The 55,804-nt window shown below is 64.7% G+C and carries 54 protein-coding genes and 2 tRNA genes (2 of these 56 cut by a window edge); 25 read left to right on the top strand and 31 right to left on the bottom strand.

Annotation, left to right across the window (positions count from 1 at the left end; genetic code table 11):
• The 3 genes from gap to GLR48_RS12040 form a co-directional block, all read left to right on the top strand.
• On the top strand, positions 1-586 hold the 3' portion of the coding sequence (gene gap, locus GLR48_RS12050; protein WP_237061730.1) for a type I glyceraldehyde-3-phosphate dehydrogenase. The gene continues 416 nt to the left of window position 1, outside the view; the window shows 586 of its 1,002 coding nt (coding positions 417-1,002); its start codon lies beyond the left edge, outside the window; the stop codon is at positions 584-586.
• Between the two features lie 116 nt (positions 587-702).
• The gene (locus GLR48_RS12045; protein ID WP_237061728.1) at positions 703-1,098 is read left to right on the top strand and encodes an STAS/SEC14 domain-containing protein; all 396 of its coding nucleotides are present in this window, start codon (positions 703-705) and stop codon (positions 1,096-1,098) included.
• 123 nt (positions 1,099-1,221) lie between these two features.
• Entirely contained in the window at positions 1,222-1,380 is a 159-nt protein-coding gene (locus GLR48_RS12040) for a hypothetical protein (RefSeq protein ID WP_237061726.1), read from the top strand.
• Positions 1,381-1,412: 32 nt separating this feature from the next.
• Here the strand turns inward: GLR48_RS12040 and GLR48_RS12035 are convergent, their stop codons facing one another.
• The 4 genes from GLR48_RS12035 to GLR48_RS12020 form a co-directional block, all read right to left on the bottom strand.
• Complete coding sequence (locus tag GLR48_RS12035) at positions 1,413-2,180, bottom strand: extensin-like domain-containing protein (RefSeq protein WP_237061725.1); 768 nt, start codon at positions 2,178-2,180, stop codon at positions 1,413-1,415.
• Positions 2,181-2,280: 100 nt separating this feature from the next.
• Positions 2,281-2,784: a pantetheine-phosphate adenylyltransferase gene (gene coaD / locus GLR48_RS12030; RefSeq protein ID WP_237061722.1), complete on the bottom strand. Its 504-nt coding sequence runs from the start codon at positions 2,782-2,784 to the stop codon at positions 2,281-2,283.
• A 96-nt stretch (positions 2,785-2,880) separates the two neighbouring features.
• A complete protein-coding gene (locus GLR48_RS12025) occupies positions 2,881-3,315 on the bottom strand; it encodes a CBS domain-containing protein (protein WP_237061720.1) in 435 nt (144 codons plus the stop codon).
• Positions 3,316-3,348: 33 nt separating this feature from the next.
• The gene (locus tag GLR48_RS12020) at positions 3,349-4,242 is read right to left on the bottom strand and encodes a LysR family transcriptional regulator (protein ID WP_272911402.1); all 894 of its coding nucleotides are present in this window, start codon (positions 4,240-4,242) and stop codon (positions 3,349-3,351) included.
• Positions 4,243-4,345: 103 nt separating this feature from the next.
• On the opposite strand from GLR48_RS12020, the gene GLR48_RS12015 reads away from it, so the two are divergent.
• From GLR48_RS12015 to GLR48_RS11995, 5 genes are all read left to right on the top strand, one after another.
• Positions 4,346-5,845 carry a CoA-acylating methylmalonate-semialdehyde dehydrogenase gene (locus tag GLR48_RS12015; RefSeq protein ID WP_237061716.1) on the top strand — a complete coding sequence of 500 codons (1,500 nt, stop codon included), beginning with the start codon at positions 4,346-4,348 and terminating at the stop codon, positions 5,843-5,845.
• A 290-nt stretch (positions 5,846-6,135) separates the two neighbouring features.
• A complete protein-coding gene (locus GLR48_RS12010) occupies positions 6,136-7,275 on the top strand; it encodes an acyl-CoA dehydrogenase family protein (RefSeq protein ID WP_237061713.1) in 1,140 nt (379 codons plus the stop codon).
• On the top strand, positions 7,272-8,306 hold the full coding sequence (locus tag GLR48_RS12005; RefSeq protein WP_237061711.1) for an enoyl-CoA hydratase/isomerase family protein: 1,035 nt from the start codon (positions 7,272-7,274) through the stop codon (positions 8,304-8,306). Before GLR48_RS12010 ends, GLR48_RS12005 begins: the two co-directional genes overlap by 4 nt.
• A gap of 3 nt (positions 8,307-8,309) precedes the next feature.
• Entirely contained in the window at positions 8,310-9,179 is an 870-nt protein-coding gene (mmsB, locus tag GLR48_RS12000) for a 3-hydroxyisobutyrate dehydrogenase (protein ID WP_237061709.1), read from the top strand.
• Positions 9,180-9,259: 80 nt separating this feature from the next.
• Positions 9,260-10,153 carry a hypothetical protein gene (locus GLR48_RS11995; protein WP_237061707.1) on the top strand — a complete coding sequence of 298 codons (894 nt, stop codon included), beginning with the start codon at positions 9,260-9,262 and terminating at the stop codon, positions 10,151-10,153.
• 122 nt (positions 10,154-10,275) lie between these two features.
• On the opposite strand, the gene uvrA is transcribed toward GLR48_RS11995, so the two are convergent.
• Complete coding sequence (gene uvrA / locus GLR48_RS11990; RefSeq protein WP_237061701.1) at positions 10,276-13,155, bottom strand: excinuclease ABC subunit UvrA; 2,880 nt, start codon at positions 13,153-13,155, stop codon at positions 10,276-10,278.
• Between the two features lie 471 nt (positions 13,156-13,626).
• Between uvrA and GLR48_RS11985 the strand changes: the two genes are divergently transcribed.
• Positions 13,627-14,091: a hypothetical protein gene (locus GLR48_RS11985; protein WP_237061698.1), complete on the top strand. Its 465-nt coding sequence runs from the start codon at positions 13,627-13,629 to the stop codon at positions 14,089-14,091.
• 45 nt (positions 14,092-14,136) lie between these two features.
• Here the strand turns inward: GLR48_RS11985 and lpdA are convergent, their stop codons facing one another.
• The 5 genes from lpdA to GLR48_RS11960 all read right to left on the bottom strand — a co-directional run bounded on the left by lpdA (position 14,137) and on the right by GLR48_RS11960 (position 22,052).
• Positions 14,137-15,537 (bottom strand): dihydrolipoyl dehydrogenase, encoded by a 1,401-nt coding sequence (gene lpdA / locus GLR48_RS11980; RefSeq protein WP_237061696.1) that lies wholly within the window; start codon positions 15,535-15,537, stop codon positions 14,137-14,139.
• A 75-nt stretch (positions 15,538-15,612) separates the two neighbouring features.
• Positions 15,613-16,194 carry a DUF924 family protein gene (locus GLR48_RS11975; RefSeq protein ID WP_237061693.1) on the bottom strand — a complete coding sequence of 194 codons (582 nt, stop codon included), beginning with the start codon at positions 16,192-16,194 and terminating at the stop codon, positions 15,613-15,615.
• Between the two features lie 66 nt (positions 16,195-16,260).
• Complete coding sequence (locus GLR48_RS11970) at positions 16,261-17,547, bottom strand: MFS transporter (RefSeq protein ID WP_237061691.1); 1,287 nt, start codon at positions 17,545-17,547, stop codon at positions 16,261-16,263.
• A gap of 93 nt (positions 17,548-17,640) precedes the next feature.
• Positions 17,641-18,699 carry a tRNA preQ1(34) S-adenosylmethionine ribosyltransferase-isomerase QueA gene (queA, locus tag GLR48_RS11965; protein WP_237061689.1) on the bottom strand — a complete coding sequence of 353 codons (1,059 nt, stop codon included), beginning with the start codon at positions 18,697-18,699 and terminating at the stop codon, positions 17,641-17,643.
• A 23-nt stretch (positions 18,700-18,722) separates the two neighbouring features.
• Positions 18,723-22,052 (bottom strand): YhdP family protein, encoded by a 3,330-nt coding sequence (locus GLR48_RS11960; protein WP_237061687.1) that lies wholly within the window; start codon positions 22,050-22,052, stop codon positions 18,723-18,725.
• 93 nt (positions 22,053-22,145) lie between these two features.
• Between GLR48_RS11960 and bcp the strand changes: the two genes are divergently transcribed.
• From bcp to GLR48_RS11935, 5 genes are all read left to right on the top strand, one after another.
• On the top strand, positions 22,146-22,628 hold the full coding sequence (bcp, locus tag GLR48_RS11955) for a thioredoxin-dependent thiol peroxidase (protein WP_237061685.1): 483 nt from the start codon (positions 22,146-22,148) through the stop codon (positions 22,626-22,628).
• 85 nt (positions 22,629-22,713) lie between these two features.
• Positions 22,714-23,523, top strand: coding sequence for a ferritin-like domain-containing protein (locus GLR48_RS11950; RefSeq protein WP_237061683.1), 810 nt, complete (start codon positions 22,714-22,716; stop codon positions 23,521-23,523).
• A 179-nt stretch (positions 23,524-23,702) separates the two neighbouring features.
• Positions 23,703-25,013 (top strand): M23 family metallopeptidase, encoded by a 1,311-nt coding sequence (locus GLR48_RS11945; RefSeq protein WP_237061682.1) that lies wholly within the window; start codon positions 23,703-23,705, stop codon positions 25,011-25,013.
• Complete coding sequence (locus GLR48_RS11940; protein ID WP_237061680.1) at positions 25,003-25,524, top strand: bactofilin family protein; 522 nt, start codon at positions 25,003-25,005, stop codon at positions 25,522-25,524. The genes GLR48_RS11945 and GLR48_RS11940 overlap by 11 nt, the downstream gene beginning before the upstream one ends.
• A gap of 59 nt (positions 25,525-25,583) precedes the next feature.
• Positions 25,584-27,008 carry an MFS transporter gene (locus GLR48_RS11935; protein WP_237061678.1) on the top strand — a complete coding sequence of 475 codons (1,425 nt, stop codon included), beginning with the start codon at positions 25,584-25,586 and terminating at the stop codon, positions 27,006-27,008.
• Here the strand turns inward: GLR48_RS11935 and GLR48_RS11930 are convergent.
• The 5 genes from GLR48_RS11930 to GLR48_RS11910 form a co-directional block, all read right to left on the bottom strand.
• Positions 26,995-28,380: an amidase gene (locus tag GLR48_RS11930; protein ID WP_237061676.1), complete on the bottom strand. Its 1,386-nt coding sequence runs from the start codon at positions 28,378-28,380 to the stop codon at positions 26,995-26,997. The two genes, GLR48_RS11935 and GLR48_RS11930, sit on opposite strands and share 14 nt — an antisense overlap.
• 42 nt (positions 28,381-28,422) lie before the next feature.
• On the bottom strand, positions 28,423-29,550 hold the full coding sequence (prfB, locus tag GLR48_RS11925; protein WP_237061674.1) for a peptide chain release factor 2: 1,128 nt from the start codon (positions 29,548-29,550) through the stop codon (positions 28,423-28,425).
• Positions 29,551-29,638: 88 nt separating this feature from the next.
• A complete protein-coding gene (locus GLR48_RS11920; RefSeq protein ID WP_237061672.1) occupies positions 29,639-32,158 on the bottom strand; it encodes a penicillin-binding protein 1A in 2,520 nt (839 codons plus the stop codon).
• Between the two features lie 127 nt (positions 32,159-32,285).
• Positions 32,286-33,479 (bottom strand): N-acetylmuramoyl-L-alanine amidase, encoded by a 1,194-nt coding sequence (locus GLR48_RS11915; RefSeq protein ID WP_237061670.1) that lies wholly within the window; start codon positions 33,477-33,479, stop codon positions 32,286-32,288.
• Positions 33,476-34,630 carry a pyridoxal phosphate-dependent aminotransferase gene (locus GLR48_RS11910; RefSeq protein WP_237061669.1) on the bottom strand — a complete coding sequence of 385 codons (1,155 nt, stop codon included), beginning with the start codon at positions 34,628-34,630 and terminating at the stop codon, positions 33,476-33,478. The genes GLR48_RS11915 and GLR48_RS11910 overlap by 4 nt, the downstream gene beginning before the upstream one ends.
• A 132-nt stretch (positions 34,631-34,762) precedes the next feature.
• Here GLR48_RS11910 and GLR48_RS11905 point away from each other — a divergent pair, with 132 nt between their 5' ends.
• Positions 34,763-35,491, top strand: coding sequence for a DsbA family protein (locus GLR48_RS11905; protein WP_237061667.1), 729 nt, complete (start codon positions 34,763-34,765; stop codon positions 35,489-35,491).
• A gap of 71 nt (positions 35,492-35,562) precedes the next feature.
• Positions 35,563-36,354 (top strand): MBL fold metallo-hydrolase, encoded by a 792-nt coding sequence (locus GLR48_RS11900; protein ID WP_237061665.1) that lies wholly within the window; start codon positions 35,563-35,565, stop codon positions 36,352-36,354.
• A gap of 207 nt (positions 36,355-36,561) precedes the next feature.
• Here the strand turns inward: GLR48_RS11900 and GLR48_RS11895 are convergent, their stop codons facing one another.
• The 6 genes from GLR48_RS11895 to GLR48_RS11870 all read right to left on the bottom strand — a co-directional run bounded on the left by GLR48_RS11895 (position 36,562) and on the right by GLR48_RS11870 (position 41,588).
• The gene (locus GLR48_RS11895) at positions 36,562-36,816 is read right to left on the bottom strand and encodes a hypothetical protein (protein WP_237061664.1); all 255 of its coding nucleotides are present in this window, start codon (positions 36,814-36,816) and stop codon (positions 36,562-36,564) included.
• An 8-nt stretch (positions 36,817-36,824) separates the two neighbouring features.
• On the bottom strand, positions 36,825-36,965 hold the full coding sequence (locus GLR48_RS11890) for a hypothetical protein (RefSeq protein ID WP_237061663.1): 141 nt from the start codon (positions 36,963-36,965) through the stop codon (positions 36,825-36,827).
• Positions 36,966-37,316: 351 nt separating this feature from the next.
• Positions 37,317-38,450, bottom strand: a complete 1,134-nt coding sequence (ispG, locus tag GLR48_RS11885; protein WP_237061662.1) for a flavodoxin-dependent (E)-4-hydroxy-3-methylbut-2-enyl-diphosphate synthase — start codon at positions 38,448-38,450, stop codon at positions 37,317-37,319.
• Between the two features lie 75 nt (positions 38,451-38,525).
• Positions 38,526-39,740: a helix-turn-helix domain-containing protein gene (locus tag GLR48_RS11880; RefSeq protein WP_237064530.1), complete on the bottom strand. Its 1,215-nt coding sequence runs from the start codon at positions 39,738-39,740 to the stop codon at positions 38,526-38,528.
• Between the two features lie 128 nt (positions 39,741-39,868).
• On the bottom strand, positions 39,869-41,092 hold the full coding sequence (gene hemA, locus GLR48_RS11875; protein WP_237061661.1) for a 5-aminolevulinate synthase: 1,224 nt from the start codon (positions 41,090-41,092) through the stop codon (positions 39,869-39,871).
• A 136-nt stretch (positions 41,093-41,228) separates the two neighbouring features.
• Positions 41,229-41,588 carry a winged helix-turn-helix transcriptional regulator gene (locus GLR48_RS11870; protein WP_237061660.1) on the bottom strand — a complete coding sequence of 120 codons (360 nt, stop codon included), beginning with the start codon at positions 41,586-41,588 and terminating at the stop codon, positions 41,229-41,231.
• Positions 41,589-41,694: 106 nt separating this feature from the next.
• Here GLR48_RS11870 and GLR48_RS11865 point away from each other — a divergent pair, with 106 nt between their 5' ends.
• From GLR48_RS11865 to GLR48_RS11855, 3 genes are all read left to right on the top strand, one after another.
• Positions 41,695-42,312, top strand: a complete 618-nt coding sequence (locus GLR48_RS11865; RefSeq protein WP_237061650.1) for an NAD(P)-dependent oxidoreductase — start codon at positions 41,695-41,697, stop codon at positions 42,310-42,312.
• Positions 42,313-42,371: 59 nt separating this feature from the next.
• A complete protein-coding gene (locus tag GLR48_RS11860) occupies positions 42,372-43,754 on the top strand; it encodes a M20/M25/M40 family metallo-hydrolase (protein WP_237061649.1) in 1,383 nt (460 codons plus the stop codon).
• Positions 43,755-44,059: 305 nt separating this feature from the next.
• Positions 44,060-44,323: a hypothetical protein gene (locus tag GLR48_RS11855; RefSeq protein WP_237061647.1), complete on the top strand. Its 264-nt coding sequence runs from the start codon at positions 44,060-44,062 to the stop codon at positions 44,321-44,323.
• 148 nt (positions 44,324-44,471) lie between these two features.
• Here the strand turns inward: GLR48_RS11855 and GLR48_RS11850 are convergent.
• A tRNA-Asp gene (locus tag GLR48_RS11850) sits at positions 44,472-44,548 on the bottom strand.
• Between the two features lie 36 nt (positions 44,549-44,584).
• Positions 44,585-44,661, bottom strand: a tRNA-Asp gene (locus GLR48_RS11845).
• Positions 44,662-44,978: 317 nt separating this feature from the next.
• On the opposite strand from GLR48_RS11845, the gene GLR48_RS11840 reads away from it, so the two are divergent.
• From GLR48_RS11840 to GLR48_RS11825, 4 genes are read left to right on the top strand one after another with little or no spacing between them, the layout of a single operon-like run.
• Positions 44,979-45,686 (top strand): ABC transporter permease, encoded by a 708-nt coding sequence (locus GLR48_RS11840; RefSeq protein ID WP_237061642.1) that lies wholly within the window; start codon positions 44,979-44,981, stop codon positions 45,684-45,686.
• Positions 45,679-46,434 (top strand): ATP-binding cassette domain-containing protein, encoded by a 756-nt coding sequence (locus GLR48_RS11835; protein ID WP_272911400.1) that lies wholly within the window; start codon positions 45,679-45,681, stop codon positions 46,432-46,434. The genes GLR48_RS11840 and GLR48_RS11835 overlap by 8 nt, the downstream gene beginning before the upstream one ends.
• A 19-nt stretch (positions 46,435-46,453) precedes the next feature.
• A complete protein-coding gene (locus GLR48_RS11830; protein WP_237061640.1) occupies positions 46,454-47,272 on the top strand; it encodes a substrate-binding domain-containing protein in 819 nt (272 codons plus the stop codon).
• Between the two features lie 49 nt (positions 47,273-47,321).
• Complete coding sequence (locus tag GLR48_RS11825) at positions 47,322-48,221, top strand: helix-turn-helix transcriptional regulator (RefSeq protein WP_237061638.1); 900 nt, start codon at positions 47,322-47,324, stop codon at positions 48,219-48,221.
• Positions 48,222-48,238: 17 nt separating this feature from the next.
• Here the strand turns inward: GLR48_RS11825 and GLR48_RS11820 are convergent, their stop codons facing one another.
• Positions 48,239-48,466 (bottom strand): hypothetical protein, encoded by a 228-nt coding sequence (locus tag GLR48_RS11820; RefSeq protein ID WP_237061636.1) that lies wholly within the window; start codon positions 48,464-48,466, stop codon positions 48,239-48,241.
• Positions 48,467-48,643: 177 nt separating this feature from the next.
• Here GLR48_RS11820 and mprF point away from each other — a divergent pair, with 177 nt between their 5' ends.
• Together mprF and GLR48_RS11810 are read left to right on the top strand one after the other, a co-directional pair.
• A complete protein-coding gene (mprF, locus tag GLR48_RS11815; RefSeq protein WP_237061634.1) occupies positions 48,644-51,274 on the top strand; it encodes a bifunctional lysylphosphatidylglycerol flippase/synthetase MprF in 2,631 nt (876 codons plus the stop codon).
• Complete coding sequence (locus GLR48_RS11810) at positions 51,271-51,597, top strand: YidH family protein (protein WP_237061633.1); 327 nt, start codon at positions 51,271-51,273, stop codon at positions 51,595-51,597. Before mprF ends, GLR48_RS11810 begins: the two co-directional genes overlap by 4 nt.
• A gap of 30 nt (positions 51,598-51,627) precedes the next feature.
• On the opposite strand, the gene GLR48_RS11805 is transcribed toward GLR48_RS11810, so the two are convergent.
• From GLR48_RS11805 to GLR48_RS11775, 7 genes are all read right to left on the bottom strand, one after another.
• On the bottom strand, positions 51,628-51,954 hold the full coding sequence (locus GLR48_RS11805; protein ID WP_237061631.1) for a mechanosensitive ion channel family protein: 327 nt from the start codon (positions 51,952-51,954) through the stop codon (positions 51,628-51,630).
• Positions 51,955-52,213: 259 nt separating this feature from the next.
• Entirely contained in the window at positions 52,214-52,996 is a 783-nt protein-coding gene (locus tag GLR48_RS11800; RefSeq protein WP_237061629.1) for a 3-hydroxybutyrate dehydrogenase, read from the bottom strand.
• 93 nt (positions 52,997-53,089) lie between these two features.
• Positions 53,090-53,956, bottom strand: coding sequence for an NAD(P)-dependent oxidoreductase (locus GLR48_RS11795; RefSeq protein WP_237061627.1), 867 nt, complete (start codon positions 53,954-53,956; stop codon positions 53,090-53,092).
• 61 nt (positions 53,957-54,017) lie between these two features.
• Positions 54,018-54,530 carry an alkylphosphonate utilization protein gene (locus tag GLR48_RS11790; protein WP_237061625.1) on the bottom strand — a complete coding sequence of 171 codons (513 nt, stop codon included), beginning with the start codon at positions 54,528-54,530 and terminating at the stop codon, positions 54,018-54,020.
• A 13-nt stretch (positions 54,531-54,543) separates the two neighbouring features.
• Positions 54,544-55,356: a hypothetical protein gene (locus GLR48_RS11785; protein ID WP_237061623.1), complete on the bottom strand. Its 813-nt coding sequence runs from the start codon at positions 55,354-55,356 to the stop codon at positions 54,544-54,546.
• A gap of 13 nt (positions 55,357-55,369) precedes the next feature.
• Positions 55,370-55,603, bottom strand: coding sequence for a DUF2442 domain-containing protein (locus tag GLR48_RS11780; protein ID WP_237061621.1), 234 nt, complete (start codon positions 55,601-55,603; stop codon positions 55,370-55,372).
• Positions 55,584-55,804, bottom strand: the 3' portion of a protein-coding gene (locus GLR48_RS11775; RefSeq protein WP_237061619.1) for a DUF4160 domain-containing protein. Its footprint extends 22 nt past the window's final position; 221 of the gene's 243 nt are visible here — the last part of the coding sequence; its start codon lies beyond the right edge, outside the window; its stop codon occupies positions 55,584-55,586. Before GLR48_RS11775 ends, GLR48_RS11780 begins: the two co-directional genes overlap by 20 nt.

The following is a 55,804-nucleotide window of genomic DNA, read 5'->3' as shown; positions in this document are numbered from 1 at the left end:
GACGAAGGATGACATCATCGTCTCCAACGCGTCCTGCACGACGAACTGCCTGTCGCCCGTGGCCAAGGTGTTGAACGACGCGGTCGGCATCACCAAGGGCTTCATGACGACGATCCACAGCTATACCGGCGACCAGCCGACGCTGGACACGATGCACAAGGACCTCTACCGCGCCCGCGCTGCCGCTCTGTCGATGATCCCGACCTCGACCGGGGCCGCCAAGGCCGTGGGTCTGGTGCTGCCGGAACTCGACGGCAAGCTGGACGGTGTGGCGATCCGCGTGCCGACGCCGAACGTCTCAGTCGTGGACCTCACGTTCGAATCCAGCCGCGACACCACGGTGCAGGAGATCAACGACGCGATCCGTGCCGCAGCCGACGGCCCTATGAAAGGCATCCTCGCCTATACCGACCTGCCGATGGTGTCCTCGGACTTCAACCACGACCCGGCGTCAAGCACGTTCCACATGGACCAGACCAAGGTGCTGTCCGGCAACATGGTCCGCATCCTGACGTGGTACGATAACGAATGGGGCTTCTCGAACCGGATGTCCGACGTGGCCGTGGCCATGGGCAAGCTGATCTGATCCACCACAATCTGACAACAGTGCAGGGGCCGTCCGTCAGGGGCGGCCCTTTTGCATGCCGGAACCCCGGTGTCTCGGTTGACGTTGATTGCGAAGGCGTAACGAAAGGCCATCCCATGACCACGATCCACGGCGTCGTCCCCCTGCCCACCGATTACGACCATGTCTATGCCTTCGACATCACCGGCAACCTCGATGCGACCGGCATGGGCGAGATGGGGCAGATCCTCAATGCCGCCTTCGACAGCCAGCCGGGCAAGATCAACGTGCTTCTGCGGTTCAAGGATTTCGACGACTCGGACGCCGGTGTCGGCATCAACCTCTCTGCAATCAAGGCGCAGATGCGCAGCCTGACCCATATCGCGCGCTACGCCGTCGTCGGTGCGCCAGAGGGGGCGAGCGGAATGATCAGTTTCTTCAACCATATCATCCCTGTCGATGCCCGCACGTTTGATGCGGCCGAGGAACAAGCCGCGTGGGATTTCGTCAACGTGGCACAGAATGTGGCGTAAATGGGGCGGTGGCCTTGCAGTCTGCGCAAGGGTGCCTTTCGGAACTGTCCGTTGTGCTGCACCGCAGCATAGCTAGATTGGGGTCAAGAGGAGCGCACATGAAGCCCCCGAAAGGAGCACGCCATGACCCTGATCGAGACCATTCGCCAGACCATCGCCAAACGGGCCGTTTACGCGCGCACGAAGGCTGAAATCGAATCCATGCCGCTGGATGTGGCGCTTGACCTCAACATCCACCGCGACGACGCCGCCAAGATCGCGTGGCAGGCCGTCTACGGCTGACCCCCTCGTTCCATCCGACGCCACCGGGGCGGCTACTGGCACAGCCGGTAGCCGCCCTTTCTGTCTCTGATGTCCAGATGCAGATGCTCTGCGTGTGACGGATCGCTGCCCGGCCCGAGAACGGTCGTGAAATCGAGGCAGGCCGCACCACGCACGGCGCGTTGAAACGCCTCCTCCAGGTCGCCCTCGTCCTGACGCGGCAGAACCGGCAGGGTGGTGCCATCCTGAAAGGTGAAGGACATGACGTCGAAGGCGTTGCCGAAGGCGTGTTCCGACAGCAGCCCGTCGGGGCGATTGTTCCGCCTGCGACAGTCATAGGTCGATCCCGGCGCCAGCGCCGTCACCGGGCCATGCCCCAGACGCGCCGCCGCAGGCTGCACGAAATCCGCCAGCCAGCCGGCAAGTCCCGCCGCCAGATCACAGCGCATCGGGGCAGCGCCACCGATTGTGACATCACCGAAGGCCGTCACGCTGACCGGATTGACGATCCCGCAATCGCGGTCGTCTGGCTCCGTCAGGGGTACGGGGCGGCTGAAAACGGTGCCGCGAGCCGTCAAGTCAGCCAGACAAGCCTTCAAGGCGGGCGGCGTTTCCGCGAGCGTGTCCCGAATGGCGGGTGCGGGTTCAGGTGCCGTGGTGTCCGGTGGCGCAGCACGATCGGGCGCCGCCGCGTCCGCCGGCGGCGGTGTGCTGGCCTGCGGTCTGGCAACGGGGCGCGGGATCGAGGGCGCCTCCTGCGCTGATGCCCCCTGCCCGCACAGCACAAGGCCGATCATCAGCAAGAGCGCTGCACGCGTCATGGGCACGCCGTCTCTCGCGGCAAAGGCTGTGCGGGTCTTGTCATCGGTGCAGCCTCTCCCTTGGCCGGGACAGACTCCGCGGTGACGACAGCGGTTCCGCTCAGGCCTTCGACGAGAGCAGTTTTTCGCGCAGGGCCTGATCGACGGCAGGGGTGACGAACTTGGACACGTCGCCGCCCAGACGGGCGATTTCCTTGACCAGTTTCGACGCGATCGCCTGATTTTTCGCGTCCGCCATCAGGAATACCGTCTCGACCGAGTTATCCAGACTGCGGTTCATGCCGACCATCTGGAATTCATATTCGAAATCGGCGACCGCGCGCAGACCGCGGATGATGACACCGGCGCCCACGTCGCGGGCACAGTGGATCAGCAGGTTCTCGAACGGATGGACCACGATCTCGGTCCCCAGCGGTTCGCCCAGCGGCACGACTTCGGACCGCACCATCTCGACCCGTTCTTCCAGATCGAACAGCGGTCCCTTGTCGCGGTTGATCGCGACGCCGATCACCAGCTTGTCGACCAGCGAGCAGGCGCGCCGCACGATGTCGATATGCCCGTGAGTGACGGGATCGAAGGTGCCGGGATAAAGTCCGATACGCATGGGCGGCCTCGCAAGTTTATGTCGCAGGCGCAGCAGAACCGCATTTCCGCCGCGACCGCAAGACCGGGTCGTGCGTCAGAAGTTCAGTTCACGGGGTCAGTGCCCCATGATCATCCCTTCAAGGGCCGACTTCTCCATCGCGAGTTCGGACAGGCGTGCCTTGACCACGTCGCCAATGGAAATCAGGCCGATCATGGCGTCGTTTTCCATCACCGGCAGGTGGCGGAACCGGCCGTCGGTCATGGTCTGCATGACCTGCACATCGCTGTCGTCGCCGGTGCAGGTGGTGATTTTCGATGTCATGAGGGTCGACACGGCACTGTCCAGACAGGTGGCACCGGTCTTGCCGATCTGACGGACGATGTCACGCTCTGACAGGATACCGGTCAGGGCCTTGCCATCCTGGCTCACGACCACGGTGCCAATCCGGTTTTCCGACATGATCCGCGCCGCCTCTGACACCAGTGCCTCTGGCTTGACCCAGAACATCCCCTGCGACGCCTTGGACCCCAGAATCTGTTTTACGAGCATGACTTTTCTCCCTCATGACATATTCTCAGCGTTTCAGACCGCCGCGGCATCTGTCAAGGATTCCAGCCGTGCGACCTCGGCGCGCAACCCTTCGGTCAGGGCGGCGGCAAAGCGTTGCAGGCGGTCCGACTGCCGGTCCGCCGTGTGCCGGACGAGGTAGAAGGACCGCGTCAGCGACACGGCCTGCGTCAGCACGCGTCGCACCTCTGGCGCGAAGGGCAGTGCGAAGTCATGGGCGATGCCGACCCCTGCCCCCGCCCGCAGCATCTGGACCTGCACGCTGACCGAGTTGCTGGCCATCTGCACGCCGTCCGTGGCCAGATCGCCCATGTAGTCGAGGGCCGCATCAAAGATCATGTCTGGAATATAGCCCACGACCGGACGCCCCCGCAGATCGGCGAGGGTTCCCGGCACGGCAAAGTCGCGGTGTTGCGCCAGATGCAGACGGTAGTCGGTGATCTTCTGCACGGTCAGGCGCCCGGCCTCCGGCGGGCTGACGGTGACGGCCATGTCCGCTTCGCGCCGGGACAGGTTTACGACGCGCGGCAAGGCGAGGATCTGCACCTCCAGCTCCGGGTTGTCGGCCTGGATTGCCGCACAGACCTGCGGCAGCAGGAAGTTCGCGCAGCCGTCCGGCGCGCCGATGCGGATCTGACCGGCCAGACCGCTGCTGGGGCTTTGCCCCATGTCGGCGGCGGCGGTCAGCGCGGTTTCCGCGACCGCCGCCGCCTCTGTCATGCGCGCGCCAAGGTCGGTCACCGCGTAGCCCTGCGGTGATTTCACGAAGAGCGCGGCGCCCACCGCAGATTCAAGCCGCGCGATGCGGCGGCCCAGCGTGGCCGGGTCCATGCGCAGCACCGGCGCCGCCCCGGACAGCCCGCCGGCCCGCGCCACCGCGAGAAAGATCCGCATGTCGTCCCAGTTCATCACCGCGCACACCCTTGCATTCTTGCAAAACAACTTTGGGATATTGGCGCTTTTGACCGCAAAAATGCAAGGCTATGATGTTGCCAACCTTAAGGAGGATCCGATGAAAGACCTGACCCATTACATCAACGGTGAGCATGTCGCCGGCACGTCCGGCCGCTTTGCCGATGTCTATAACCCCGCCACGGGCGAAGTGCAGGCGCGCGTGCCGCTGGCGAACGCCGCCGACCTTGATACGGCCGTGAAAGCCGCCGAGGCGGCCCAGCCGAAGTGGGCCGCCGTCAATCCGCAGCGCCGTGCCCGCGTGATGATGAAATTCGTCGATCTGCTGCACCGCGACATGGACAAGCTGGCCGAGGCGCTGTCCCGCGAGCACGGCAAGACCTTGCCAGACGCCGCAGGCGACGTGCAGCGGGGGCTTGAGGTCGTCGAATACTGCATCGGCGCACCGCAGCTGCTGAAAGGCGAGTTCACCGACGGCGCAGGCCCCGGCATCGACATGTATTCCATGCGCCAACCCCTTGGCGTTTCTGCCGGAATCACGCCGTTCAACTTTCCCGCCATGATCCCGATGTGGATGTTCGCCCCCGCGATCGTCTGCGGCAACGCCTTCATCCTGAAGCCGTCTGAACGTGACCCCTCGGTCCCCCTGATGCTGGCTGAACTGCTGGAAGAAGCGGGCCTGCCCAAGGGCATCATCCAGGTCGTCAACGGCGACAAGGAATCGGTCGACGCGATCCTCGACCACCCGGTGATTCAGTCGATCGGCTTCGTGGGCTCCACCCCCATCGCGGAATACATCTATGGCCGCGGCTGTTCCAACGGCAAGCGCGTGCAGTGCTTTGGCGGCGCCAAGAACCACATGATCATCATGCCCGACGCGGACATGGATCAGGCCGCCGACGCACTGATCGGCGCGGGCTACGGGGCTGCTGGCGAACGTTGCATGGCGATTTCCGTCGCGGTGCCCGTCGGTGAGGAAACGGCAAACAAGCTGATCGAGAAGCTGAAGCCGCGCATCGACGCGCTGAAGGTCGGCCCCTACACCGGCGGCAAGGATGTGGACTACGGCCCCGTCGTCACCGCCGCCGCCAAGGCGAACATCCTGAAACTGATCGAATCCGGTGTCGCACAGGGTGCCGAACTGGTCGTCGATGGCCGCGATTTCAACCTGCAGGGTTACGAGGACGGCTTCTTTGTCGGCCCGCACCTCTTCGACCGCGTGACCAAGGACATGGACATCTACCAGAAGGAAATCTTCGGTCCCGTCCTCTCCGTCGTGCGTGCCAACGACTACGAAGAAGCGCTGGGTCTGGCGATGGATCACGAGATGGGCAACGGCACCGCGATCTTTACCCGCGATGGCGATGCCGCGCGTGACTTCGCGTCCCGCGTCAATGTCGGCATGATCGGCATCAACGTACCGATCCCGGTGCCGCTGGCCTACCACACCTTTGGCGGGTGGAAGAAATCCGTCTTTGGTGACCTGAACCAGCACGGCCCCGATGCGTTCAAGTTCTACACCCGTACCAAGACGGTCACGTCGCGCTGGCCCTCGGGCATCAAGGACGGTGCGGCCTTCAACTTCAAGCCGATGGACTGACACCAATGGCGCGCGGTTTACAACCGCGCGTTAATCTCGGGCTGCGATGTATTTTGCGTCGCAGCCCGAAACTTTGGCGCGGCCTGCGACGTGACTGCCATACGAAACACGTGCCGCAGGGCATTGCCCCGCGCCAGAGTTCGGTCGTCGTGTCGGTTGCCCCCAATGCAGCCAGAGGACCGGGTGGCCCGCATCCGTCCCCCGTTCGGATGCGGGCTTTATCGTTTTGACAATCACACCTCGGACCGCCATGATTTTATGAACGAGCGTTCAATTCAGGGGGGAGTCTGATGGACTTCGCACTCAGCGACGAACAGACCGCCATCTTCGACATGGCGCAGGCCTGCGGGGCCGAACACATCGCCCCCTTCGCCCGCCAGTGGGAAAAGGACGGCGTGATCCCCAAGGACCTGTGGCCAAAACTGGCGGAGCTTGGGTTCGGCGGCCTCTACGTCTCCGAAGACGCAGGCGGCACCGCCCTCACCCGCCTTGATGCCACACTGGTGTTCGAGGCGCTGTCGATGGCCTGCCCGTCGGTCGCGGCGTTCCTGTCGATCCACAACATGTGCGCTCGGATGATCGACCAGTTCGGATCGGAGGAGATGAAGGCGCGCCTGCTGCCGGGCGCCCTGAGCATGAAAACCGTTCTGTCCTACTGCCTGACCGAACCCGCCAGCGGGTCTGACGCGGCAGCATTGAAGACCAAGGCCACGCGCACGAATGCAGGCTACGCCCTGACAGGCACCAAGGCCTTCATCTCGGGCGGCGGCTATTCTGACGCCTATATCGTCATGGCCCGCAGCGGCGACGTGGGGCCGAAAGGCATCAGCGCCTTCGTCGTCATGGATGGCGCGGCGGGGCTGAGTTTCGGCGGACTGGAGGACAAAATGGGCTGGCGCAGTCAGCCGACCCGCCAAGTGCAGTTGGACGATTGCAACATTTCCACCGATGATCTGCTGGGGGAAGAGGGTAAGGGTTTCACATATGCGATGAAGGGCCTTGACGGCGGTCGTCTCAACATCGCCGCCTGCTCGCTGGGGGCCGCGCAATCGGCCTTGGATCAGACGCGCGCCTACATGGCCGACCGCAAGGCCTTCGGCAAATCCATCGACCAGTTTCAGGCGCTGCAATTCCGCCTTGCCGATATGGAGATCGCCCTGCAATCGGCCCGCATCTTCCTGCGGCAGGCCGCATGGAAGCTCGACACCGGCGCGCCCGACGCCACCCGGTTTTGCGCCATGGCGAAAAAACTGGTGACGGAAACCGGGTCAAAGGTCGCAGACCAATGCCTGCAATTGCACGGCGGCTACGGCTACCTTGCCGACTACGGGATCGAGAAGATCGTCCGCGACCTGCGCGTCCACCAGATCCTGGAAGGCACGAACGAGATCATGCGCCTGATCGTCGCCCGCGACATGGTCGGCGCATGACCGATATCGCGATCCGCACCGAAGGCCGCGCCGGTCGCATCACCCTGACCCGCGCAGGCGCACTGAACGCGCTGACCTGGGACATGGTGCGCCGGATCGAGGATGCCCTGACCGCCTGGCGCCATGACGATGCCGTGGCGCTGGTCATCATCGACGCCGCCGGACCAAAGGCGTTTTGCGCGGGCGGTGACATCGCCGAGATGTATGCGACCGGCACCGCCGGCGATTACGGCTATGGCCGCCGCTTCTGGCGCGACGAATACCGCGTCAACGCGATGATCGCAGGCTATGACAAACCGATCGTCGCGTTCATGCAGGGCTTTGTCATGGGCGGCGGCGTGGGGATCGGCTGCCACGCCCGCCACCGCATCGTTTGCGACACGACGCGCGTCGCATTGCCCGAATGTGGCATCGGCCTTGTCCCCGACGTCGGCTCCTCCCTCCTTCTGGCCCGCGCGCCGGGACGGCTGGGGGAATACCTCGGGCTGACGGGGGACCGGATGGACGCGGGCGACGCGATCCATGCCGGCTTTGCCGATGTCATGGTCCCGCAGGACCAGTGGCCCGCGCTGATCGACAGCCTTTGTGCGACTGGCGAGACAGACACCATCGCGGGGGCCGCACGGCCCGCGCCGCAGTCAAAGCTGGCCGCGTGGCAGGGCGACATCGACCGGGTCTTTGCCGCCCCGGACCTCGCGACCATCCGCAGCCAGCCCGAAGCCGTGCCGCCCGCCCCCATCGCCCACGCGCTGGCGTTGATGGACCGCAACGCCCCCCTGTCGATGGCCTGCGCGCTGCACATCATCCGCGCCGTCCGCGACACGCCCACGATCCACACCGCCCTTGCCCAGGAATTCCGCTTTACCTTCCGCAGCATGGAACAGGCGGATTTCCTCGAAGGGATCCGCGCAGCACTCATCGACCGCGACCGAACCCCACACTGGCAGCACGGCGACTGGAATGTCCCCGCCGCCCAGATTGCCGCCCTGACCGCCCCCCTCGGGCCTGACGCCCTCACTCCGGAGACCTGACACATGAAGATCGCATTCATCGGCCTTGGCAACATGGGCGCGCCCATGGCGGCGAACCTGATCAAGGCGGGCCACGACGTGACCGGCTTTGACACCTTGGCAAAACCGGACGGCCTGACCATGGCCGACAGCGCCGCTGCCGCGGCACAAGGGGCCGATGTCGTCATCACCATGCTGCCGAACGGTGCCATCCTGCGCACCGTCGCGGCCGAGATTCACCCGGCGATGCAGCCGGGTGCTGTCCACCTCGACTGTTCCACCGTCGATGTCGAATCCGCCCGCTTCGTCGCACAAGCGGCGGAGGAAGCTGGACTTTCCGCCATCGACGCCCCCGTGTCCGGTGGTATCGGCGGGGCCACGAACGGCACGCTGACCTTCATGGCGGGCGGATCGCAGGCGGCGTTCGAGACCTGCAAGCCGCTGTTCGACGTGATGGGGCAGAAGGTCGTGCATTGCGGCGATGCGGGCAACGGTCAGGCCGCCAAGATCTGCAACAACATGATCCTCGGCGTCACCATGATCGCCACCTGCGAAGCGTTCAACCTCGCCGACCGCCTCGGCCTCGACCGGCAGGCGATGTTCGACGTGGTCAGCACCTCTTCGGGGTCAAGCTGGAGCATGAATGCCTATTGCCCGGCCCCCGGCGTCGGCCCGACCTCACCCGCCGACAACGACTACAAGCCCGGTTTCGCGGCGGACCTGATGCTGAAGGACTTGACGCTGGCACAGGCGGCCGCAAGCGCCTGCGACGCCGACACGCCGCTGGGCGAGGCGGCGCGCGCGCTTTACGACCGTTTCGTCAACAGAGAGGACGGCGCGGGTCGCGACTTTTCGGCCATGCTGCCGCGGTTCAGCGGAAGGTCGCGCGGATAAGCGCCGATCATCGCGATGTGACCGGAACGGCAGGACCCGCTCGTTCGTTTTTCAGGTGAAACCGACAAAAGGTCATCACCATGAAACTTCTTATTACATCTGTTGCCGTTGCCGCCCTGCTTGCCCTGCCCGCCATGGCGGACGCGCAAGGCAAGGGGAACGGCAAAGGCAACGGCAAGGGCCATGTCGTGCAGAACGCCGGCAATGGTCATGGCAACGGAAACGGCCATGGAAACAGCAACGGCAAGAAAGCCGACAAGGACAATAAGGGCGATCGCGGCAACGATCGTGCGGCAGAGGATGCAGGTCGTCGCAACGACGCCGGGCACGCCAACCCCCGCAAGAGTAACGACGTCACGGACGCGCTCTTGCGTACCGTGACCGGCCTGACGGCGGCAAACGGCGTCATCTATCTGACGCCCGATGTCGATTTCGCGACGATCACCGACGAGGATCTGCAATCCATCGCCAACTGCCCGCCGGGTCTGGCGAAAAAGGATCCGCCCTGTGTCCCGCCGGGCCTTGCCAAAAAGGGCGTCGGTTTCAACGACTGGGCCAGCTATGACCAACAGGCCCTGCGCGGCCTGCTCGACGACCGTTTCACCGATGTCCCGACGGTGAACACGACCGTGCCGCTGGATCTGACGCAAGAGCGCATCGCCGATATCTTCGGCCTCGCACCTGCCCCGGATGGCTATCGCTACGCCGTCATCGACGGACGCCCCGTGCAGTTGAATGATGCGGATTATAACCGCCTTCTGACGCTCAACAGCCTGGCCGAGCGTCCCACCCTCGCCGATGGCGTAGTGATCGCCCCCGACGCCGCGCTGACACAGGACCAGTTGGTGACACGCTACGGGCTGCCGGCCCTCGCGGCCGGGCAGAACTATTCGGTGCTGGACAACCAGATCATCGCGCTGCCGGACCAGTCCTATGACATGCTGCAGCTGATCCGCATCCTCGGCGCGGTCTGAAACGGAAAGGGATGCGCGACACATGTGCCGCGCATCCCTTTCATCTGACGAGGTTAACTTCCGCGCCGGTGATTTTGCGAAGCCAAATGCACCTGCGAGGCCCCTGTGGGCGCCGCGCGCGCCTACTCAGCCGCGACGCGTTTGGCCTGCAACATCGGCTTGAGGTAGCGCCCCGTGTGGCTCGCCTCGACCTCGGCGACCTCTTCGGGCGTGCCTTCGGCCACGATCCGGCCACCGCCGTCGCCGCCTTCGGGGCCGATGTCGATCAGGTGGTCCGCCGTCTTGATGACGTCGAGGTTGTGTTCGATCACGACGACCGAATTGCCCTGATCCACCAGTTCGTGCAGCACTTCCAGCAGCTTACGGACGTCCTCGAAGTGCAGACCCGTCGTCGGTTCATCAAGGATATAGAGCGTGCGCCCGGTCGACTGCCGCGCCAGCTCCTTGCTTAGCTTGACCCGCTGCGCCTCGCCGCCCGAGAGCGTCGTCGCCTGCTGGCCGACCTTGATGTAGCCGAGACCGACACGCACCAGGGCGTCCATCTTGGTCCGGATCGAGGGGACGGCGGTAAAGAATTCCTGCGCGTCTTCCACAGTCATATCAAGGACATCGGCGATGCTCTTGCCCTTGAACTTCACCTCCAGCGTTTCGCGGTTGTACCGTGCACCCTTGCAGGTCTCGCAGGTGACATAGACGTCGGGCAGAAAGTGCATCTCGATCTTGATGACGCCGTCGCCCTGACAGGCCTCGCACCGGCCGCCCTTCACGTTGAATGAGAAGCGGCCGGGCTTGTAGCCGCGGGTCTTCGCCTCTGGCAGGCCCGCGAACCAGTCGCGGATCGGGGTAAAGGCGCCGGTATAGGTGGCAGGGTTCGACCGCGGCGTGCGCCCGATGGCGCGCTGGTCGATGTCGATCACCTTGTCGAGGTGCTCGAATCCCTTGATCGTCTCGCACGGCGCGGGCGCCTGCCGCGCGCCGTTCAGCTTCATCGCGGCGTTCTTGAACAGCGTCTCGATCGTCAGCGTCGACTTACCGCCGCCAGAGACACCGGTCACGCAGACGAATTTACCGAGTGGGAAATCTGCCGTGACCTCGTGCAGGTTGTTGCCCGTCGCCTTCACCACGGTCAGCTTCTTGCCATTGCCCTTGCGCCGCGTTGCGGGCACGGAAATCTCGCGCTTGCCGGTCAGGTACATGCCGGTGATGGAGTTCGCATCGGCCATGATCTCGGCCGGCGTGCCCTTGGCGACGACATTGCCGCCGTGGATGCCCGCCCCTGGACCGATATCAAAAACGTAATCCGCCTCTCGGATCGCTTCCTCGTCATGTTCGACGACGATCACCGTGTTGCCCTGATCGCGCAGGTTCTTCAGCGTCGTCAGCAGCCGGTCGTTGTCGCGCTGGTGCAACCCGATGCTGGGTTCGTCCAGCACATAGAGCACGCCTGTCAGACCGGACCCGATCTGTGACGCAAGCCTGATCCGCTGGCTTTCACCACCCGACAAGGTGCCTGCATTCCGCGCCATCGTCAGATAGTTGAGACCGACGTTGTTCAGGAAACCCAGACGCTCTCGGATCTCTTTCAGGATGGCCTTGGCAATCTCGTTCTTCTGCTTGCTCAACTGGTCCGGCACGGCAAGGCACCAGTCATAGGCTTCGGCAATGGACAGCTGCACGATCTGGCCGACGTGCAACCCGCCGATTTTGACCGCAAGGGCCTCTTCGCGCAGGCGGTAGCCTTGGCAGACACCGCAAGGACGGTTGTTCTGGAACTGCTCGAATTCCTCCCGGATCCAGTTGCTGTCGGTCTCGCGGTAGCGGCGTTCCATGTTGGGGATCACGCCCTCGAAGGGACGCGAGACCTGATAGACGCGACCGCCCTCGTCATAGCGGAACTTGATCTCTTCCTTGCCGGACCCGCGCAGAAAGACCTCTTGCACCTTCGGGTCCAGATCTTTCCAGCGGGCGTTCTTGGGAAAGCCGTAGTGCTTGGCAATCGCCTCGATCGTCTGCAGGAAATAGGGCGACTTGCCCTTGCGCCACGGCGCCAGCGCGCCGTCCGCGATTTTCAGAGTGACGTCCGGCACGACGAGTTGTTCGTCAAAGAACAGCTCTACTCCCAAGCCATCGCAGGCCGGACAGGCGCCGACGGGGGCGTTGAAGGAAAACAGCCGCGGTTCGATTTCGGGAATGGTAAAGCCGGACACCGGGCAGGCAAAGTTTTCGGAAAAAGTGATCCGCTCGGGCTCCACGGCCTCGGCACCCTCCTCGCCAGCGGGGGCTGCGATTTCCAGAACGGTGATCCCGTTGGCCAAGTCCAGCGCCGTGCGGAAGGAATCCGCCAAACGCGTTTCCAACCCCTCGCGCACCACGATCCGGTCAACGACGACGTCGATGTCGTGGCGGAATTTCTTGTCCAGCGTGGGCGGCTCGTCGAGTTCATAGAACTGACCGTCCACTTTCACGCGCTGAAAGCCCTGCTTGCGCAGGTCGAGGAATTCCTTGCGATACTCGCCCTTGCGGTCGCGGATGATCGGGGCCAGCAGATAGCCGCGGGTCCCCTCCTCCATCGCCATGACGCGGTCGACCATGTCCTGCACCTGCTGCGCCTCGATGGGCAGGCCTGTTGCGGGGGAATAGGGCGTGCCGGCGCGGGCGAACAGCAGGCGCATGTAGTCATAGATTTCCGTGATCGTGCCGACGGTGGAACGCGGGTTCTTGGAGGTCGTCTTCTGCTCGATCGAGATGGCCGGCGACAGGCCGCTGATGTGATCCACATCCGGCTTTTCCATCATGTCGAGGAACTGCCGTGCGTAGGCGGACAGCGACTCTACATAGCGGCGCTGCCCTTCCGCATAGATCGTGTCGAAGGCCAGCGACGACTTGCCGGACCCCGACAGGCCGGTGATGACCACAAGCTTATCGCGGGGGATATCCACGTCGATGTTCTTGAGGTTGTGTTCGCGCGCGCCGCGGACTTCGATGTTCTTCAGTTCGGCCATATCGTCCCCACAGGCATACCGACCCCTTAGATAGAGGTTTCGCCGGATTTCGCCAGTCCGAGAAATGAACAAAGAATGAACATGCTTTGTTTGTCGCGGAGGATGACGACATTCGGCCTGCCTTATGTCGTCGTCAAAGCCTGAAGAATAGGCAGCCACCTTGCCAGACGGCCCACCACACGTTAAAATTTGGTTAATAGATTTTAATTATTAAATAAACCGGACTTATATGCTGACAGGTGATGTCTCTCTACTCATTGGACCGTGCAACGGCTGTCCTACAGATGCCGTTGCCTGCGCATTGATATCACGCGGTTGATGCGCGCGGTGCCGGAGGAACGATCCTCGTGTTGGCAATGGGACGAACAGTTAAGGCAACGCGAAGGACTGACGAAGATGTCAGTGCGTTTGATTTTTGCCGATCTGGCCGTCTGCCGCAGATCATTTGAAGCGGTCTGGAAAGGATAGGTCATGGACATCACGACAGGCATGACAGCAGCAAATACCGATCCGCGAGAGATCTCGCAGGCCCTTCTGGACCGCACAGGACACGCGATCCTCGACAATGATCCGGATGATTTCGCAGCAAGTTTCATCTATCCGCATACGGTCCACACCTTCGAAGGGCATGTCGTCATCCACAACGTGACAGAGCTGCTGTCGATATTTCATGCGGTACGAGAGACCTACATGAACATGGGGGTGACACTGCTGGAACGGCACTGCACGGCCGCGACGTTCGTCACATCGACGCTGGTGCAATCGCACTACGAAAGCCGCGTACTCTGTGGGTCGCAACTTGTCCTGCGCCCCTTCCCTGCGCTGACTGAACTGCACTTGGCCGAGACTGGATGGCGCGTCGGCAACTGCCAGTATGCCATCGCCGAAGCACCGAAACTGGTGAATGCCCTGATCCATACCCTGCCGCGCAACTGAGGCCTGCAAGATCAGGGTCGGACCTGCGCCCGACCCTGCCCCAACTTACATGTGGATCACGCGATCGAAGGCATCCAGCACGCTTTCGTGCATCATTTCCGAAAGGGTCGGATGCGGGAAGACGGTGTTCATCAGGTCTTCTTCCGTCGTTTCCAGCTGACGGCCGACGACGTAGCCTTGGATCAGTTCTGTCACCTCTGCGCCGACCATGTGGGCGCCCAGCAGCTCTCCGGTCTTGGCGTCGAAGATGGTCTTGATTATGCCTTCGGGTTCGCCCAGCGCGATGGCCTTGCCGTTGCCGATGAAGGGGAACTTGCCGACCTTGATGTCATAGCCGAGCTCCTTGGCTTTCGCCTCGGTATAGCCGACAGAGGCGACCTGCGGATAGCAATAGGTGCAGCCGGCGATGCTTTCGGGTTTGACCGGGTGCGGATGGCCGCCAGCGATCAGTTCGGCTACCATGACGCCCTCATGGCTGGCCTTGTGCGCCAGCCAGGGTGCGCCGGCGATATCGCCGATGGCATAAAGCCCCTCGACCCCGGTGCGGCAGTATTCGTCGGTGATGACATGGGTCCGGTCGATCTTGACGCCCAACGCTTCCAGACCGAGGTTTTCGACATTGCCGACGATACCCACGGCGCTGATGACGGTATCAAAGACCTTCTTCTCGATCTTGCCGCCAACCTCGATATGGGCCGTGACCTTGCCCGCCTTGGGGTCGCGGTCGAGCTGCTTGACGATGGCCTTTTCCATGATCGTCATGCCCTGCTTGACGAACTGCTTCTTGGCAAAGGCGCTGATTTCGGCGTCCTCGACCGGCAGGATGCGGTCCATCACCTCGACCACGGTGGTCTTGGCCCCCATCGTGTTGAAGAAGCTGGCGAATTCAATCCCGATAGCACCGGACCCGATGACCAGCAGGTCCTTTGGCATGCGGGACGCCTTCAGCGCATCCTTGTAGGCCCAGACCAGATCGCCGTCCGCCTCCAGCCCCGGCAGGTTGCGGGCGCGCGCGCCGGTGGCGAGGACGATGTTCTTGGCCGTCAGCTCTTCGGTGCCCTTGTCGGTCTTGACGCTGACCTTGCCCTTGGCAGTGATCGTGGCGGTGCCCATCACGGTCGTGATCTTGTTCTTCTTCATCAGGTGGCCGATGCCGCCCGACAGCTGCCCCGCCACCTTGCGCGACCGTGCCACGACGGCGGCCAAGTCGAAGGAGGGCTTCTCCACGGAGAGGCCGAACTCCTTGGCCCGGTGCATCAGGTGGAACACTTCGGACGACCGCAGCAGCGCCTTGGTCGGGATGCAACCCCAGTTCAGGCAAATCCCGCCCATGTGCTCGCGTTCGACGATCACGACCTTCTGACCCAGTTGGGCGGCACGGATCGCCGCGACATAGCCGCCGGGGCCCGCGCCGATCACGATCACGTCGAAGTTCTGTGCGGCCATGAGGTCTCTCCTGCGGGTCCGTTGAAAACTGGTTTAATACTGAACCATTTCGCGGCCGATGACCAGAGGTGGCAGTCAGGCCGTTTCGGCCTGCACCTGTCGCAGCATCGCACCGTAGCCGCCGTCCTGCATGAAAGTCTGCTCTGCCGCCGTCGTCGGGCGACTCAAGGCCTCGTTGCGGTGCGGAAACCGGCCGAAGTTGCGGATCACCGCACGGTGCGCGCGGGCGTGATCCAGATTGTCGGCGCCGTCATCGGGCATGCGGGCGTGGAACAGGCGGACGGCCCGGTCCTGATCCGCGAGGTTTTCGGAATGCATCAGCGGCAGATAAAAGAATTGCCGCGCCGGCGGGTCGATCCGCAGATCCCAGTCGCGGTCTACGGCCATCTTGGCCGCCGCCCGCGCCAGCGGATCGGTCGAAAACGCCTCGCTGCTGCCGCGGAACATGTTGCGCGGAAACTGGTCGGTCAGGATGATATAGGCCAGCGCCTCGCTCGGGCAGGTCAGCCACAGGCCCAGATGCCCGTCAGCGGCGCGTTCCCACGTCTCTGCAAAGGTCTCGCGGATTTTTGCGTCCAGTGCGTCATCCTGCCGATACCAGTCGGCGGGGGCGACCTCGTCGAGCCAGAAGCTCAGAACATCCTGTGCGGTTTTCATGGCGTTGCGCTCCTCAACCGGCCCGATTTATGACAGAAAAACAGAGCCCCGATCCCATGACAAGCCTTATTCCGCAGCTGTGGCGGGATCCTTCGCAGCCGTGGCCGCGTCGCTGTCGGCGGCGTCGCTATAGACCTCCTGCGCCCACTGGGCCGCGACCGGCGTCGTGGTCATCGGCAAGTTGGCATAGCTGGTGGTATCCAGCGGCATGTCCGCCCGGCTGCGCCGCGTCATCCGGTAGATGCCGTAAAGCCCCACGCCGATCATCAGCACCGACAGGAACACCCAGTATCCGCGCGGCCCCATGCCATCCAGCATGTAACCCAGCGTGATCGGCCCCATGATCGCGCCGACCCCATTGATGAACAAAAGCCCGCCGGATGCGGCGGCCATATCCTCTTTTTCAAGGTAGTCGTTGGTGTAGGCGATCAGCAGCGCGTAAAGCGGGTTCGACGTGCCGCCGACCAGTGCGCCAGAGACGACAGCCAGCGTATAGGAAGCCGGGAAGAAGCCTGCCACCATCGACCCGAAACCGCCCACGAGGGCGACGGCGATGATCAGGATGCGGCGGTCCAGCCGGTCCGAAATCCAGCCGATCGGATATTGCGCCACCAGTGCCGCCAGATAGATCGCCGAAACGAAAAGAGATATCTGCCCGACGCTGAACCCTGCCCGCGCGCCATACACCGCAGACATACCGAACTGCGCCGAAAAGACACCGCCCAACAGGAACATGCCGACCGCGGCCAGTGGCGACGCGCCGATCAACTGCTTGATATTCATCGGCTTGATACGGCCGAAGGCCGGCGTCGGCTTAATCGACAAAAGGATCGGCGCGAAGGCCATCGACACCAGCACCGACGGCACGATGAACAGCACAAAGCCCGACACGTCGCCGCGGGTGATGATGAACTGCGCGGTCACGATGCCCGCCATCTGCACGATCATGTAAAGCGACAGCGCCTGCCCCCGCGTCTCGTTGCTGGAGGCATCGTTCAGCCAGCTTTCCGCCGTCACGTAGACGCCGCAGAAGCAGAACCCGATGACGACGCGGCCCAGCGTCCAAGAGATCGGATCGGCCAGCACCGGATACATGATCAGCACGGCGGAAATGGTCGAACCGAGTGCGGCGAAGACGCGGACGTGCCCGACCCGGCGGATCATCTCTGGCGCCATCTTGGACGCGAACAGGAATCCCACGAAATAGCCCGACATGACGACAGAGAGTTCCAGCGTGCTGAATCCCTCCAACTCTCCGCGCAGGCCCAGCAGGGTGCCTTGCAGACCGTTGCCGATCATCAGCATGAACATGCCAAGGAACAATGCCCAGGAAGAGCCGAGAACCTGTATCATCGCGGGGGGCCTTTCGGGGCTTCGTTCAGGGTCGTCTAACGGTGCAACCCGGTGCCCGTCAGGATGGAAAACGACACGGTCGTGTCGGCTTTGTCACGCATCGCCCTCTGGCAGCAAAAGCGAGGCGTCGCCATAGGAAAAAAAGCGGTATCGGCTGGATATCGCATGTTTGTAAATGTCGCGTATCCGCGCCTGACCCATCACGGCGCTGACCAGCATCATCAGCGTCGATTTCGGCAGGTGGAAATTGGTCATCAGCGCATCGGCGGCCCGGAACCGGAACCCCGGCGTGATAAAGATGTCCGTCGGCCCCTCCCACGGCTGCACGCCAGCGTCGGTCGCCGCTGTCTCGATCAGGCGCAGGGCGGTGGTGCCGACGGGGATGATGCGGCCACCGGCGGCCTTCGTCGCGTTGATCTCCTCCGCCGCCTGCGCGGTCACCTGCCCCCATTCACTGTGCATCCGGTGTTCGCTGATGTCATCGACCTTGACCGGCAGGAAGGTGCCCGCGCCGACGTGCAACGTGACGTGGGTGAACTGCACGCCTTTGGCCGCCAGACGGTCCAGCAGGTCCGCGTCGAAGTGCAGCGAGGCGGTGGGGGCGGCCACGGCGCCCGTGTGCCGCGCCCATGCGGTCTGGTAATCGGTGCGGTCGGCCTCGTCCGCCGGGCGCAGGGCGGCGATATAGGGCGGCAACGGCATGGCGCCCACGCTGTTCAGCGCGGCATCAAACGCGTCGCCGGTCAGGTTGAAGGACAGGATGGCCTGCCCCTCTGCCCGGCCCGTGACGGTGGCGCGCAGGATGTCGCCAAAGACGATCTCCTCGCCGTCGCGGACCTTCTTCAGCGGTTTCAGCAGCGCCATCCAGTGCCCCTCGGGGGTGGGTTGCAGCAGCGTCACCTCGATCCGAGCGGCGGTATCGCCGGCCTCGCCGCTGCGGTGGCGCAGACCGTCCAGACGTGCGGGTATGACGCGGGTGTCGTTCAGGATCAGCCGGTCGCCGGGGCGCAGCCAGTCGCCAAGGTCGGCCACCGTGGCGTCGGTGATCGACGAAGGGGTCGCGACCAGCAAACGCGCCGCGGTGCGGGGCCGTGCGGGGCGCGTGGCGATCAGCCCTTCGGGCAGATCGAAATCGAAGTCCGAGAGTTTCATGTGGCACCCTTTCCGGCGCGGACCTAGTTCGTGACCACCGGCGGCGGGCGGCGAAAGATGTCCCGGAACATGCCGGGGGTGAAGATCGACAACGGGTTCACGCCGACCTGCGGCGCACCCGGCGTGCCGCGCAGGGTGAAGTTGAACCCCAGCAGCCCCTCGCCCCGGCGGGTCAGCAGGCTGCCGATGCCGTTCAGGATATAAACGGGCGAGATGACGCCCTGAAAGTCCACCGCGCGACTGGCCAGCGTGTAGATCCCGTCCAGCGAAATGCCAAGCCCCGGTCCCACGGCGCTGGATTCCGTCACGATGATCTGCTGCGGCGTCAGGCGGAAATCGGCGTCCACGGTATCGAAAGCCAGCCCCTGCCCGTCCAGTTGCTGCAACAGCCCCACCACGCTGATCGCGTCCAGCAGTTCGGCGATGGCGGGCGCATCGCGCACCCGCAGGCCCCGCAACGCCAGCGTGCCGTCAAAGCTGCCGGCCGCATTCGCAGGGACCAGCGTCAGGTCGAGCGTGCCACCCAGCGCGCCCTCCAGAAACGGTCCGGCCCGCAGGACGGCGCCCGCATCCTCCGACCGGATACGGACCGCCGTGCGTCCCTCTGACGGAGAGACCGCGCCCGCCACCCCGGCCTTGCCGTTGAAAAGACCCGTGAACGTGCCGTTGAAGCCGCCCGCCGTGTTGAAGTTGCCCGCGAAGTTGCGCAGCGCAAGACCATCGGAAATGGTCAGCCGGTCCAGCTGCACCAGCACCGGCGCGCCCTCGCCTGTGCCGCCACCGGCGCCCGCACCGCCACCGCCCAGATCGGCGCGGGCCAGATCCAGCGTCCCACCGCGCACCGCGACCCCGACGGTCCGACCCTGACCGCGGCCGCGCAGGGTGACAGGGCCATTGAACCAAGTGCCGACGCTCACGTCGGAAAAGGTCGCGGCGTCCAACTGGCCCGCATCGGTCAGGCTGATGGTGCCCACCGCCTGCAGGCCCGGTGCCTTGAGTTTCAGGCTGTCGACGGAGGGACGCGCGCCGAGCACGCCCGACACCTCCAGCGTGCCGGGCGTTCCGCGGGCCTTGGACCAGCCGATGGCCGGCACCGACAGACCCAGACCTTCGAGCGTCGAGGTCAGGGCGAAGCGTGGGGCCTCGCCTTTCGGCAGGGTCACGGTCAGCTGTCCGGGGCCAGAGCCTGTGACCGATCCGGGCGGCAGGGCGATGCCGAACCGGTCCAGCGCGTCCGGCGTGATCGTAACCCGGCCTGCGACCTGTGTGGGCGCCGCGCCCTTTCCGAACGCTTGCGTGAAATCGCCGCGCACCGGCACGCCGTCCAGCGTCGCATCCCCGGTAATCCGCAATCCGCCGCGATCCACCGCCACGGCCAGATCGCTGCCCGCCAGCGTGCGGCCCTTGACCAGCGTGTCCGAACGCACCCGCGTCAGGATCGCGGAGGCGTCAAAGGTGACGTCACCCGGGCCGATCTTGCGCTGCAGTGGCAGTTCCACCTGCGCCGTCACCGCCGCGCGGCCGTCCGCGAGCGTCACCGGCAGGTTTGCCTTCGACAGATAGCGGAAGGGTGGCTGGTCCAGTACCGCAAGGGTCGCCGTGATGCTGCCGGTGGTCGCGATATTCAGCTTGAGCGGGGCATTCTTGATCGTGATGTCGGGGATCTGCAGGATTGAGCCTGCCACGTCGATCGCGCCGCCCTGTGGTGCGGTGACCTGCCCGCGGTCCAGCCGCAGCACGAAGGCATTGTCGCTGAGCGTGGCGAATCCTGCCCCGTCGGTAATGGGCGGCTCTTCACGGAGGAACCGCACGCTGGCGTCCTCATAGGCGAAGCCCGCCGCCACCCGGGCCTTCTGCCCGGGCTGCATCCGCCAACCGGCGGTCAGATCGCTGATCCCACCGGCCAGCAGATTGTCGGCGAACCATTTGCGCGTGCCGGGGCGCAGCCGCGCGGGCCACAGCCGCAGCACATCCTCGGTCTGCAAGGCAGGGCTGGTGATGTCGAGGGCAGCGTCCCAGCCCTCCGGCGTGGCATTCAGATGGCCCGCGACCCCAAGGCGCAGGTTCGGATCGCTGATCGTTACCTGCCCCACGTCCAGCCTGAACGGGTCCAGCCGCAGCCGCAGGTCGATGTCCGCCTGATCGATGGTCACCGGCGCAGGGTAGAGGTCGTCCGGCGTCAGCGCGATCTGGCTCAGTGTGAACTGGCCGACCAGCGCCTCTGGCAGGCCGCGGCTGAAATCGCGGGCCAGCGCCTGTCCGCTTGCGTGCAGGCGGCCCCAGTCGGACACCACGGCGACGTCGTCGAATGTCAGCTCTTGCCCCGCCGGATCGTAGGACAGCGCCGCCGTCACCCCCTCGAACCGCAGGGGGATGGTGCCGGGGGCAGGTTGCAGGGCCCCCGCGCCGATCTTCAGCGTGACGTCCAGCGGCCCCAGCAACCCTTGGGGATCGAGGGCCGTGTCCAGCGTGGCCGACAGCGGCGCGTCGATGGCGCCGAGGAAACGCAGGGCGGCAGACTGGCTGGCCAGATCGCGGGCCTGCGCCTCGTCGACGCGCACGGACAGCCGCGCGGCGAGGCTGTCACGCGGACTGTCGAGGGCGAGCGACAGCCGGGTCCGCCCTGCCGCGCCTTCGACGGCAAGGTCCGCCACGGCGCTCGTTGACGCCGCGTCGATGGCAAAACGCAAGGCGCCATCGGTCACGGTCCACGTCCGGTCCGCCCGCGCGTCCGTATATGTCATGTCCAGTCCGGCGAGCGTCAGGCTTTCGAGCGCCGCAAGGGCGGGACGGTCGCGCAGGGTGTCCAGCTGTCGCACCAGCCCCGGCAGGCCGTCCGCCAGCAAGGCACCGCGGTCTCCGTCGGGCAGATTGAACGCCAGTTGCAGGCGCCCCTGCGCGTCACGAGTCAGCGCCACGGCGGTGCCGCGCAGGGCCACCCGCTGCACCAGTGCGGTGCGGTCGAACAGCAGGCCGCGCGGGCTGATGGTGGCGTCGATCTCGGCGATACGGGCCAAGGGACGGCCAGCGGCATCGGCCAGCACCGTGTCGATCAGCCGGATGCGGGGATGCAGGTCAGGCCCCAGACGGACGGCGATATCGCCGAATCCGACGGTGCCGCCACCCAGCACGCCGCCCGCGCGCGCCGCGACCTGGTCCGTGACCCAGCGCGGCGCGGTGATATCGCGGTCGAACATCATCACGACCGCCATCAGCACGAAGACGACAGGCAGCGTCAGCAGATAGGCCACGACGCGCGCCGTGTGCCAGCGCTTTCCACGCCTGCGGCCGCGCGTGCGCCCACGCCTGGCCTTGGGCGGCGTCGCCTGCTGAACGGGGTCGGGATCGGTCATGCGCTGCTTTCGGCCTCTTGGTCTTTATCTTTGCCCGTTGTGGGCTAGAACTGAACCCGTGAAACGCGCCTTGTATCCGTTAGGAGGATCACCATGCTGTCAGAAACTGGCCCCCTGTTGTCCGAAGGCGACACCGCCCCGGACTTTTCCCTGCCCCGCGACGGCGGTGCGACCGTGAACCTGTCCGATTTCGCGGGCAAGGCGGTCGTGTTGTATTTCTATCCCAAGGACGACACGCCCGGCTGCACGACCGAGGCGCAGGACTTTACCGCGTCACGCGATGATTTCGCGGCGGCGGGTGCCGTGGTCCTTGGCGTGTCCAAGGATCCGGTGACCAAGCACGACAAGTTCGTGGCCAAGCGCGAGATCGGCATTCCGTTGCTGTCGGACGCGGATAGCGACGTCTGCGAGCGTTACGGCGTCTGGGGCGAGAAGCAGATGTACGGCAAAAGCTACTTTGGCATCGAAAGGTCAACCTTCCTGATCGGCCCGGACGGCACGATTGCGCGCATCTGGCGCAAGGTGAAGGTGCCGGGCCATGCAGGCGCGGTGCTGGACGCGGTGCGCGAGCTTTGATCTGTTCGGCCTGCCGCGCCGGTGGCGGCGGGGGCCAGCCCCCGCACCCCCGAAGTATTTTCGACCAGAAGAAGGGGATGCCGGCATGATGCCTCTCGCGCAGATGGCGCTGGAGGTGCTTGGCACCGCTGACGGACGGGCCAAGACCGCCCTGTCACACCGCCACGCGGCGTCTTGGCGTGCGGCGCGCGAGGGGGACGGGAGACCGGTCGTAGGTCAGGCAGAGCCGCCGGAGACGCCGGCGCGTCCTGCCGCCCCTGCACTGCTGGATCCGCGCGAGATGCCGCGCCGCAAGCGCGGCAGTCCGCAGGGCCGCATCGCGATGCTGCACGCGGTCGCCCATATCGAGTTGAACGCCGTCGACCTGCACTGGGACATCATTGCACGGTTTTCCGACACCGCCCTGCCCATCGGATTCTTTGACGACTGGGTGAAGGCAGCCGACGAAGAGTCAAAGCATTTCAACCTGATGTGCGACTGTCTTGAAGCACATGGCAGCCATTACGGGGCATTGCCCGCGCACGCGGGCCTGTGGCGGGCGGCGCAGGACACCGCGCATGACCTGATGGCGCGGCTGGCCGTCGTGCCCATGGTGCTGGAGGCGCGCGGCCTCGACGTGACCCCAGGCATGATCGAGATCTTCCGCGCGGCGGATGATTCTGCGGTCGTGGCGGCGCTGGAGGTGATCTATGCGGACGAGGTGCACCACGTGGCCTACGGGTCAAAATGGTTCCACTTTCTGTGCGGACGCCACGATCTGGACCCCGTCGTGGTGTTTCACGCCCTTGTCCGGCAGCATTTTCACAGCACGCTGAAGCCGCCGTTCAATCAGGAAAAAAGGGCCGAAGCGGGCCTTCCGCCGGATTTCTACTGGCCGCTGTCGGAAAGGCTGTAATGCCTCGGCGCGAACCGCGCGCGGCGTCGGCGTGATCCTGCCTAAAGTCCCCGAATTGTTCCAATATTTTTCAAAAATGTTGCACCTGCGCCGCAGGCTGTCTAGACGGCTGACAGCGCGGGACGACAACAGGGTGGGACCTGCCGGGCTGGAATTGGGACGGGACAGGAGCTTATCGCATGAGATCACGACTGACGCAGGCCATCCACACGCGCCTCGAGGCCCGATTCCCGGAACGTCGGCTGTTCATCCGCTCCGACTCGGAAACCCGCTTCATCCGCCTGCGGCCCTCGCATCAGTTGGTTGGCTGGACCGTCGCCACCGCCGTCGTGGGATGGACCATCATTTCGACCGCGATCCTGCTGATGGACAGCATCGGCAGCGGCAACTTTCGCGCACAGGCGCAGCGCGACCAGATGATCTATGAAGCGCGCCTGAACGCCCTGTCGGCAGAACGTGATGCCCGCGCGGCCGAGGCCGTGGCCGCTCAGGCCCGTTTCAGCGCAGCGCTGACGCAGATTTCCACCATGCAGAGCGACCTTCTGGCGACCGAGGATAAGCGCCGCGAGCTGGAAACCGGTCTGGAGGTCGTGCAGGCGACGCTGCGCGACACCATGCAGCAGCGCAAGGCCGCGACGACGGAACTGGCCGCCCTGACGGCCGAAGGCGAGGGCAGCGCGACACCCGCAGCGCAGACCGCAGCCCAGGAAGGTACCGTCGACCTGCTGGCCACCGCATTGGCTGAAACCGCCGCCGAGCGTGACAAGATCGCCGAGGACGCGCGCTTTGCCCTCGACCATGCGGCCGATACGGAAAACGAATTGCGCCAGTTGCATGACCGCAACGACGACATCTTCCGCCAGCTGGAAGAGGCGATGACCGTCTCGGTCGAGCCGTTGGAGAAGATGTTCAAGGCCGCTGGCATGAACCCCGACAACATGTTGACGCAGGTGCGCCGCGGCTATTCCGGCGCCGGTGGCCCGCTGACGCCGCTGTCCTTTTCCACCATGGGTGGCGGGCCCGACCCGGACGCCGCCCGCGCCAACGGCATTCTGAACCGTCTGGACGAGATCAACCTTTACCGGATCGCCGCCGAAAAGGCGCCGTTCGATGTGCCGGTCAAGGCCTCGTTCCGCTTTACCTCGGGGTTCGGCAAGCGCTGGGGCCGGATGCACGAAGGCACCGACTTTGCCGCCCCCATCGGGACGCCCGTTTATGCCACGGCCGACGGTGTTGTCGTTCATGCCGGCTGGTCCTCTGGTTACGGTCGCCTGATCAAGATCCAGCACGAGTTCGGCATCGAAACCCGTTACGGCCATTTGAACGCCTTGAAGGTGAAGGTCGGTCAAAGGGTCTCGCGCGGCGAGCGGATCGGTGATATGGGAAATTCTGGACGTTCGACCGGACCACACCTTCACTACGAGGTGCGCGTCGGCGGAACAGCCGTGAACCCGATGACCTTCATAAAAGCTGGACAAGATGTTTTCTAAATCCAAGATCAACGAACCCGGTCCCAAGGCCACCGAGACGCCCGCAGTTCCCGCGTCGTCCCCCGTCCCTGCCCCAAGCAGCAGCGACTACAAGGCCAGCGCCCCCAAGGCCAAGCCGCCCGCGTCGATCCTGTCCGCCGACCTGCTGGTCACGGGCAACATGAAGACGACCGGCGACATCCAGATCGAGGGTCAGGTCGACGGCGACATCCGCGCCCACCTGCTGACGATCGGTGAAGGTGCCACCGTCAAGGGCGAGGTCATGGCCGACGACGTCGTGATCCATGGCCGCATCGTCGGTCGCGTGCGCGGCCTGAAGGTCCGTCTGACCTCCACCGCGCGGGTCGAGGGTGACATCATCCACAAGACCATCGCCATCGAATCGGGTGCCCATTTCGAAGGGTCGGTTCAGCGTCAGGACGATCCGCTGACCACCGGCGGCAAGGCCAAGATGCCCACGGGCAGCACGTCCGGCAGCGGCGCCCCGGGTGCAGAGCCAGCCAAGAGCTAGGCTTGCCCACGTCCAAATCAGCCCCGCGGGCCACGTCTGATCGGGCGCGGCCCGTTTTCGTGCCTGACTTCTGCACGGAACGGCAGCGGCCCTTCGTGCTGGCCGCTGCCGTGCTGGCGTCGTCGATGGGGTTCATCGATGGCACCGTCGTGGGCATCGCGATCCCGGCGATTCGCGCGTCCCTGGGTGCCAGCCTTGATCAGGCGACGTGGATCAATAACGCCTACATGGTCACGCTGTCCGCGCTGATCCTGACCGGGGGGGCCTTTGGCGACCGCTTCGGTCTGGCGCGGGTGTTCAGCCTAGGTGTTGGTCTCTTCCTGCTGACCTCGCTCGCCTGCGCGCTGGCACCGACACCGGACTGGCTGATCGGCGCGCGGCTGGCGCAAGGCGCGGGCGCCGCACTGATGATTCCGGGCGCGCTGGCGATGATCAGCCGTGCTTATCCCCGCGATATCCGGGGCCGCGCGATCGGGATGTGGGCGGCAGCGTCCGGCCTGACCACCGCGGCGGGGCCGCTGATCGGGGGCGTGTTGCTGTCGGTCATGGGACAGGACGCTTGGCGCTGGATCTTTGCCATCAACCTGCCACTGGGCCTGATCGCGCTGCTGCTGATCCGCCGCGCCGTATCGCAGGACGCCCGCCGCAGCGGTGAACCGATCGACCTGATCGGCGCCGTGCTGGCCGTGGCCGGACTGGGCCTGCTGGCCTGGGCGTTGACCCATCTGGAAGCCACGAATGACGTTCGCATCACAATCGCCACGGCCATAGCCGGGACGGCGGCGCTGGCCGGTTTCATTCTGCACGAATCGCGCACATCCCACCCGATGATGCCGCTTCGTCTGTTCGCCAACCGCGCGTTCAGTGCGGCGAACCTTGCGACCTTCCTTTTGTATTTCGGGATGAGCGCGATCCTGTTCTATCTGCCGATGCTGACCGTCGCGGGCTGGGGCCTGTCAGAGTTCAAGACGATCTTTGCCTTCGGTCCGCTGTCGGGGTTCATCGCCCTGCTGTCCACGCGGTTTGGCCTGCTGGCGGACCGGCGGGGACCCGGCCCGGTGATCGCCGTGGGCGCGGCCGTCGTGGCCATCGGCTACGGCGTGCTGGCCTTGGTGGTGCCGGGGCGCGATTTCTGGCTGGGCGTGCTGCCCGCCATGGGAATCGTGGGCTTTGGCATGAGCATGGTCGTCGCCCCGCTGTCGACCGCCGTCATGGTGGCTGCGGGCGACGGGCAGTCGGGTATCGCATCCGGTGTCAACAACGCCATCAGCCGGATCGGCGGCCTTGTCGCCGTCGCCGCGATGAGTTCCGTTGCAACCATCGCCTATAACCTGTCCGGCGGTCCCGCGACCTTTGGCGAGCGGGCGACAGGGGCCGGACATGTCACCGCGATGGGCACCGCCTTTGCGGTCATCGCATGGATCGCGGCGGCGATGGCCGTGATCGCCTCTGTCACCGCGGCCCTGGGCATCAGGCGGCGTTAAGCGCCTGCCATCCCTGCCCCAGTTGCAGCAGACCCAGATCACCCCGCGACCGCCCGATCAGCTGCAGACCCATGGGCCGCCCGTCTGACAATGGCAGCGGCACGGCAAGGGACGGCAGGCCGATCAGGCTGACCGGCACCACGACCTCCATCCAGCGGTGATAGGTGTCCATCGGGTGGCCGGCGATGCTGTGCGGCCATGTCCAGTCGATCGGAAAAGGCCAGCATTGCGCCGTGGGCAGCACCAGCGCGTCGAAATCGTCGAACAGCCGTGCCGCGGCGCGGAACCAGTCCGACCGGATCAGGCTGGCGCGCTGGACCGCCGACGCGGACAAGGCGCGCCCCCGTTCGATTTCCCAGATCGCCGTGTCCTTCAGCGCAGCGCGCGTCGCCGGCTGGTCGTAAAGCGGACCAAGCGAGGCCGCCACGGCATAGGACCGCAGGGTGATCCAACTGTCCCAAAGCGCGCCTGCCGCGAAAGGGGGAGGTACACCCTCGACCACGCATCCAAGGTCGGTGAAACGCGCGACCTGCGTGGCGCAATGGTCCAGCACGCCGTCCTCCATCGGATAGGCCCCACCCCAGTCGCCCAGCCAGCCGATCCGCCGTCCGGTCAGGTCGGCATCAAGGTGCGGCGCGAGGGGGTCGTGATCCAGACCGTGCGGCTGGCGCGGATCGGGGCCGGCCATGATGTCAAGCAGCAAGGCAATATCGCGGGGGTGCCGGGCCATGGGGCCATTGGTCGACAGGGGATGCAACATCATGTCGCCCAAGGGTTCCGACGGGACGCGCCCCCAAGTGGGCCGCATACCGTAGACGCCGTTCCAGCCTGCCGGATTGCGCAACGACCCCATCATGTCGGATCCATCGGCCACGGCAATCATCCCCGCCGCCAGCGCCACGGCAGCGCCACCGGACGACCCGCCAGCCGTGCGACCGGGCAGATAGACGTTCTGTGTCGCGCCGAACACGGGGTTGAACGTGTGGCTACCCAGACCGAATTCCGGCGTGTTGGTCTTTCCGATGACGATGGCGCCCGCGTCCTGCATCCGCTGCACCATGATGTCCGATGTCGGCGCGATCCGGTCGCGGAACGCGGGCGAGCCCATGGTCGTCGGCAGACCAGCGACGTTGGCCAGATCCTTGACTGCCAGCGGCATGCCGTGCAGCCAGCCTTTTCGCGGAGTCGCATCGGCGGTCGCGGCCTCGGCCATCAGGGTTTCCGCATCGCGCAGGGACACGATGGCATTCAGGTCCGGGTTGCGCGCGGCGATCCGGTCCAGCGTGGCCTGCATCAGGGCAGCGGCGGTCAGATTTCCGGATGCCAGCGCGTCCGAAATCACATGGGCGGGTTGATCGAGGTCTATATCCATGCGCGCAGCAGAGCCTGCCGCGCGCGAAAAGACAAGCGGGTGTCAGTCTTCCAGATTGGCCTCGGCCCGGCTTTTGCCGCTGACGTCCATCGCCAGCGTGGCCGCCATGAAGGCGTCGAGGTCGCCGTCCAGCACGCCAGAGGTATCCGAGGTCTCGTGCCGCGTGCGCAGGTCCTTGACCATCTGGTAGGGCTGCAGAACGTAGGACCGGATCTGGTTGCCCCAGCCCGCATCGCCCTTGTTGTCGTGTGCTTCGTTGATCGCCGCGTTCCGCTTGTCGAGTTCCATCTGATACAGACGGCTCTTCAGGGCCTTCATCGCGATGTCGCGGTTCTGGTGCTGGGACTTTTCCGACGACGTCACGACGATGCCCGTGGGGTGGTGCGTGATCCGCACGGCCGAGTCCGTGGTGTTGACGTGCTGACCACCGGCACCGGACGACCGGTAGGTGTCGATGCGGATATCCTTGTCCTGCACCTCGATCTCGATGTTGTCGTCGACGACCGGATAGACCCAGACGGACCCGAAGGACGTATGCCGCTTGGCCGCCGAATCGTAGGGGCTGATGCGGACCAGACGATGCACGCCGGATTCGGACTTCAGCCAGCCATAGGCGTTCGGCCCGGTGATCTTGTAGGCGGCGGACTTGATGCCGACCTCTTCACCCGCACTTTCGGACTGCAGTTCGACCTTGTAGCCCTTCTTCTCGGCCCAGCGGACGTACATCCGCGCCAGCATGTTGGCCCAGTCGCAGGACTCGGTCCCGCCGGCGCCCGCGTTGATTTCAAGGAAGGTGTCGTTGCCATCGGCCTCGCCGTTCAGCAGCGCCTCCAGCTCCTTTTCGGCGGCCTTCTTCTTGAGTGCGGCTAACGCGGCTTCGGCCTCGGTCACGATCTCGGTGTCGTTCTCGCTTTCGCCCATCTCGATCAGCTCGACGTTGTCGGCCAGTTCCTGACGGATGCCTTCATAGCTGTCGACGGCATCGACCAGCATCTGCCGTTCGCGCATCAGCTTTTGCGCATGGGCGGGATCGTCCCACAGGGTCGGATCCTCGACACGGGCGTTGAATTCTTCCAGCCGGTGCGGCGCGGTGCCGTAGTCCAGCCGCTGCGCCAGAAGGGACAGCGACTTTTCAATCGCTTCGATGGTGTTCTGGGTTTCGGCGCGCATGGCTCTTGGTCCTTGGATAGATGTGTCATCGCCCGCGGGCGGTGCGTCAGGGTCTTAGCCCGCCGCGACGCCTGCGGCAAGCGGGTGGTCAGTAAAGGCCGCCCGACGACAGCGTGCCGAAGGACGCCTTCGGCCCCACGGTCGCGGTACCCCCGGTCGAGGTCTGGACCTGACGCGACGCCTGCGGCACCTCGTCCACCAGTGGCAGGTCGGCGGCCATCGCGAAACCACCGTCGAAGGTGATGCCGAAGACCGGCTCTTCACCCGGGCGGAAGCATTCGGCGATGACGTTGTCGCCCGATGCCCCCGGCGGCAGGCGCGCGCCGGAAAAGCGGTCGATGTTGATGAACTGGCAATCCGCGGGGACGTGGAACGCGCCGCCGCCGTATTTCTTGATCGCCTGGCTCATGAAGGTCTGGAACACCGGCGCGCAGATGCCGCCACCCGAGGCCGACTTTCCCATTGGGCGCGGGTTGTCGTAGCCGATGTAGCAGCCCGCAACGATGTTGGACGAAAATCCGACGAACCACGCGTCCTTTTCGTCATTCGTCGTGCCGGTCTTGCCGGCGATCGGCACAGGCAGGTTGATCGCGTGCTTGGCGGTACCGCGCTTGACCACGCCTTCCAGCATCGAGGTCAACTGATAGGCGGTGATCTCGTTCATCACGCGCTGGCGGTTGCTGACGATGGTCGGCGCCTCTCCTGTCGGCAGGCTGGCCAGTTGGCAATCATTGCAGACCCGCTGGTCGTGGCGATAGACGGTCTTGCCGTAGCGGTCCTGCACCCGGTCGACCAGCGTCGGCTCCACCCGCTCGCCGCCGTTGGCGAACATGGCGTAGGCTGCGACCATCTTGAACAGCGTGGTCTCGTCAGAGCCCAGCGAGGCCGCCAGCACGCGGTTCATGTGGTCGTAGACCCCAAATTTCTCGGCGTAATTGGCAACGGTGTCGATGCCGACCTCCTGGGCCAGACGCACGGTCATCAGGTTGCGCGACTGTTCGATCCCGGTGCGCAGCGGGGTGGGGCCGTAGAACTTGTTGGAATAGTTCTGCGGACGCCAGACGCCCTGGGGCGTGTTGATCTCGATCGGGGCGTCGACGACGATGGTGGCGGGGGAATAGCCGGAATCGAGTGCCGCCGCATAGACGAAAGGTTTAAACGAAGACCCCGGCTGGCGTTTCGCTTGCGTGGCGCGGTTGAAGACGCTGGCCTGATAGGAAAAGCCGCCCTGCATCGCCAGCACGCGGCCGGTGTTCACGTCCATCGCCATGAAGGCGCCCTGCACCTGCGGCACCTGCCGCAGCGTCCAGCGGATGAAGCTGCCGTCGCTGTCCTGCGTCATGCGGCGCACCAGCACGACGTCGCCGACCTTGAAGTTGTCGCCAAACCCGCCCTTGATCCACGCGATGTCGTCGCGCGGGATGACAAAGGGTTCGGCTTCGGTTTCCTTCACGTTCTCGATGCCGACGCGCATCTGGCTGTCACCGACTTCAAGCACGACGGCGGGATGCCAAGCGTTTTCCAGCGTGATGTCGCGGGGAACCTCCGCGGCACCCAGTGCGGCGCGCCATGCGGCCTCGTTGCCCAATTGGGCCGGGTCGATCGTCTTGCCCGTACCGCGCCAGCGCCCCTGCCCCCGGTCGTAGGACTCCAGCGCCCTCTGCAGCGCATGGGCTGCCTCGACCTGCAATTCCTCGTCGATGGTGGCACGGATCGCGAGGCCGCCGGAGAAGAATTCGTCCTCGCCGAAGTTCTGGCTCAGCTGGCGGCGGATTTCGTCGGTGAAATAATCCCGCGGCGGCAGCTCGGACCGGAAGCTTTCGTAATCGCCCGACTGCACCGTGCGCAGCGGCGTGTTCTTGGCTGTCTCGTAGGCGGCGTCCTCGATATACCCGTTCTGCCACATCTCGGTCAGGACATAGTCACGGCGCGCGATGGACCGGTCGTACTGCCGCACGGGGTCGTAGTCGGACGGCGCCTTGGGCAACACGGCGAGATACGCTGCCTCTTCCACCGTCAGGTCGGACAGGGACTTGTTGAAATAGGTCAGCGCCGCGGCGGTCACGCCATAGCTGTTCTTTCCGAGGAAAATCTCGTTCAGATACAGTTCCAGAATCTTGTCCTTGGGCATCGCCCCCTCGATCCGGGTGGCGAGGATGATTTCCTTGATCTTGCGCTCCACACTGCGCGAGCCATCGAGCAGGAAGTTCTTCATCACCTGCTGGGTGATCGTAGATGCGCCGCGCACGTCCTGCCCGCGCGATTGCACGGCAGCGACAAATGCCGCCGCCATGCCGCCCGCGTCATAGCCGCCGTGGGTGTAAAAGTTCTTGTCCTCGGCGCTGATGAACGCCTGCTTGACCACGTCGGGAATATCTTCGGCGGGGGTGAACAGGCGGCGTTCGACGGCGAATTCGTCGATGATCTGCCCTTCACCCGAATAGATCCGGCTGATCGTCTTGGGGGTGTATTGTGCCAGTGTGTCATAGGACGGCAAATCCCGGCCATACATGTAGAACACCGCGCCAAGGGTCAGCGCCGCCATGACCACGCCAAGGCACAGCATCGAGAAGATCGCACCGAAGAACGACATGATGAAACGCAGCATGGACGTGGACCTTCTGTCGGGAGTTGGCCGCTTATAGGGCGCACCCCGCCCCGCGTCAAAAGCAGATCGGCCCGTTGCGCGCGATAAGCGGCCCGGCAAGCGGTCACAATACCGCCAGTTGCGCCCGCTATTGCCGCTTCAGGGGCGCGCGGGCCGCCTCGTCCGCTGTCCAGTCGCGCAGGGCGGTCGTGATGCCCGCAACCAGCGGCGCGCGGCCTGCGGTCGTGGACAGGGCGGCGCGGTCGGCGGCGTTGGACAAAAACCCCGCCTCCAGCAGGACAGAGGGGAAGTCGGCGGCGTTCAGCACCGCCAGACGCTCCTCGCGCCGGGGGCGGTTATTGACGGTGGCACCACTGGCGCGCAGGCCCGCGATCAGCGCGTCCGCCAGACGGTCCGACTGCGGCGCCGTATCGGCGCGCGCCATGTCCATCAGCACCGTCGCCACGCGGTCGTCCTGACCGGTCAGGTCAAGCCCCGCCAGCAGGTCACCGCGCTCGTGCCGTTCCGCCATGCGCTGCGCCGACCGGTCCTCGCCTTCCGGGCTGAGGGTATAGGCGGAGGCGCCGCGGGTTACATCGTCGTCCAGCGCGTCCGCGTGCAGCGACAGCATCACGCCGGCACCCGCCGCGCGGGCGATGGTCATGCGCCCCTCAAGGGACACGAAAGTATCGCTGTCGCGGGTCAGCACCGCGCGCATCTCGCCGCCACGATTGATCGCGTCGGCCAGTTCGATCCCCAGTTGCAGCATCAGGTCCGCCTCGTGGACACGACCCCGCAGCGCACCGGGGTCGATGCCGCCGTGCCCGGGGTCGATCGCTACGACCAGCGGGCCGGTGCGCGGAGCGGCGGCGGTCAACGCGGCATCCGGCAGCGCCTCTGCATCAGGCGCGCCCGCCATCGCCGCAAAGCCCGCCGCATCCGTAGGAGACAACTGCAATGACAGCACCGCGGCACCGGTGTCGGCGTCCACCGACAGACCCGCCTGCGCCACCTGCAGCGGCTGCGCCAGCGTCACGGCCAGCCGCGACCAGCCGGGGCGCAACACGCCAAAGGCCACGTCCGCCGCCAGCCCCGCCTGCCACAGGTCCGCCGGGATCAGGCCGCCGAAGTCGACCTCCTGAAAGTCGACGATCAGGCGCATCGGATCGTCCAGCGTGAAGACGCGGTAGGGCACGGTCTGGCTGAGGGCCAGCGTGATCCCCAACCCCTGCCCCGCATCGGCAATACGGCTGTGCACCGGGTCGATCCGGGCCAGCGCCGAAAAGTCCTGCGCCACAGCAGGACCCGCGAGCGCGAGGCACAGGGCGAGGGCACGGATCATGCCTCTGTGCGTCCGTGCGCCTTCATGTAGCGTTGCAGGCGGTCCAGCCCTTCGGCCATGTCGGCGGTGCGTCCGGCGTAGGAAAACCGCAGCCACCGGTGCCCGGCGACCGGATCGAAATCAAGTCCGGGCGTCACCGCCACGCCGGCCTTGTCGAGGATGTCGGCCGCCATCACCCGGCTGTCGTCGGTATAGGCGGACACGTCGGCGTAGATGTAGAAGGCCCCGTCGGGCGGGGCCATCGTCTCGAACCCCGCGTGTGCCAGACCGTCCAGCAGCAGCGTCCGGTTCGCCTGATAGACGGCGAGGTTGCCGTCCAGTTCCGACCGGCAATCCATCGCGTGCAGCGCCAGACGCTGGCTGGCGTGGGGCGCGCAGATGAAAAGGTTCTGCGCCAGACGTTCGACCGTGCGGACATGATCCTCTGGCACCACCATCCAGCCGCAGCGCCAGCCGGTCATGCTGAAATACTTGGAAAAGCTGTTGATGACATAGGCCTCCTGCGTCACCTCCAGCGCGGATACGGCACGGGTGCCGTAGCCGATGCCGTGATAAATCTCGTCCGAGATCAGCGCCGCGTCGCGGGCAGCACAGGCGTCCGCAAGTGCGGTCAATTCAGCTTCGTTCAGCATCGTGCCGGTGGGATTGGCGGGCGAGGCGACGATCAGGCCAGCCAGGTCGTGGGCCGCGACATCCTCGGGCTGCGGCTGGAACCGACCCCGGGCGCGGGTTTCGATCTCGACCGGTTTGAGGCCCACCGCGCGCAGGATCTGGCGATAGCTGGGATAGCAGGGCAGCCCCAGACCGACCCGCGCATCGTTGTCGAAGAGGGCCGAGAACGCGAGGATGAAGGCCCCCGACGCCCCCGCCGTAATCACCACCCGGCCGGGATCGAGGTCCACGTCGTAGATATCGCCGTAATGCTGCGCGATCCGGCGCCGCAGCGCGGGCAGGCCAAGGCCTACGGTATAGCCCAGCGGCTGGTCCAGATCCGCGCGCAGCAACTCCAGCGCCTCTTGCGGCGCGCCGGTGCCGGGCTGGCCGACTTCCATGTGGATGATCGAACGGCCTGCGTCCTCGGCGGCGCGGGCGGCCTCCATCACGTCCATCACGATAAAGGGATCGACGTCCCCCCGGGTTGAGCTGCGCATGGTCTGCCCTTACTGCTTTTCGCAACCTTGTGCATGGCCGCGGGGGGCCGCGTCAACACTTCGCGCCGCCGCACCTTGGCAGGTCCGCCCCGATCTGCGCATAATCCGTGCAACCCAGATGAAAGTGACCCGATGTTCCGCACCCTGACCGCCGCCGCCCTGACCTGTGCAATGGCCCTGCCCGCGCTGGCGCAGGATACGACCGACGACGCCGCCTTCGGCGAGCGGGTGCGCGCCTATCTGATGGCCAACCCGGAGGTCATCATGGAAGCCGTCGGCGTGCTGCAGCAGCGCGAGGAGGCCGCGGCCGTGCAGGCGGACGAGCAGATGGTGGCGGCACAGGCCGACGCGCTGACCGACGACGGCTTTTCCTGGGTCGGCGGCAATCCCGACGGCGACATCACCGTGGTCGAGTTCATGGATTACCGCTGCGGCTACTGCAAGAAGGCCTTCCCGGAGGTCGAAAGCCTGCTGTCCTCGGACGGCAACATCAAGTTCATCGTCAAGGAATTCCCGATCCTGGGAGAGCAATCGGTGCTGGGCTCGCAGTTTGCCATCGCCACGCAGATCGTCGCAGGCGAGGATGCCTACAAATCCGTCCACGACACGCTGATGAGCTATAACGGAGAGATCACGCGCGACAGCCTGACGCGGCTGGCCGGCACGCTGGGGCTGGACGGCGAGGCGATCATGGCCAAGGTGGACGACCCCGAGGTCGCGCGCCGCATCACCGCGAACCGCGCCTTGGGCGATGCGCTGAATATTTCAGGCACGCCGACCTTCGTGGTGCAGGACCAGATGGTCCGCGGCTATGTCCCCGCCGACCAGTTGCAGAAGCTGGTGGACCAGTTACGCGGCTGACGCGTCCGTGACTGGCCTGTCATGGAACTTGCCCTAGGTTAGCCGCAATGCAAACCGAACGGGAGAGTTCCATGACGACCACACGCCGCCATTTCCTCGCCACCTCCGCCGCTGCGGCAAGCGCGATCACGCTGCTGCCCTATGCGGCCAGCGCCGCAGCCCATGCCGCCGACATGTTCCCGACGACCGCGGGCGATGTGACGGTGCATCCCGTCGAGCACGCCTCTTTCGTGATGGAAACGCCGGTCGGCACGATCTACAACGATCCGGTCGGCGACGCGTCGCTCTATGCCGATTATCCCGCCCCCGACCTGATCCTGATCACGCACGAGCACGGCGACCACTATAACGCCGACACGCTCGTGGCCATCGTGGGCGAGAATACCCAGATCATCGCGAACCCCGCCGTCTTTGCCATGCTGTCCGACGACATGAAGGCCAAGGCATCCGAAATGGCGAATGGGGCGACGGCCGAATACAACGGCATGACCATCGACGCGATCCCGGCCTACAACACGACCGAGGGCCGCCTTCAGAACCACCCCGAGGGCCGCGACAACGGCTATGTGCTGACATTCGACGGGCTGCGGGTCTATATCTCTGGCGACACCGAGGACATCCCCGAGATGCGCGCGCTGGAAAACATCGACGTGGCGTTCATCTGCATGAACCTGCCCTACACGATGGGTAAGGAAGCGGCGGCCTCTGCCGTGGCCGAATTCAAGCCGACCTATGTCTATCCCTACCACTACCGCGGTCAGGATGGCGGCACCCAGAACCCCGAGGAGTTCGCGGCACTGGTCGGCGACACGGCGCAGGTCAAGATCGGCAATTGGTATGGCGACGAGGTCATGCCCGCCTGACCTTACGACAAGATTGGCAACGGGGCGTCGGCGCAGGCCGGCGCCCTTTTGCATACCGCAACGCCCGGCGTCGGGTCGACTTCTCGGACCTCAGACAGCCGGAATCGCGCCTGTGTTACCGTTGATCGCGAGCAGCAGCAGCGTGGCGACCGTCCCCTCGTCCGCAACGGTGATACTGACGGAATCGCCCGGCGGCCTGGGCGTCTTTCATGTATTTTGACGCATCGCGCGGGTCGTTCCGCGATCACCGATGGCAACTCTGGCGTTGATGCACAGGTCCAACAGAACCGTATCGCACTGCATCCGGTCCACAAAGACCATCAGCGGCTGCGGGCTGCTGCGACAGGTCAGGCCGATGTCAGGCTTCAAAACACATCGCATCAGCACCTCAAGCTCTATCAGGCAGTGCACGACGTCGATGGGTTCGGGATGCAGCGGGGCACGGCGGGAATAGGCCAGCAACGGCCGTGTCATGGCATCCGCGCGCAGGCGCCGTCGGTCATGACGATTTCCAAGAACGTATAGAGAGGTTCCAGCCTCGTGGAGGCAATCGACGCCAGCATCGCAAGGCCAATCCCGAAGTTCGCCAATACCTGCAATCCGGGCGTCATCCACAAATATCCGGCAGCAATGACAACGGTAGAATTCGCCGCGATCAGCGCGGCCGCCTAGACCGCCACCCCGCGTGCGCCGACCTTCGCGGGCAGAGACAGGGACAGTCCGAAACAGGCCATCAAACCCAGCCCCCGCAACACAACGATCTTGAGCATCTACAGCATCAGCGGCACGGGATAGAGGAGCCATATCACACAGAATGTGACACTGACCCCGGTAAAGGTCGCGTCATCGATGCGGTCAAAAAAGGGTCTGAACCGCCTGGGCTGCGTCAGATCACAAGGGATCGATATGCCCAGCACGGCACCCAGATCTGAGTGCGCCATCGCGGCCGACCTGCGCTGGCATCACCCCTGCGCCTGATCATCCTGCGAAGCGGCGTCAAGAGCTGCAGCCTTTCGTTCAACCTGTTCGACGATGTGATCGATCATCGAGGCATTGTCCAACTTGTGACTTTGCTTGCCTGCCAAGTAGACCATACCGGACCCATTTCCGCCACCGGTGAAACCGACGTCGGTCATCAGCGCCTCTCCGGGTCCGTTGACGACGCAGCCGATGATGCTCAGGCTCATCGGCGTCTTGATGTGTTCCAGTCGCTGCTCCAGCGCCTCGACGGTCTTGATGACGTCGAACCCCTGACGCGCGCAGGACGGGCAAGAGATGATGTTGACGCCGCGGTGCCGCAGTCCCAGCGACTTGAGGATCTCGAAGCCCATCTTGACCTCTTGCACCGGGTCGGCGGACAGGGACACCCGGATCGTGTCACCGATCCCCATCCACAGCAGGCTGCCCATGCCGATGGCGGATTTGACGGTGCCGGAAATCAAACCACCCGCCTCGGTGATGCCAAGGTGGATCGGGGCGTCGGTCAACTCTCCCAGTTTTTGATAGGCGGCGGCGGCCATGAACACGTCGGACGCCTTGCAGCTGATCTTGAACTCGTGAAAATCGTTGTCCTGCAGGATCTTGATGTGATCCATGCCGCTTTCGACCATCGCGTCGGGTGTCGGTTCGCCGTATTTGTCCAGCAGGTGCCGTTCTAGCGAGCCTGCGTTCACGCCGATGCGGATGGAACAATTGTTGTCCTTGGCGGCCTTGATGACCTCGCGCACACGCTTTTCGTCACCGATGTTGCCGGGGTTGATCCGCAGGCAGGCCGCACCGGCCTGTGCCGCCTCGATCCCGCGCTTGTAGTGAAAATGGATGTCCGCGACGAGCGGCACGCTGACCTCTGGCACGATCAGCTTGAGCGCCTTCGACGAGGCCTCGTCCGGGACGGAGACGCGGACGATGTCGGCCCCCGCATCCGCCGCGGCCTGAATCTGCGCGATCGTGGCCTTGACGTCCGTGGTCAGGGTGTTGGTCATCGTCTGCACCGTGATCGGCGCATCACCCCCCACGGGGACGTTGCCCACCATGATCTTGCGGCTGGGGCGGCGGTCGATCTGGCGCCAGGGACGGATGGAATGCAGCGACGACATGAAACGGACTTCCGGTTGGGATATTGCCCGTAACCTATGACGTCACGGGGCCACCGACAACCGGGGTCCGGGTCGTTATTCCGTGACGACCGCCTCGGCCACGTTCACCATCGCCTTCAGATCGCCGTCGCGGTCCGGATCGGCCAGCGCGTATTTGGTGGTCAGGTTGGCGGCAGACAAGGCCAGATTCGATGTCACCTGACCGTTAGGGCCGGCGGGGCCGTAATGCTGGCCATTCACGGCAAAGTAGACCGCACCGCTTTCACCGACACGCAGGGTCGCGGGTTCTTCGGTCGGCGGCAAGGCAAAGGTGTCGCCGGCATTCATGATACCTTCGAAGATCACCGAATTGTCGGCCGCCCGCACGCGCACCCAAGCGGGACGCACGGCGACCAGCTGGACCTCTGGCACCGGGCCTTCGCTGACCTGAATGGCAGGGGCGTCGGCGGCGGGTGTGTCGACCGCCATCTTGACCGCATCTGTCACGGCCTGCGCCAGACCGTGATCGACACCGGCCAGGCCCAGCGCGCTGGGGGCGGACGGCATCAGGGTCGAGATTGGCGCATCGCGTGCCACCATTACCGGCACGTCCAGCGCCTGCGGGCGATAGAGCCGGTCCAGCGCCTCTGGCGTGGGCGTCCCGAAATCCGGAGAGGCATCGCCATCGGCGGAGGCCACCTGTGATGCACCGGCCAGCGGGTCGAGGTCTGACAGCACGACCGGCGTCTGATCGACGGGGGCAAGGCGGACCTTCTGCACCTCTTGCAGGACAGACCAGCCGCCGTATCCCAGACCGCTGATCAGGGCCACCAGCACGAGGACCGATCCCACGGCACCGGGCTGGATGCCGGAAAACATCGCGTCGCCCTGCGGGATGAAGGGGGTCGCCGAGGCCGAGAAGATGTCCTTGCCCATCGGCGTGCGGTTCACCTCGAACCGGGCCGGTTTGGTCGATGAGGCCGCCGCCGACATGCCGTGTGCGGTCGTAAAGCCGCTTTCGCGGCAAAACACGTCAAACGCCCAGTCCGGGTCCATCTTCAGGTAGCGGGCATAGGATCGAACATAGCCCGCGATAAAGCCGGGCGTGTCAAAGGCAGAGGGGTCGGCATTCTCGATCGCGGCGATATAGGCGGCCTTGATCTTCAGCTCGCGCTGTACATCCAGAAGGCTTTTGCCAAGCGTCGCCCGTTCGCCGCGCATCAGGTCACCAAGGCGCATGTCAAAGGCGTCGAAACCCTTGGTTTCCACGTCCTCAGCCGCCTTTTGGCGCCGAAAGCTTTTTCCGATCATCGTCGTTCCGCCGTGTGCCTGCCCCTGATTCAGCCTATCCAAGGCAACCGACCTTGTCGAATCACCTTTTACGAACTGATTAAATCAGGAGGTAGCACACGGAACCGTGTGATGCACATGCAGAAACCTTAGCCAGCCATTTCGGCGCGATTTAGCGCACAATGTGCCCACAAATCGTCCAGTGCCGCGACAAGACGGTCCATCTCTTTCGGACCGTGGACCGGCGACGGCGTGAACCGCAGCCGTTCGGTGCCGCGCGGCACGGTAGGAAAGTTGATCGGCTGCACGTAGATCCCGAACTGGGTCAGCAACATGTCAGACATCAGCTTGGTATGCTTGGGATCGCCCACCATCAGCGGCACGATATGACTGCCGTGGTCAATGATCGGCAGGCCCAGTCCCTTCAGCCGCAGCTTGAGGATTTTGGCCTGAGTCTGCTGGCTGTCGCGCAGCGCCTGATCGGTCTTCAGATGCTTGACGCTGGCGGCGGCACCGGCGGCCACCGCCGGCGGCAGCGACGTGGTAAAGATGAACCCCGGCGCATAGGACCGCACCGCGTCGCACATCTTCGCACTCGCAGCGATATAACCGCCCATCACGCCGTAGGCCTTGGCCAGCGTGCCGTTGATGATGTCGATCCGCGCCATCAGGCCGTCGCGTTCCGCCACCCCTGCCCCGCGCGGGCCATACATGCCGACGGCGTGGACCTCGTCGATATAGGTCAGCGCGCCGAATTCCTCGGCCAGATCGCAGAATGCGGCGATGGGGCCGAAGTCGCCGTCCATCGAATAGATCGACTCAAAGGCGATCAGCTTGGGCGCCTCCGGGTCGTCGGCGGCCAGCAGTTCGCGCAGGTGGGCCACGTCGTTGTGGCGGAAGATGCGCTTTTGCCCGCCGTTGCGGCGCACGCCCTCGATCATGCTTGCATGGTTCAGCGCGTCGGAATAGATGATCAGCCCCGGAAACAGCTTCGGCAGCGTGCTGAGCGTCGCGTCGTTGGCGATGTAGGCGGAGGTGAACAGCAGCGCCGCTTCCTTGTGGTGCAGGTCAGCGAGTTCCGCCTCCAGCCGCTTGTGATAAACGGTGGTGCCGGAAATGTTGCGCGTGCCGCCGGAGCCTGCACCGGTGGCATCCAGCGCCTCGTGCATGGCAGCCAGCACCACCGGATGCTGCCCCATCCCGAGGTAGTCATTGCCGCACCAGACGGTGACCGGAGACTTGGACCCGTCGGGCCGGTTCCAGACCGCATGGGGAAACTGACCGCGGGTGCGTTCGATGTCGATGAAGGTGCGATAGCGCCCCTCGTCATGCAAACGTTGGATGGCTGTGCCCAAGGCTGCGTCGTAATTCACCGGTTGTCCTTTCGAATACGCGACACGTTCGGCAACCAGCAGGCGGGGACGTATCTTGATTTCAGCATGCATATAGGGTGATCCCCATTGGATCAACACGCGACCAGATGTCGCCTGACTTTAGTCGATGGGTTCATCAGACCTTCGTATCAAAAACTTGCCTGCTTTCGTTGATGGCGACCTGATGCCGGGCCGCCCAGTCGACCAGCCCGCCCAGTGCCGCATGCAGCGACGTGCCCCGCGCGGTGATCGTGTATTCGACCTGCGGCGGCTTGGTGTCCAGCACCGTGCGCGTCACCAGACCGTCGCGCTCCAGATGCCGCAACGTCACCGCCAGCATGCGCGGGCTGATCCCCGCAACGACCCGTCCCAGCGCGTTGAACCGGCACGGCCCCTGCGCCAGTTCCGTCAGCACCAGCACCGACCACGCATCGCCCACCCGGTCCAGCACATCGCGGATCGGGCAGGCATGGGGCGCATTGGTCCGTGCAGGCATGAGGTACTTCCTTCGGTGTAACCATATGCACGCGGCGTGCGTCTTTCGCCGATGCTGGCATTTCAATACCTGCTTCCTATCAGTAAGCACAAGACGGAGACATCCCATGCAAATCCTCATCCTCGGCGCCACCGGCATGATCGGCAGCCGCATCACGGCAGAGGCCGCATCCCGCGGCCACCACGTCACCGCCGCATCCCGCAGCGGCACAGCGCCCGCGTCGGACAACGTCGCGCCGCTGGCCCTCGACCTGCATGACATCCCGGCGCTGCAGAAGGCCGTCGCGGGACAGGACGTCGTCATCGCCACCGCATCGGCCCGCAAGACCGACGACCCCTATGCAGAAACCAACGCCTATGCGCAGGCGCTGGTCGACGGCCTGGGCGATACCCGCCTGATCATGGTCGGCGGTGCGGGATCGCTGAATCTGCCCGATGGCACACCCGTCGCCGACACGTTGCCCGACGCCTACGCGGACGAGGCGAAGGCCATGCGCCGCGCCTATGACAGGTTCCTCGCGCCGTCAGCGCTGAACCTCACCTTCGTCACACCGCCCTTCATGATCCAGCCGGGGCCGCGCACCGGTGCTTACCGCATCAGCGACCGCACCGTCCCCGGTGGCCCGGGCGAGATCTCTGCCGAAGATTACGCCGTGGCTCTGATCGACGAGGTTGAGAATGCGGCCCACAGCGGCCAGATCATCGGCGTCTTTCCGGCCGCTTGACCTTGACCCGAAAGGGGCAGAGCCTTGCGGCAATTCTTCCAATCCCAAGGCCCTGCCCCATGACCGACACCATCCTCGACCCCGTGCTGGACAAGATCGACACCGACCTCGACGCGGCAACCGACCGCCTGCTGGACCTGTTGCGCATCCCGTCGATCTCGACCGACCGCGCCTACAAGGCCGACTGCGACCGCGCCGCCGATTGGCTGGTGGCCGACCTGCAATCGATGGGATTCGATGCGAAAAAGCATGCTACGCCGGGCCACCCGATGGTCGTCGCCCACTCGGGCGGGGACGGCCCCAAGGTGCTGTTTTATGGCCACTACGACGTGCAGCCCGTCGATCCGCTGAACCTGTGGGACCGCGACCCCTTCGATCCGCAGGTGGAAGATACGCCCAAGGGCCGCGTCATCCGCGGCCGCGGCGCCTCCGACGACAAGGGCCAGCTGATGACGTTCCTTGAGGCCTGCCGCGCCTGGAAGGCCGTCCACGGCACCCTGCCGGCCAACATCACGATCTTCTGCGAGGGCGAGGAGGAATCGGGTTCGCCGTCGCTGATCCCCTTCCTGCAGGACAACGCCGACATCCTGACCGCCGACATCGCGCTGATCTGCGACACCGGCATGTATGGCGACAGCACGCCCGCGATCATCACCCAGCTGCGTGGCCTTCTGGGCGAGGAGGTGACGATCCACGGCCCGTCCAAGGACCTGCATTCTGGCATGTACGGCGGTATCGCGATGAATCCGGCCCGCGTCCTGGCCAAGGTGATCGCCGGGCTGCACGACGACACCGGCCGCATCACCGTCCCGGGGTTCTACGACGGGGTGCCTGAACTGTCGAACGAGCTGGCCGCCAGCTGGGACGACCTGAAGTTCGACGCAGAGGCCTTCCTGGGCGAGGTCGGCCTGAAACTGCCCGCCGGCGAACAGGGCCGCCGTCCGCTCGAAATGATCTGGTCCCGCCCCACCTGCGAGGTGAACGGCATGACGGCAGGCTACACCGGCGACGGCTTCAAGACCGTCCTGCCGGCAGAGGCACGCGCCAAGATCAGCTTCCGCCTCGTGGGCCAGCAGGATCCCCACGCCATCCGCGAAAGCTTTCGCAAGATGGTGACAGATATGATTCCCGCTGACTGCCGGGTGGAATTCCACAGCCACGGCGCCTCTGCCGCGGGCCAGATGAGCACGACACACCCCGCCTTCGCTCAGGCGCGGCACGCGCTGTCCGACGAATGGCCGCAAGCGGCGGCCTACGTCGGCTGCGGCGGCTCGATCCCGATCGCTGCCTACTTCAAGCAATACCTCGACATGGACGCGATGCTGATCGGCTTCGGCAAGGACGACGACCAGATCCATTCGCCCAACGAAAAATACGACCTGTCGTCGTTCCACAAGGGCACGCGCAGCTGGGCGAGGATTTTGCACGCCATGACGGCCTGACCAAAGGCACGGCGCTGTCCGGATTTGCACCGCGGGTCTCTTCTTCTGGTTCCAAATACTTCGGGGGGAGTCCGCACCGCGGACGGAGGGCTGGCCCCCCGCCGATGTTTCGCCGCCAAATAGGCACGCCGCACTGTTGAACGTCATCCATCAAACGTCATCGCGCCCTCGCGTTGACGTTCACACCCTTGAACGTCCCGGCCACCGCCGACACCCTGTCCCGCATTGACAGGAGGATGTCCTGAGTGACCCGATCCGCCAGCAGCACAGCGCATACGACAATAGATCCACGGGTATGGGTCCCGATGACCCGCGTGCTCTACCGGTTGCACCTCGCCGAACTTGCCGGCGGCCGCCAGATGATCACCGACCAGATCGCCGATCTTGGCCTCGTCACCCGGACAGAGCGCTTGGTCATGGCGGTCTTCAGCTGCGCGGCCTTCCACTGGGTCGTGATGGGGCTGCTGGTCGCGGCCGCCACGACATGCGTGCTGACCCTGATCGAAATCGTGCTTATGATTGACGCATGTGTCCTGATCGGCGGCGTGGCCCTCGGACAGGAATATTGAAAAGATAAGGGTCCTGTTCACACGGTCCCCCGTTCTTCTGGTCAAAAATACTTCGGGGGAGTCCGCATAGCGGGCGGGGGCTGGCCCCCATTTCGATGTTTCACCAACAGATCGGCTTACCCGGTTAGGTCTGACCGAAAAGGTGAAATGGCGCGGTTGACGGGGCTCGAACCCGCGACCCCCGGCGTGACAGGCCGGTACTCTAACCAACTGAGCTACAACCGCGCGTTTCAACGACGATTCAGACATTTACGGGGTCAATGGCGCGGTTGACGGGGCTCGAACCCGCGACCCCCGGCGTGACAGGCCGGTACTCTAACCAACTGAGCTACAACCGCCCTTGACCCGTTCAGCGTCTGCACCGAACGTGTCGCGCTTCTATGCAAGCCCCCCAGCCCCGTCAAGCGTGTGCTGCGCAAAAATCACCTCTGCCGCAGATTAAGTTGGAACGGGTTTCCGGTTTGCCCGCAGAAACAGGTGTCCGAGCCGAAACGGCAGGTCCGCGTGACCCGTCCCGCGTTGCCGCTATACGTGCAGACGTGACAGGGACCGGCGCCGGGGTCGCGGAATATCGCGCACAGCGCCTACCTTGCATTTCATCCCGCAGGATGAAAAAGATGCAACGCGGCATAAATTTTGCAGTCAGAGGGAAATCTTGCACAACATCAGCGAAGCCTTCAGTCTTGCGATTGCACTGGTGCTGTCCGGTGACGGTGATCTTTTGCACATCGTGTTGTTGTCACTGCGCGTCAGCCTGACGGCCACCGCCCTTGCCTGCCTGATCGGGCTGCCCGTGGGGGCGCTGGTGGCCATCGCCCGGTTTCGCGGGCGCAGCGCGGTGCTGATCGTCATGAACGCGCTGATGGGACTGCCGCCCGTCGTGGTGGGTCTGCTGGTCTATCTGCAGTTGTCGCGTTCCGGACCGCTGGGGTTTCTGGGGCTGCTTTATACGCCCACCGCCATGATCATCGCGCAGACCATCCTGATCACGCCGATCATCGCCGCCCTGTCCCGTCAGGTACTAGAGGGTCTGCACACCGAATATGCCGAACAGTTCCGATCCCTGTGCCTGACGCGGGTGCAGACGGTGCTGGCGCTGCTTTGGGACGGACGGTATCCGCTGCTGACGGTGGGCCTCGCAGGCTTCGGGCGCGCCGTGGCAGAGGTCGGGGCCGTCATCATCGTGGGCGGCAATATCGATCATCTGACACGCGTCATGACCACCGCCATCGCGCTAGAGACATCGAAGGGCGATCTGGCCCTCGCCCTCGCGCTTGGCCTCATCCTTCTGGTCATCGCACTGGGCGTGAATGCCGCCGTGCAGTCCGTGCGCCTGACCGCAGCCCGTCACGCCCATGTCTGACGCAATCGCCATAACCGGCCAGCACGCCCGCACGGCGTCACCGCCCGTCACCCTGTTGCCGCTGCGGGTGCGCGACCTGTGCCTCCGGTTCGGCGACACGGCGGTGCTGGACGGGCTGGATCTGGACCTCGGGCCGACCGGTTGCACCGTCATCATGGGGGCGAACGGCGCCGGCAAGACCCTACTGCTCAAGCTGCTGCACGGCCTTGCACACCCCACCGCGGGCCGGATCGAATGGCACGGCCAAGACCCAGATGCGGTCAGATCCCGGCAGGCGCTGGTATTTCAGAAACCGGTGCTGCTGCGCCGGTCGGTCGCAGGCAACCTTGATTTCGTGCTGAAGGCGCGGGGCAAGGACCGCAGCCGCGCCACGGCGATCCTCGATCACGTCGGGCTGGCGCACAAGGCGCAGCAACCGGCCCGCCTGCTGTCAGGCGGCGAGGCGCAGCGGCTGGCGCTGGCCCGGGCGCTGGCCACCGACCCGGAGGTGCTGTTCCTCGACGAGCCCACGGCCAGCCTCGATCCCGCATCGGTCCTGATGATCGAGCGGATCGTGCAGCAGGCCTGCGCGCGCGGCGTCAGGATCATCTTCGTGACCCACGACCGGGGACAGGCGCGGCGGATGGCCGATGACGTCGTGTTCCTGCACGGAGGCCGCGTGGCAGAGCATGCCGCGGCCAACGACTTCTTTCCCGCGCCGCGCAGCCGTGCGGCGCGGGATTACCTCGACGGCAAGATCGTCATCTGACCACCAAGGAAAGACCCTCATGTTACGCAAGACATTCGCTGCCACCGCCATCGCGCTGACCTTCGCCGGTGCGGCGCTGGCGCAGGACCAGTCCATCATCGTCCAGTCCACCACGTCGACGGCCAATTCCGGCCTTTACGACTATCTGCTGCCGCTGTTTCAAAAGGACTCCGGCATTCAGGTCAATGTCGTGGCCGTCGGCACGGGTCAGGCGATCACCAACGCCGAGAACTGCGACGGCGACCTGCTGCTGGTCCACGCCAAGCCGGACGAAGAGGCCTTTGTCGCGGCGGGCTTTGGCACGACACGGACGGATTTGATGTACAATGACTTCGTCATCGTCGGCCCCGCCAGCGATCCCGCCGGCATCAAGGGGATGGAGGACGCAGAGGCCGCCCTGTCGCAGATCGCGGCCAAGGGGGCCATGTTTGCGTCGCGCGGCGACGATTCAGGCACCTACAAGAAGGAAATGCAGCTTTGGGCCGATGCCGCCATCGATCCGAAGGCCGCGTCCGGTGAATGGTACCGCGAGACCGGGTCCGGCATGGGCGCCACGCTGAACGCGGGCATCGGCATGGGGGCTTACGTCCTGACCGACCGCGCCACATGGATCAGCTTCGAGAACAAGCAGGATTACGCAATCGACGTGCAGGGCGATGAGGACATGTTCAACCAGTACGGCGTGATCCCGATCAACCCGGCGAAATGCCCTTCCGTCAAGGTCACGGCCGCGCAGACCTTTGCCGACTGGTTGCTGTCGGACGCAGGCCAGACCGCGATCGCCGACTACCGGATCGACGGCCAGCAGCTTTTCTTTCCGAACGCCCCCAAGAACTGATAGGTCTGTCGGTGCGGCCGGTCTGCGCCGCACCGACGCCAAGGACACGATGCCCGAAACCCCGCCCACCGATCCCGCCTATCTGACGGTCAAGGAACTGGCTGCCCTGCTGCGGCTCAAGGACCGCAAGGTCTATGATCTGGCCGCATCCGGCGCCGTGCCGTGTTCGCGGGCGACGGGCAAGCTGCTGTTCCCCGCAGCCGAAATCCGCGACTGGATCGAACGGGCAAAATCCGGCGGCAGCGCCGAGCCTGCCCTGACGCAGACTGCGCTGCCGCCCATCGTGCTGGGCAGTCACGACCCGCTGCTCGACTGGGCGATCCGCCAGTCCGGCTGCGGTCTGGCCACGTTCTACGACGGGTCAAGCGATGGGCTGGACCGGTTCGTGCGCGGCGAAGGCATCGCGGCGGGCCTGCATATCCGGGATGCGCGGACCGGCGACTGGAACGTGCCGGCGGTGCTGACGCGGGCCGCCGACAGGAACGCCGTTCTGGTGTCCTTTGCCGTCAGGCAGCGCGGGCTGGTCTTTCGGCCGGACAGTAAGCGCCCCGCATCCCTAGCAGATCTGACCGGAATGCGCCTCGTACCGCGCCAGCCGGGATCGGGGACGGACACGCTGTTTGCGGAACTGGCCGAACGGCAGGGGCTGGATATGTCGCAGCTGACCCTGACGGACGTGGCACGGACCGAGGATGACGCCGTCGAGGCCGTGCGTCGGGGCGACGCCGATGTGGCCTTTGGCCTGCAGGCCGCCGCCAGCAGCTATGGGCTGGATTTCAGCCCGGTCATCGACGAACGCTTTGCGCTGCTGGTCGACCGCAAGGCTTGGTTCGATCCGCCGTTCCAGACGCTACTGGCCTTCTGGCGGTCCGATACCTTTCATGCGCGCGCCGCATCATGCGGCGGCTACGACGTCACGGCTGCCGGTTTGGTGGTCTGGAACGCCTGAGCGCCCGACCTTGCGGGTCACAGCCGCGATGACGCCACCTGTGTCGACTCCACGTCCGCGCGGCAAAGCAACGGTGCGCGGTGCAAGGGCTGGGAACAGCCGCCCGCAGCCTGCGGCGCTGCCTTCAAGACCCGCAGCACCTGCGGCAGCGTCGCGGCAGGACCCTCTGTCCGGGCGGGGTCGGCGTGTGCTGCACCTGACAGCGACAGACATGCGACAAGGGCAAGGCGGGTGACGCGGGGCATGGGGCGAACCTTTCAGGATGGGACCGGGGTGCGATCTGATGCTGCGATCATGGCACAGCCGCGTTAATCCGGATCGAAGGTCCACCCCTGAAATCCATAAGCTTTTCGGCTAAAAACGCGCATCTATTGACCGCGCGCACCACATCGCCCATCACCCTGACAAGGACGGAGACACCGATGCCCCTGACCGCGCCAGACAAGACGACCCCGCCCCCCTCGGACGCGCAGGCGGGCTGGCCTGCAAAGGTTCTGGGCTGGGACGGGTGGCGCCTGATCGTGCCGCTGGCGATCACGATGATCGCCTTGGTGGTGTTGCGCGACCTGAGCCGCGACATCGACTTGGGCGATCTGCGCCGCGATCTGGACGGCTATGGCTGGGACCGGATCGCCCTTTCCATCGCAGCGATGCTCGCCAGCTATGCGGCGCTTGCGCTTTACGATCCGGTCATCCTGCGCAGCCTGCACGCCCCGCCCATGCCCGGTTACGTGCCGGTGCTGACCGGCGTCAGTTCCATGGCAGTGTCGAACCTGCTTGGGTTTTCGTGGCTGACCGGCGGCGCGATCCGCTACCGAGTCTATGCGGCCTTCGGCGTCGATGTGGGTGCCGTGGCCAAGCTGATCGCCACATCGTGGCTCGCCTTCCTGCTGGGCCTGCTGGTTCTGCTGGGCGGGCTCTTCATCTTTCACCCCACCGGCCTCAGCGCCGTGATCCGCCTGCCCGCGGGATCAGAGGCCGCCGTGGGGGGCCTGATCCTTGTCGCTGTCGCGGCCCTGCTCATCTGGACCGCGCGGGGGCCACGCAGCATCAGGCTGCGCGCCGTCCAGATCACCCTGCCTGCGGCGCGCCAGATGCTGGTGCTGATGGCGATCGCCTTGATCGACCTGACGGCGACGGCGCTGACGCTTTACGTCCTGTTGCCGGACGATCTCGCGCAGAACTTCGTGCTGTTCTTCGTGCTGTTCATCGGTGCGCTGGGGCTGGGCGTCGCCAGCCACGCGCCCGGCGGTCTGGGCGTGTTCGAGGCGGCGATCATCGCGGGCCTTGGCGGCACCGGACGGTCGGACCTGCTGGTGGCGCTGCTGTTCTACCGCATGATCTATACCGTGCTGCCTTTCGTCATCGCCGTGGCGGGCCTGTCGCTGGCCTGGGGTCTGACCAACCGCGACCGCGCCAGTGCCGCCCGCCAGACGCTGGTCCGCGCGACCCGGCCCATCGTGCCGGTGCTCTCGGCGGCGCTTGCCCTACTGTCGGGTGCGGCCCTGCTGCTGCGCGGCGACCTGCCGACCGAGGAAGGCCATGCCGCCGCCCTGCGCGACCTGCTGCCGTTGGGACTGGTCGAGACATCGCACCTGCTGGCCAGCGTCGCGGGCGTCCTGCTGCTGATCGTGGCGCGCGGGCTTTACCGCCGCATGGCGCGGGCCTGGTTCATCGCCATGGCCCTGCTGGGCGCCGGGCTGATCCTGTCGCTGCTGAAGGCGGCAGAACTCGGGACCGCCGTCGCATTGGCGCTGTCGCTGGCGATCCTGTGGACCTTCCGCAGCGTGTTCTACCGTGTCGGCCTCGGCTCCGCGATGCGCCTGAACCCGCGCTGGCTGGTCAGTGTCGCCCTGCTGGTTGCCGGCATCACGTGGATCGGCTTCTTCGCCTACCGCAATATCGATTACACCGACGCGCTCTGGTGGCGCTTTGCGTGGAACGGCGATGCACCACGCTTCTTGCGCGCCACGCTGGCCGTCGTCGTGATCCTGACGGCCGTCGCATTGAACGCGCTGATCAGCCGGTCCAGCATGCGCCTGTCCGCCGAACCCATCCCCGATGTCGTGCGCCGGCTGACCCTCGCCAGCCCGGACACCGAGGCTGCGATGGCCCTGACCGGCGACAAGCGATTCCTGATCGCCGACGACCAAAGCGCCTTCATCGCCTATGCCGACACCGGCACCAGCCTGATCGCCAAGGGCGATCCCGTCGGCGACCCGGTGGCAGGAGAGGCGCTGATCTGGGGCTTACGCGATCAGGCCGACCGAATGGGCCGCCGCTGCGCCTTTTACGCGGTGCAGACCGCCTATCTGCCGACCTACATCGACCTTGGCCTGTCGGTGGTCAAGATCGGGGAAATCGCCCGCGTCCCCCTCGCCGCCTTCTCGCTGGAGGGATCGAAACGCAAGGACTGGCGCCACGCCAAGGCCCGCGCCACCCGCGATGGCTACGCCTTCGCGATCATCCCGGCGGATCAGGTCGCGGACAACATCGACGCGCTGCGTCAGGTTTCTGATAAATGGCTCGCGCTGAAGGCGGGGACAGAGAAATCCTTTGCGCTCGGCGCTTTCGATCCCGATTACCTGTCTCACTTCGATCACGCTGTCCTGCGCCACACGGAAACCGGGCAGATCGCGTCCTTCGCCACCCTGCTGCGCGGGGGCACGACACAGGAAATCGCCATCGACCTGATGCGCTATGACCACACGACGACACCCGCCGCCATGGACGGCCTGTTCGCCGAGATGCTGATGTGGGCCAAGGACGCGGGATATACATGGTTTTCGCTGGGGGCTGCACCGCTCGCGGGCCTCGAAAACCGCCCCCATGCCCCGGTCTGGAACCGCGTCGGCGGCTTCATCTACACCCACGGAGAGCGATTCTATAATTTCGAGGGCCTGCGCAGCTTCAAGCAGAAATTCGATCCGGTCTGGTCACCCAACTACCTTGCCAGCCCCGGTCGCCTTGACGCGGCGCGCACGCTTTACGAGGTGAACACCCTGATCTCCGGCGGCTTGCCCGGCGTCATCCGGCGAAAGCGCGACATATGATTGCCAATTACGCAGACCATGCGGCGAACGAGCGGACGTTTCTGGCCTGGGTCCGGACCGCAATGTCGGTCGTGGGTTTCGGCCTTGCCATCGCGCGTCTCGGCAGCCCCACACCCAGCCCTGTGACATCCATCGCCCTGCTGCTCAGCGGCGCGACCGTCATCCTGATCGCCTTCCTGCGCATGCGCCTGGTGCGGAAACGGATCAGGTCGGACGCCGTGCTTGACGACAATTCCACCCTCGCCGACATCTTCCTGCTGGCCCTCGTGCTGGCGCTTTTCGTCATGCTGGGCAGCTTTGCCCTGCACGTGGTCCCGACCTAGGACAGGCACAGCCCCCGGCGCTGCGCATCCTCAGTCGCCGAGGTCCGCGGCCTCCGGCTCTCGTTCATTGGCAGCCGCTGCACCGCGAGCAAGCGGCAGCGGCTCCTTGAAGGTCAGGTTGCGGCAGGGGAACGGGATTCCGATGCCCGCAACTTCCAGCGCGCGCCTGACCGCAGAGATCACCGCGTCGCGCGAGGTCCGCACGTCGAGCTGCGCGGATTCCGTCCACCACGTCATCTTGAAATTGATCGACGATGCAGCGAACTCCTGCGCGAAGATTTGCACCGGGTGATCTTCCGAGCGAACCGTCTTGCCGGCCTTGACCGCAGCGCTGATCACCTCACGCGCCGCGTCCACGTCTTAGGCCACGCCGCAGATCACCGTCACCCGATGCACGTCCTGATCGGTACGCAGGATGACAGGGTCCATCAGGATCGTGACGGGTTCCACTCTTTAAATCGCCAGACGTGGTCTTGGGCCGACCATCCGGCTTACCGCAAGAATGCGGCCCCTGCTCTGGCGATCAAGCCTTTCAATGCGATCCAGAGCGCCAGCTTTATGGCAAGACCGATTGATGTGCCCCGGCGGCCCGGTCCGGACCACCCGCGCGGAATGCTTAGTTCATGTACCAACCGTGGCTCGCCACCAGCGACTGGCCCGTCAGCGCATTCGTCGGAAAGGCCGCGAAGACCCAGGCGAGGTTCGCGATATCCTCAACGGTCGTGAATTCCGTATCGACGGTCTGGCCCAGCATGACGCGGCTCACGACTTCTTCCTCCGAGATCCCCAGATCGCGGGCCTGCTCGGGGATCTGCTTTTCGACCAGCGGAGTCTTCACGAATCCCGGACAGATCACGTGACTGCGCACGCCCTTCGGTCCGCCCTCCTTGGCCAATGTCCGCGCCAGCCCCAGCAACCCGTGCTTGGCGGTGACATAGGCCGACTTCAGCGGCGAAGCTTCCTTGGAATGCACCGACCCCATGTAGATCACCGTGCCGGACCCCTGTTTGTACATGTGCGGCAGGCAGGCCTTTGTCGTCAGGAACGCCCCGTCGAGGTGGATCGACAGCAGCTTCTTCCATTCCGCATAGGGGAAATCCTCGATCCGGTGCACGATCTGGATGCCAGCGTTGCTGACCAGCACATCGACGCTGCCCAGCTCCTTGACCGTCTGCGCGACACCCGCATTCACCGCATCCTCGTCGGTCACGTCCATCTCGACCGCGATCGCACGACCGGGGCCCTTGGCGGTCAGCTCGTCCGCAACCTTTTGCGCCGACTCCAGCTTCAGGTCGGCGATGCAGACGTTCGCGCCGTCGCTGATGTATTTCTCGGCAATCGCGCGGCCGATGCCGCTGGCGGCGCCCGTCACGATGCAGTTCTTTCCGGTCATGTTCATGATAGATGTCCTTTCGCGCCCGCTTTGTGGGCGTCTTCAGTCAAACCAGTCGTGCCGCACCGCGGTTCCGCCGCGGCGCGGCATCGGCCGGTCCTAGCCCATCGCCTGCAGCCGCTTCAGCAAGCTGGAGGTATCCCAGCGCCCGCCGCCCAACTTCTGCACGTCCTTGTAGAACTGGTCCACCAGCGCCGTCACCGGCAGACTCGCGCCATTCTCGTCCGCCGTGGCCAGACAGATCCCCAGATCTTTGCGCATCCAGTCCACCGCAAAGCCGTGGGTGTAATGATCGTCCAGCATCGTCTTGTAACGATTGCTCATCTGCCACGACCCGGCAGCGCCCTGAGAGATCACCTCCACCACAGCCGCCCCGTCCAGCCCGGCCTTGTCGGCAAAGTGCAGTGCCTCGCTCAACCCCTGCACAAGCCCCGCAATCGCGATCTGATTGCACATCTTGGTCATCTGGCCCGCGCCACTCTCGCCGATGCGACGGCAGAGCTTCGCATAGATCTCCATCACCGGCGCGGCCTTGTCATAGGCGGCCTGATCCCCGCCGCACATGATCGACAGCTGCCCGTTCTCGGCCCCCGCCTGCCCGCCGCTGATGGGTGCGTCGACAAAGTTCAGCCCCGCCGCCTTGGCCGCGTCATAAAGCTCGCGCGTCACCGCAGCACTGACCGTCGTGTGATCGACGTAGAGCGCGCCCTTGTCCATCGCGCCAAACGCCCCGCCCTCTCCTGTCGTCACGCTGCGCAGGTCGTCGTCGTTGCCGACGCAGGACAGCACGATCTCGGCCCCGCGCACGGCCTCTGCCGGGGTCGCACCCATCGCACCGCCGTGTTCCTTGACCCAGGCGTCGGCCTTGGCGGTCGTGCGGTTATAGACGGTGACGTCGTGCGTCTTGGCCAGATGCCCCGCCATCGGGTAGCCCATCACGCCCAGTCCCAGAAATGCCAGCTTCATGTCGTCTCTCCTGTTATTTGAGACGCAGCATGGCGGTTTTGGCGCGGATGTGAAGCGGCTGTCAGGACTTCTTCACGAATTCCGTCAGGATCACGATGCGCTGCCCCTCGACCCGGCCTTCGATATGGGCGGGGTTATCGGCGACCAGAGAGATCCGCCGCACCGCCGTCCCGCGCTTGGCCGTGAAATTCGCGCCCTTGACGGTCAGGTCCTTGATCAGCGTGACCGTGTCGCCGGTGTGCAGAGTCACCCCGTTGGCGTCGGTGTGCTGGCTCTCGCCCGCGACATTCTCGGCCCAGGCCCGCGTGTCGTCATCAAGGTAAAGCTGCCCCAGCAGATCGTCCGCCCAGGGGGCATCGATCTTTTGCAGCGTGCGAAAGGCGAGCACCTGCACGGCGGCATCCTCAGACCACATGGTCGTGGCGAGGCTGCGGAAGTGGTCCGGATTCGGGCTGTCCGCCGCGATCTGGTCCGCACAGATGCCGCAGAGGTCCACACTCGCGTCCGCCGGACCGCCGGAGACGGGTGTGGGGATGAGCGGGGTCGCGGGGGTGGCGCAGAGGGGGCAGGTCATAATTAAAGCTCAATCATATTTGTAGGAAGTTTAACAACACCGCACAAAAACCTTGCAAGATTGGCACGGCGACAAGCAAAAAACCTGCAGAAACTAGGATAGACGCAGCCATGCGCCCTGAACGCCGCGAAATATTTTGAAGATCCAAAAGCCTAAATATTAAAAGACTAGTTATTTGTCGATTAGGGGAATATCCAAAACGATTCACTCCATCGGAGTCTGAAACATCAACGTAATAAGTGCCTTCCCCCGCAACTTCGTGAATGGAATTTTCCATTGAAACACCACCGAAATCCGCGAACTGGCCCAATTTCATAATAATTGCGGGTTTAGCATTTTCAGGCAAGATTAATTCGATTAATCTTGTAATTTTTTCATATTCATCACTTAATATGTGTAATTTCTTTTTCTGATAATCGACTAAAAACTCTTTTACTCTCTCCCTCAAAATTTCCGCAGTGACGCCATTATTCACCGCATCAGCAGCAGATCTATATTGTCTTAGAAAATTCGGACAACGAATGACATAGATTAGCCTTGCGCAAAAGAAAGCCATAGCCGCAAAATATAATAGAAACCAATTGTACGGGATCTTCAAGCTCAACTCCAATGGAGCTTGCGCCCCAAATGGAAAAATTTGAAGCGAAACAGGGAATTTTTCGGTCAAGACCATAATAGCAGGCAAAACAAATACCCAAATGTTAGTTGATGCAACAATTTTATTGTCTAGTATCGACTTTAGCGCCTCCCAGTCGAAAGCAGGAAAATAGCTGTGGGCATCGCTGTTAATAATTCTTGCGTTAGAACTAGAGACTTTCATCTTCAATATAACACTGTTTTCAAGCCGCCACCCCAACCCCATCCGCCGACAATAGCGCCGGCACGGAAATATCCTCGTCCAGCGCCGCCCAATGAAGGCCAAAGGGGCTGACTTCTACCCCGGCCCGATCCTCTGGCGATGCGTCCAGCAGACGGGGGAACCATGCCAGCGGCACGCCAAGGCGGCGGCCATCGGCAAGGCCGACCCACAGCATCTCGTCGTCGCAATGTGCCTCAATGGCCGAAATGGTCATGCCAAGCCTCCTCGATCTGTGCAGCGCGGTCGGTGATAATCCGGGCCAGTGCCTTCAGGGTCCGCGCGTCAAAGCCGTGGCTGCGGGCGCAGGCGGCTGGGCTGACCCAGAATTTCGCTTCCGCCCCGTCCTTCATGACGTGGACATGTATCGGTTCGCGAGGGTCGCCTTCGTTAGAATAGAAGAAAAACCGGAACCCGT

Origin of the sequence: Loktanella sp. M215 (assembly GCF_021735925.1) — a bacterium.
Classification (GTDB): Bacteria; Pseudomonadota; Alphaproteobacteria; order Rhodobacterales; family Rhodobacteraceae; genus Loktanella.
The sequence above is the reverse complement of the archived record's forward strand: the minus strand, read 5'-3'. Positions and strand labels throughout refer to the sequence as shown.

Excerpts from the sequence above, each read along its gene's own strand:
- GLR48_RS12045 (WP_237061728.1), top strand. The coding sequence starts at position 703 with ATGACCACGATCCACGGCGTCGTCCCCCTGCCCACCGATTACGACCAT.
- GLR48_RS12040 (WP_237061726.1), top strand. The coding sequence starts at position 1,222 with ATGACCCTGATCGAGACCATTCGCCAGACCATCGCCAAACGGGCCGTT.
- GLR48_RS12035 (WP_237061725.1), bottom strand. The coding sequence starts at position 2,180 with ATGACGCGTGCAGCGCTCTTGCTGATGATCGGCCTTGTGCTGTGCGGG.
- coaD (WP_237061722.1), bottom strand. The coding sequence starts at position 2,784 with ATGCGTATCGGACTTTATCCCGGCACCTTCGATCCCGTCACTCACGGG.
- GLR48_RS12025 (WP_237061720.1), bottom strand. The coding sequence starts at position 3,315 with ATGCTCGTAAAACAGATTCTGGGGTCCAAGGCGTCGCAGGGGATGTTC.
- GLR48_RS12020 (WP_272911402.1), bottom strand. The coding sequence starts at position 4,242 with ATGAACTGGGACGACATGCGGATCTTTCTCGCGGTGGCGCGGGCCGGC.
- GLR48_RS12015 (WP_237061716.1), top strand. The coding sequence starts at position 4,346 with ATGAAAGACCTGACCCATTACATCAACGGTGAGCATGTCGCCGGCACG.
- GLR48_RS12010 (WP_237061713.1), top strand. The coding sequence starts at position 6,136 with ATGGACTTCGCACTCAGCGACGAACAGACCGCCATCTTCGACATGGCG.
- GLR48_RS12005 (WP_237061711.1), top strand. The coding sequence starts at position 7,272 with ATGACCGATATCGCGATCCGCACCGAAGGCCGCGCCGGTCGCATCACC.
- mmsB (WP_237061709.1), top strand. The coding sequence starts at position 8,310 with ATGAAGATCGCATTCATCGGCCTTGGCAACATGGGCGCGCCCATGGCG.
- GLR48_RS11995 (WP_237061707.1), top strand. The coding sequence starts at position 9,260 with ATGAAACTTCTTATTACATCTGTTGCCGTTGCCGCCCTGCTTGCCCTG.
- uvrA (WP_237061701.1), bottom strand. The coding sequence starts at position 13,155 with ATGGCCGAACTGAAGAACATCGAAGTCCGCGGCGCGCGCGAACACAAC.
- GLR48_RS11985 (WP_237061698.1), top strand. The coding sequence starts at position 13,627 with ATGGACATCACGACAGGCATGACAGCAGCAAATACCGATCCGCGAGAG.
- lpdA (WP_237061696.1), bottom strand. The coding sequence starts at position 15,537 with ATGGCCGCACAGAACTTCGACGTGATCGTGATCGGCGCGGGCCCCGGC.
- GLR48_RS11975 (WP_237061693.1), bottom strand. The coding sequence starts at position 16,194 with ATGAAAACCGCACAGGATGTTCTGAGCTTCTGGCTCGACGAGGTCGCC.
- GLR48_RS11970 (WP_237061691.1), bottom strand. The coding sequence starts at position 17,547 with ATGATACAGGTTCTCGGCTCTTCCTGGGCATTGTTCCTTGGCATGTTC.
- queA (WP_237061689.1), bottom strand. The coding sequence starts at position 18,699 with ATGAAACTCTCGGACTTCGATTTCGATCTGCCCGAAGGGCTGATCGCC.
- GLR48_RS11960 (WP_237061687.1), bottom strand. The coding sequence starts at position 22,052 with ATGACCGATCCCGACCCCGTTCAGCAGGCGACGCCGCCCAAGGCCAGG.
- bcp (WP_237061685.1), top strand. The coding sequence starts at position 22,146 with ATGCTGTCAGAAACTGGCCCCCTGTTGTCCGAAGGCGACACCGCCCCG.
- GLR48_RS11950 (WP_237061683.1), top strand. The coding sequence starts at position 22,714 with ATGATGCCTCTCGCGCAGATGGCGCTGGAGGTGCTTGGCACCGCTGAC.
- GLR48_RS11945 (WP_237061682.1), top strand. The coding sequence starts at position 23,703 with ATGAGATCACGACTGACGCAGGCCATCCACACGCGCCTCGAGGCCCGA.
- GLR48_RS11940 (WP_237061680.1), top strand. The coding sequence starts at position 25,003 with ATGTTTTCTAAATCCAAGATCAACGAACCCGGTCCCAAGGCCACCGAG.
- GLR48_RS11930 (WP_237061676.1), bottom strand. The coding sequence starts at position 28,380 with ATGGATATAGACCTCGATCAACCCGCCCATGTGATTTCGGACGCGCTG.
- prfB (WP_237061674.1), bottom strand. The coding sequence starts at position 29,550 with ATGCGCGCCGAAACCCAGAACACCATCGAAGCGATTGAAAAGTCGCTG.
- GLR48_RS11920 (WP_237061672.1), bottom strand. The coding sequence starts at position 32,158 with ATGCTGCGTTTCATCATGTCGTTCTTCGGTGCGATCTTCTCGATGCTG.
- GLR48_RS11915 (WP_237061670.1), bottom strand. The coding sequence starts at position 33,479 with ATGATCCGTGCCCTCGCCCTGTGCCTCGCGCTCGCGGGTCCTGCTGTG.
- GLR48_RS11910 (WP_237061669.1), bottom strand. The coding sequence starts at position 34,630 with ATGCGCAGCTCAACCCGGGGGGACGTCGATCCCTTTATCGTGATGGAC.
- GLR48_RS11905 (WP_237061667.1), top strand. The coding sequence starts at position 34,763 with ATGTTCCGCACCCTGACCGCCGCCGCCCTGACCTGTGCAATGGCCCTG.
- GLR48_RS11900 (WP_237061665.1), top strand. The coding sequence starts at position 35,563 with ATGACGACCACACGCCGCCATTTCCTCGCCACCTCCGCCGCTGCGGCA.
- GLR48_RS11890 (WP_237061663.1), bottom strand. The coding sequence starts at position 36,965 with ATGACGCCCGGATTGCAGGTATTGGCGAACTTCGGGATTGGCCTTGCG.
- ispG (WP_237061662.1), bottom strand. The coding sequence starts at position 38,450 with ATGTCGTCGCTGCATTCCATCCGTCCCTGGCGCCAGATCGACCGCCGC.
- GLR48_RS11880 (WP_237064530.1), bottom strand. The coding sequence starts at position 39,740 with ATGATCGGAAAAAGCTTTCGGCGCCAAAAGGCGGCTGAGGACGTGGAA.
- GLR48_RS11870 (WP_237061660.1), bottom strand. The coding sequence starts at position 41,588 with ATGCCTGCACGGACCAATGCGCCCCATGCCTGCCCGATCCGCGATGTG.
- GLR48_RS11865 (WP_237061650.1), top strand. The coding sequence starts at position 41,695 with ATGCAAATCCTCATCCTCGGCGCCACCGGCATGATCGGCAGCCGCATC.
- GLR48_RS11860 (WP_237061649.1), top strand. The coding sequence starts at position 42,372 with ATGACCGACACCATCCTCGACCCCGTGCTGGACAAGATCGACACCGAC.
- GLR48_RS11855 (WP_237061647.1), top strand. The coding sequence starts at position 44,060 with ATGACCCGCGTGCTCTACCGGTTGCACCTCGCCGAACTTGCCGGCGGC.
- GLR48_RS11835 (WP_272911400.1), top strand. The coding sequence starts at position 45,679 with ATGTCTGACGCAATCGCCATAACCGGCCAGCACGCCCGCACGGCGTCA.
- GLR48_RS11830 (WP_237061640.1), top strand. The coding sequence starts at position 46,454 with ATGTTACGCAAGACATTCGCTGCCACCGCCATCGCGCTGACCTTCGCC.
- GLR48_RS11825 (WP_237061638.1), top strand. The coding sequence starts at position 47,322 with ATGCCCGAAACCCCGCCCACCGATCCCGCCTATCTGACGGTCAAGGAA.
- GLR48_RS11820 (WP_237061636.1), bottom strand. The coding sequence starts at position 48,466 with ATGCCCCGCGTCACCCGCCTTGCCCTTGTCGCATGTCTGTCGCTGTCA.
- mprF (WP_237061634.1), top strand. The coding sequence starts at position 48,644 with ATGCCCCTGACCGCGCCAGACAAGACGACCCCGCCCCCCTCGGACGCG.
- GLR48_RS11810 (WP_237061633.1), top strand. The coding sequence starts at position 51,271 with ATGATTGCCAATTACGCAGACCATGCGGCGAACGAGCGGACGTTTCTG.
- GLR48_RS11800 (WP_237061629.1), bottom strand. The coding sequence starts at position 52,996 with ATGAACATGACCGGAAAGAACTGCATCGTGACGGGCGCCGCCAGCGGC.
- GLR48_RS11795 (WP_237061627.1), bottom strand. The coding sequence starts at position 53,956 with ATGAAGCTGGCATTTCTGGGACTGGGCGTGATGGGCTACCCGATGGCG.
- GLR48_RS11790 (WP_237061625.1), bottom strand. The coding sequence starts at position 54,530 with ATGACCTGCCCCCTCTGCGCCACCCCCGCGACCCCGCTCATCCCCACA.
- GLR48_RS11780 (WP_237061621.1), bottom strand. The coding sequence starts at position 55,603 with ATGACCATTTCGGCCATTGAGGCACATTGCGACGACGAGATGCTGTGG.